This window comes from Flavobacterium sp. UBA7680 (assembly GCF_002482975.1).
Classification (GTDB): domain Bacteria; phylum Bacteroidota; class Bacteroidia; order Flavobacteriales; family Flavobacteriaceae; genus Flavobacterium.
In genome coordinates this window covers 115,343-173,013 of record NZ_DLHA01000054.1, presented here as the reverse complement: position 1 = coordinate 173,013, position 57,671 = coordinate 115,343, and the positions used below count along the sequence as shown (strand labels likewise).

Annotated in this window: 49 protein-coding genes and 1 pseudogene (2 of these 50 running past the window's edge); 39 read left to right on the top strand and 11 right to left on the bottom strand. The window is 30.8% G+C overall.

The features are described 5' to 3' along the window. The 7 genes from B3C18_RS22685 to B3C18_RS22655 form a co-directional block, all read left to right on the top strand. On the top strand, nt 1-1,590 hold the 3' portion of the coding sequence (locus tag B3C18_RS22685) for a hypothetical protein (protein WP_291152244.1). It extends 762 nt beyond the left edge of the window; only the last 1,590 of its 2,352 coding nucleotides appear in the window; the start codon falls outside the window, past its left edge; its stop codon occupies nt 1,588-1,590. Nucleotides 1,591-2,080: 490 nt separating this feature from the next. Further along, nucleotides 2,081-2,275, top strand: a complete 195-nt coding sequence (locus B3C18_RS22680; protein ID WP_291152242.1) for a hypothetical protein — start codon at nt 2,081-2,083, stop codon at nt 2,273-2,275. Between the two features lie 55 nt (nt 2,276-2,330). Then, entirely contained in the window at nt 2,331-2,801 is a 471-nt protein-coding gene (locus B3C18_RS22675) for a hypothetical protein (protein ID WP_291152239.1), read from the top strand. A gap of 14 nt (nt 2,802-2,815) precedes the next feature. Next, the gene (locus B3C18_RS22670) at nt 2,816-3,373 is read left to right on the top strand and encodes a DUF6046 domain-containing protein (protein ID WP_291152236.1); all 558 of its coding nucleotides are present in this window, start codon (nt 2,816-2,818) and stop codon (nt 3,371-3,373) included. Continuing rightward, nucleotides 3,366-4,664, top strand: a complete 1,299-nt coding sequence (locus tag B3C18_RS22665) for a hypothetical protein (RefSeq protein ID WP_291152233.1) — start codon at nt 3,366-3,368, stop codon at nt 4,662-4,664. Before B3C18_RS22670 ends, B3C18_RS22665 begins: the two co-directional genes overlap by 8 nt. A 12-nt stretch (nt 4,665-4,676) precedes the next feature. Beyond that, nucleotides 4,677-5,534: a hypothetical protein gene (locus B3C18_RS22660; protein ID WP_291152230.1), complete on the top strand. Its 858-nt coding sequence runs from the start codon at nt 4,677-4,679 to the stop codon at nt 5,532-5,534. A gap of 7 nt (nt 5,535-5,541) precedes the next feature. Beyond that, entirely contained in the window at nt 5,542-5,757 is a 216-nt protein-coding gene (locus B3C18_RS22655) for a hypothetical protein (protein ID WP_291152228.1), read from the top strand. A gap of 102 nt (nt 5,758-5,859) precedes the next feature. On the opposite strand, the gene B3C18_RS22650 is transcribed toward B3C18_RS22655, so the two are convergent. Then, complete coding sequence (locus tag B3C18_RS22650; RefSeq protein ID WP_291152226.1) at nt 5,860-6,654, bottom strand: S24 family peptidase; 795 nt, start codon at nt 6,652-6,654, stop codon at nt 5,860-5,862. 279 nt (nt 6,655-6,933) lie between these two features. On the opposite strand from B3C18_RS22650, the gene B3C18_RS22645 reads away from it, so the two are divergent. The 22 genes from B3C18_RS22645 (at nt 6,934) to B3C18_RS22540 (ending at nt 33,639) form a co-directional block, all read left to right on the top strand. Continuing rightward, nucleotides 6,934-7,506: a hypothetical protein gene (locus tag B3C18_RS22645; protein WP_291152224.1), complete on the top strand. Its 573-nt coding sequence runs from the start codon at nt 6,934-6,936 to the stop codon at nt 7,504-7,506. 54 nt (nt 7,507-7,560) lie between these two features. Next, nucleotides 7,561-7,740, top strand: a complete 180-nt coding sequence (locus tag B3C18_RS22640; protein ID WP_291152222.1) for a hypothetical protein — start codon at nt 7,561-7,563, stop codon at nt 7,738-7,740. 304 nt (nt 7,741-8,044) lie between these two features. After that, complete coding sequence (locus tag B3C18_RS22635) at nt 8,045-9,205, top strand: DUF2586 domain-containing protein (protein WP_291152220.1); 1,161 nt, start codon at nt 8,045-8,047, stop codon at nt 9,203-9,205. 127 nt (nt 9,206-9,332) lie between these two features. Next, a complete protein-coding gene (locus B3C18_RS22630; protein WP_291152218.1) occupies nt 9,333-9,758 on the top strand; it encodes a hypothetical protein in 426 nt (141 codons plus the stop codon). A gap of 249 nt (nt 9,759-10,007) precedes the next feature. Beyond that, nucleotides 10,008-10,352: a hypothetical protein gene (locus tag B3C18_RS22625; RefSeq protein ID WP_291152216.1), complete on the top strand. Its 345-nt coding sequence runs from the start codon at nt 10,008-10,010 to the stop codon at nt 10,350-10,352. Between the two features lie 39 nt (nt 10,353-10,391). Further along, nucleotides 10,392-12,695, top strand: coding sequence for a hypothetical protein (locus tag B3C18_RS22620; protein WP_291152214.1), 2,304 nt, complete (start codon nt 10,392-10,394; stop codon nt 12,693-12,695). 6 nt (nt 12,696-12,701) lie between these two features. Then, nucleotides 12,702-13,316 (top strand): hypothetical protein, encoded by a 615-nt coding sequence (locus B3C18_RS22615; RefSeq protein ID WP_291152212.1) that lies wholly within the window; start codon nt 12,702-12,704, stop codon nt 13,314-13,316. A 206-nt stretch (nt 13,317-13,522) separates the two neighbouring features. Continuing rightward, nucleotides 13,523-13,972 carry a hypothetical protein gene (locus tag B3C18_RS22610; RefSeq protein ID WP_291152210.1) on the top strand — a complete coding sequence of 150 codons (450 nt, stop codon included), beginning with the start codon at nt 13,523-13,525 and terminating at the stop codon, nt 13,970-13,972. Nucleotides 13,973-14,363: 391 nt separating this feature from the next. Continuing rightward, entirely contained in the window at nt 14,364-14,846 is a 483-nt protein-coding gene (locus B3C18_RS22605) for a M15 family metallopeptidase (RefSeq protein ID WP_291152208.1), read from the top strand. An 88-nt stretch (nt 14,847-14,934) separates the two neighbouring features. Continuing rightward, complete coding sequence (locus B3C18_RS22600) at nt 14,935-15,321, top strand: hypothetical protein (protein ID WP_291152205.1); 387 nt, start codon at nt 14,935-14,937, stop codon at nt 15,319-15,321. Between the two features lie 4 nt (nt 15,322-15,325). After that, entirely contained in the window at nt 15,326-15,658 is a 333-nt protein-coding gene (locus tag B3C18_RS22595) for a hypothetical protein (RefSeq protein WP_291152203.1), read from the top strand. 189 nt (nt 15,659-15,847) lie between these two features. Continuing rightward, nucleotides 15,848-16,159 (top strand): hypothetical protein, encoded by a 312-nt coding sequence (locus tag B3C18_RS22590; RefSeq protein WP_291152201.1) that lies wholly within the window; start codon nt 15,848-15,850, stop codon nt 16,157-16,159. Further along, nucleotides 16,146-16,448 (top strand): hypothetical protein, encoded by a 303-nt coding sequence (locus B3C18_RS22585; RefSeq protein ID WP_291152198.1) that lies wholly within the window; start codon nt 16,146-16,148, stop codon nt 16,446-16,448. Before B3C18_RS22590 ends, B3C18_RS22585 begins: the two co-directional genes overlap by 14 nt. Before the next feature lie 144 nt (nt 16,449-16,592). Then, complete coding sequence (locus B3C18_RS22580) at nt 16,593-17,648, top strand: hypothetical protein (RefSeq protein WP_291152195.1); 1,056 nt, start codon at nt 16,593-16,595, stop codon at nt 17,646-17,648. Between the two features lie 14 nt (nt 17,649-17,662). Next, complete coding sequence (locus B3C18_RS22575; protein WP_291152193.1) at nt 17,663-18,283, top strand: hypothetical protein; 621 nt, start codon at nt 17,663-17,665, stop codon at nt 18,281-18,283. Between the two features lie 55 nt (nt 18,284-18,338). Then, entirely contained in the window at nt 18,339-19,901 is a 1,563-nt protein-coding gene (locus tag B3C18_RS22570; RefSeq protein WP_291152191.1) for a hypothetical protein, read from the top strand. Between the two features lie 94 nt (nt 19,902-19,995). Next, nucleotides 19,996-20,463 carry a phage holin family protein gene (locus tag B3C18_RS22565; protein WP_291152189.1) on the top strand — a complete coding sequence of 156 codons (468 nt, stop codon included), beginning with the start codon at nt 19,996-19,998 and terminating at the stop codon, nt 20,461-20,463. A gap of 115 nt (nt 20,464-20,578) precedes the next feature. Continuing rightward, on the top strand, nt 20,579-22,882 hold the full coding sequence (locus tag B3C18_RS22560) for a mechanosensitive ion channel family protein (RefSeq protein ID WP_291152187.1): 2,304 nt from the start codon (nt 20,579-20,581) through the stop codon (nt 22,880-22,882). Between the two features lie 333 nt (nt 22,883-23,215). Then, entirely contained in the window at nt 23,216-23,749 is a 534-nt protein-coding gene (locus B3C18_RS22555) for an OmpH family outer membrane protein (RefSeq protein WP_291152185.1), read from the top strand. Further along, nucleotides 23,736-24,335 (top strand): hypothetical protein, encoded by a 600-nt coding sequence (locus B3C18_RS22550; RefSeq protein ID WP_291152183.1) that lies wholly within the window; start codon nt 23,736-23,738, stop codon nt 24,333-24,335. Before B3C18_RS22555 ends, B3C18_RS22550 begins: the two co-directional genes overlap by 14 nt. 10 nt (nt 24,336-24,345) lie before the next feature. After that, nucleotides 24,346-29,253: a hypothetical protein gene (locus tag B3C18_RS22545; protein ID WP_291152180.1), complete on the top strand. Its 4,908-nt coding sequence runs from the start codon at nt 24,346-24,348 to the stop codon at nt 29,251-29,253. Nucleotides 29,254-29,259: 6 nt separating this feature from the next. Continuing rightward, entirely contained in the window at nt 29,260-33,639 is a 4,380-nt protein-coding gene (locus B3C18_RS22540) for an RHS repeat domain-containing protein (protein ID WP_291152177.1), read from the top strand. A gap of 608 nt (nt 33,640-34,247) precedes the next feature. On the opposite strand, the pseudogene B3C18_RS22535 reads toward B3C18_RS22540, so the two are convergent. Then, nucleotides 34,248-34,672: pseudogene (locus tag B3C18_RS22535) on the bottom strand (helix-turn-helix domain-containing protein). Between the two features lie 245 nt (nt 34,673-34,917). Between B3C18_RS22535 and B3C18_RS22530 the strand changes: the two are divergent. Beyond that, nucleotides 34,918-35,259 (top strand): hypothetical protein, encoded by a 342-nt coding sequence (locus B3C18_RS22530; RefSeq protein WP_291152174.1) that lies wholly within the window; start codon nt 34,918-34,920, stop codon nt 35,257-35,259. A gap of 49 nt (nt 35,260-35,308) precedes the next feature. Here B3C18_RS22530 and B3C18_RS22525 read toward each other — a convergent pair whose 3' ends face one another. From B3C18_RS22525 to B3C18_RS22490, 8 genes are all read right to left on the bottom strand, one after another. Beyond that, the gene (locus B3C18_RS22525) at nt 35,309-36,139 is read right to left on the bottom strand and encodes a tail fiber protein (protein WP_291152172.1); all 831 of its coding nucleotides are present in this window, start codon (nt 36,137-36,139) and stop codon (nt 35,309-35,311) included. Between the two features lie 14 nt (nt 36,140-36,153). Next, nucleotides 36,154-37,248, bottom strand: a complete 1,095-nt coding sequence (locus tag B3C18_RS22520) for a hypothetical protein (protein ID WP_291152170.1) — start codon at nt 37,246-37,248, stop codon at nt 36,154-36,156. Nucleotides 37,249-37,405: 157 nt separating this feature from the next. Beyond that, a complete protein-coding gene (locus tag B3C18_RS22515) occupies nt 37,406-37,927 on the bottom strand; it encodes a general secretion pathway protein (RefSeq protein WP_291152167.1) in 522 nt (173 codons plus the stop codon). Nucleotide 37,928: 1 nt separating this feature from the next. Next, a complete protein-coding gene (locus tag B3C18_RS22510; protein ID WP_291152164.1) occupies nt 37,929-39,122 on the bottom strand; it encodes a general secretion pathway protein in 1,194 nt (397 codons plus the stop codon). Continuing rightward, nucleotides 39,122-41,308, bottom strand: a complete 2,187-nt coding sequence (locus tag B3C18_RS22505) for a type II secretion system protein GspD (protein WP_291152161.1) — start codon at nt 41,306-41,308, stop codon at nt 39,122-39,124. Before B3C18_RS22505 ends, B3C18_RS22510 begins: the two co-directional genes overlap by 1 nt. Before the next feature lie 38 nt (nt 41,309-41,346). After that, nucleotides 41,347-42,747: a GspE/PulE family protein gene (locus B3C18_RS22500; protein WP_291152158.1), complete on the bottom strand. Its 1,401-nt coding sequence runs from the start codon at nt 42,745-42,747 to the stop codon at nt 41,347-41,349. Beyond that, complete coding sequence (locus tag B3C18_RS22495; RefSeq protein ID WP_291152155.1) at nt 42,748-43,224, bottom strand: general secretion pathway protein; 477 nt, start codon at nt 43,222-43,224, stop codon at nt 42,748-42,750. Further along, nucleotides 43,224-43,634: a type IV pilin protein gene (locus B3C18_RS22490; protein WP_291152152.1), complete on the bottom strand. Its 411-nt coding sequence runs from the start codon at nt 43,632-43,634 to the stop codon at nt 43,224-43,226. Before B3C18_RS22490 ends, B3C18_RS22495 begins: the two co-directional genes overlap by 1 nt. Before the next feature lie 186 nt (nt 43,635-43,820). On the opposite strand from B3C18_RS22490, the gene B3C18_RS22485 reads away from it, so the two are divergent. The 3 genes from B3C18_RS22485 to B3C18_RS22475 are packed head-to-tail and all read left to right on the top strand — an operon-like array spanning nt 43,821 to nt 51,248. Beyond that, nucleotides 43,821-46,838, top strand: coding sequence for a hypothetical protein (locus B3C18_RS22485; RefSeq protein ID WP_291152150.1), 3,018 nt, complete (start codon nt 43,821-43,823; stop codon nt 46,836-46,838). Nucleotides 46,839-46,845: 7 nt separating this feature from the next. Beyond that, on the top strand, nt 46,846-50,880 hold the full coding sequence (locus tag B3C18_RS22480) for a DUF6443 domain-containing protein (RefSeq protein WP_291152147.1): 4,035 nt from the start codon (nt 46,846-46,848) through the stop codon (nt 50,878-50,880). Nucleotides 50,881-50,882: 2 nt separating this feature from the next. After that, nucleotides 50,883-51,248: a hypothetical protein gene (locus B3C18_RS22475; protein WP_291152142.1), complete on the top strand. Its 366-nt coding sequence runs from the start codon at nt 50,883-50,885 to the stop codon at nt 51,246-51,248. A 339-nt stretch (nt 51,249-51,587) separates the two neighbouring features. On the opposite strand, the gene B3C18_RS22470 is transcribed toward B3C18_RS22475, so the two are convergent. Next, nucleotides 51,588-52,565 carry a hypothetical protein gene (locus B3C18_RS22470; RefSeq protein WP_291152139.1) on the bottom strand — a complete coding sequence of 326 codons (978 nt, stop codon included), beginning with the start codon at nt 52,563-52,565 and terminating at the stop codon, nt 51,588-51,590. 293 nt (nt 52,566-52,858) lie between these two features. Between B3C18_RS22470 and B3C18_RS22465 the strand changes: the two genes are divergently transcribed. From B3C18_RS22465 to B3C18_RS22440, 6 genes are all read left to right on the top strand, one after another. Next, a complete protein-coding gene (locus B3C18_RS22465; protein ID WP_291152137.1) occupies nt 52,859-53,587 on the top strand; it encodes a hypothetical protein in 729 nt (242 codons plus the stop codon). Between the two features lie 48 nt (nt 53,588-53,635). Next, entirely contained in the window at nt 53,636-54,568 is a 933-nt protein-coding gene (locus B3C18_RS22460) for a hypothetical protein (RefSeq protein WP_291152135.1), read from the top strand. A gap of 117 nt (nt 54,569-54,685) precedes the next feature. Continuing rightward, complete coding sequence (locus B3C18_RS22455; protein WP_291152132.1) at nt 54,686-55,633, top strand: tail fiber protein; 948 nt, start codon at nt 54,686-54,688, stop codon at nt 55,631-55,633. After that, a complete protein-coding gene (locus B3C18_RS22450) occupies nt 55,620-56,576 on the top strand; it encodes a hypothetical protein (RefSeq protein ID WP_291152129.1) in 957 nt (318 codons plus the stop codon). The genes B3C18_RS22455 and B3C18_RS22450 overlap by 14 nt, the downstream gene beginning before the upstream one ends. Nucleotides 56,577-56,628: 52 nt before the next feature. Next, the gene (locus B3C18_RS22445; RefSeq protein ID WP_291152126.1) at nt 56,629-57,663 is read left to right on the top strand and encodes a hypothetical protein; all 1,035 of its coding nucleotides are present in this window, start codon (nt 56,629-56,631) and stop codon (nt 57,661-57,663) included. 5 nt (nt 57,664-57,668) lie between these two features. After that, nucleotides 57,669-57,671 carry the 5' end (the start) of a hypothetical protein gene (locus B3C18_RS22440; RefSeq protein WP_291152123.1) on the top strand. It continues 1,206 nt past the right edge of the window, so the window shows 3 of its 1,209 coding nt (coding positions 1-3); the start codon lies at nt 57,669-57,671; its stop codon lies beyond the right edge, outside the window.

Here is a 57,671-nt window from a genome sequence, read left to right as displayed (position 1 = left end):
AAACTCACTCTTTTAGGTTTTGATTTAGAAGCTAATAGTTACTTTTATGATTACGAAACTTATAATTTAATTTATAAATTAAATTCAACAGGTCAAGTATCACATTTTACAACTGTTAATTTTGAAATCCGAACTGGATGTGTTAAACCTGATGGGTCACTATATATAATATCGAATGATTATGATGACAAAAATATTTATTCAATAGATAAATTTGGTACTACAACTTTGTTTACCACATTACCTTACACAGCTTTCTATCCTGTTCTTTTAGAAAACGGCTCTTTATATGTAAACAATAATGATTACTATAATGGTTTGGTTTATAAAATTTCTCCAACAGGAGAGGTGATTCTTTTTGGTACAGCCGGAAGCTCTCCTCGATATATGGCAGTAACTAATTCTGAAATAGTATATGTAAGTAATAGTGCATCATATAATGTTATAAAAATCTCCCCTAATAAAGCTCAAAATTTATTGACTTTAGATGAAGAAGGAAATATTATCTTATATGATAAAGAGATTGCCGCAAAATCTGATTTTAAAACCATTAACGGAGAATCGATTTTAGGGTCTGGTGATATTGAAATATCAAATGGAGATGGAATGCTGGAAATTTCTGTAAATGGATATTTACCTGATTCGGATGGCAATATTACACTACCCTCTGCTTCTGCAACTGTTACAGGATTAGTAAATGACACTTCTCTGCAGGAATTAGGAGGAACAGATAAAATGATCAATGGGATCAGGATTGGAAAAGGAAATGCTAATTATGAGAATAATTTAGTAATAGGAAGAAATGGTTTAGCTTCAATAACAACAGGAAAATATAATGTTGCTATAGGTAATGGTGACGGAGACGTTGAAGGCCCCTTACAATATTTAACAACAGGTAATAATAATACAATGGTTGGCTCTGATGCAGGAGTTAACAATAGTACAGGAGGCAATAATACAGGAATAGGAGCTGCATCATTATTTAGTAATACAACTGGAGTTAATAATACTGCTGTAGGAGCATTCGCTTTAACCAAAAACCAAACATCTCCATATAATGTAGCTATCGGCGATCATTCATTAGCGAAAATGGTCTCTGGCTTAGGTCAATCGACTGCTATTGGGTCATATTGTATGTCTGATGCTACAAGTACAGACAAAAATGCTGCTATTGGTACTTATGCTCTACGTTACAATACATCGGGTTTTTCTAATACCGCTATTGGGCATACCGCTTTAGGTCTAAATACATCTGGTAGTTCAAACACCGCACTTGGTAATTATTCTTTGGGTGCGATCACTACTGGAGCTGGAAATATTGGAGTTGGAAAATCAGCAGGAAGGTATATAACCACAGGAATTAGTAATATCTATATTGGTTCAGAAGGAGTTCCTACTGATGCTGAAGCCAGCGGTATTGTAAATATAGGAAATAGATTTATTGCAAAAGGAACGAAAGTTTCTTTAACTGGGATCCTAAACATAGGAACTACCCCTATTTATGAAAACAATACTACCGCTTTGGCTGGTGGTTTGACAGCCGGTGATGTTTATCGTACATCTACGGGAATACTAATGATTACTTTTTAATTGCCTTTATTATTTTTAAAAAACAATCAAACAGTTCTAATAAACTAAAATTATTTTTTAAAAAGCTATAAATAAAAAGGTTTCTAAAACTTAAACCTTTTATTTTATTTTGTTTTTTAAACTGATACGCCAAAGTCTATTGAAGAATTAAGTACTTCTATAGCTTTGGTGTATTTTATTTCTAAAAAGCTAAAGACCAATTCTCCAAAATTGATTTAAAAGAATTATTAGTCATCAACAAATCGATATTTTCAACAAATACAAAAAGGACTGATTAACAATTACTATCTACTGAAACTATTGAAAACGCGTCGTCAAATTTTCTTCTTTCAGCTTTTTGCATCTTACTTTTACATACTATAATAATCTCTATTAGTTTCCAAAAATATAAGCTCATTATTAAAAACTTACTTTCAGAATATTCCTGGAGGTCAGAACCTCAATTTATCTTCTTCAATACTCATATTAACAATTAAACATTCAACTAATTATGGATTTTACACCAAAAGATTTAGGCGAAACATTTCCTGCAGCAGACATAGGTAATTTAAAAAATCCGTGGAACCAGCAAAAAGACGCAAGTATTATTATAGGAAATTTTAATATCACTCCTCTAAACGTATCTCAAAATAATGAAAACCTAACCGAAGCCATCAAAAAAGAAAGTCAAGATAGTTGTATTTGATTTCTAAACACAAAGTCCTTTTTCTACATCACAAAAAATCTTTAAAAAAATTAAAATGTTAGACAAATCAGCAATCGAAAAATTAAAAGAAAAATATAATACAATACTAAAACTTACTTCTGATGACCAGTTAACCATTACTTACTGCAAGAAACCATCATTTTCAACATTCTTAAATTATCAAAAATTATATAAAGACAATCCACATGAAGCAATCCTTTATTTATTTGAAGAATGTGTGCTCGAAAAAAGGGACTTTGATGATGAATTTATGCTTTCTTCAGGAAACTCTATAATCGCAATGGTTAAAAAAGATAGTGAATTCTCTATAGATTCAACACCTCAAAAAGATGAATTTAAAAAATCGGCAGCTATTATCAGACATGCTTTTCAGGTTGACCCATATCAATTATCAATGGATGAGTTTTATAAATTACTGGAAGAAGCACTTTGGTTGCAAAAACATACCGAGACAAGACTGGAAAACACATTAGTAACAGCTTTTACCAAAACATTCTCAAACTAAAAATATAATAATTTATGAAATTCAATTTTAATGTAAACGAAATTTTAGATGCCAAAGACATTGAGTATAGCGGTATTAATTATAACGAATCCGAATCGAAAGATTTTATTATAGACAAAACTGGAGGTGAATTTAATTTAAGGGTCTTTGCTCCTTTAGTTTTTGAACCACTTGTAAAGAATGACCTCAACCTTGCCAGTTTACGAATAGATGCCGTAACGGTCAATCTTAATCGGTCAAAAATTATAAAAAAAGAAGGAATTGAAGGGAGAGATTCTACCATCAAAGAACACATTACAAATGGTGATTTTAATATTTCTATCGAAGGATTAATCGCTAATGAACAAGGAGACGAATATCCAAAAGAAAAACTTTTTCTCTTAAAACAATTTTTAAATGCGCCATATGCCTTAAGAGTAACACATGCCATTTTAAATCGATTTGGTATTTACGAAATTGTAATAGACTCCTACTCTATTCCATCAATTTCGGGAACAAAAAATATTCAAAAATTTACTGCAAATGCAACATCAGATGAAACTGTAGAACTAATAATTAGAGACAATGCTTAAACTCAATGCCAAAATTAAAGTTTACGAAACAGTAAAACTTATCCCCACTCCTAAGTTTTATGAATTCAATTACGTGAAAAATGTAGATATAAGCTGTTCCTATAAATCTCTTACAGATACAGCTACTATTGTAATGCCGCAAAAAGTCTATACCGATACGAAAGGATTTGATATGAACCTTTTTGCAAACGCAAATGGTAAAGAAAAAACAATTCATGATTTTTTTAAACTTGAAAATTATATCGAAATCTTTTTGGGTTACGATGGTGATTATAAACCCGCATTTAGAGGTTATATAACAGGAGTACAAACAGATGTTAATGCTACAATATCCTGCCAGGATATTATGTATGCTTTTAAAAAAGTAAAAGCTGTAAAAGATGATAATGTCCAAAAACCAAATGATACTTTTAATATTGTAGCAATAAATCCAACAACAAATGTTGACATTTTTAACCCTAAAACATTCTTTGAAAAAAGAATCAAGGAACTAAAATTACCTATTAAAGTTGATGCTCTTGATGAAGAATTAGGAAATGTACTAATTAACCGAAGTCATAGCTTGGCACAGGTTTTTGAGATGTTAAAAGATAAAGGAATTTATACTTATTTTAAAATCGAAAAAACAGCTCCAGTTCTTACCATTACCAATAATCCGCAACAACATACCGCCAGTGAATTAGGTAGTTTTATAGATCGTAATTTTATTAAAAGTCCTTTAGCCGGAACACTTGTAAAAAAATTAATAAATCAGGGACTTAGTCTATTGAGTTCTCAGTTAAATAAAGTTGCTGAATCAGTTTCAGGAGGGTTTTTAGGAAAAGCGCGTTTTAAATTTCGCTACAACATCATAGAAGATAAATTAATAGTTATTAATGAGTCTACTAAAAACACTCGAATTCGAGTTGAAAAATATTTTAAAAACTCAAACACTCCCATTTTTATTGAACTCGGTGATCCAAATGGACAGTTAATAAAAACACATAAACTGCACAGTGACACTGATGAACTGCCTAAAGATCCAGAAGCGTTTGAAAATGAAGCTACAAAAGTGGCTTCAAAATTATACCAATATGCGGCATTAAGAGCAATGGAATCTAAACCAAGCGGCTTTGAAGGTTACTTCCTCACTTTTGGAGAACCTTTTGTACGACCTACAGACAAAGTTATTCTTGAAAACGCCAAAGACAAAGAAAAAAATGGAACTTTTCAGGTAGAAAAAGTAGAACGCAGTTATGGTGAAAACGGCTACAGGCAAAAAATTTATATAGGACGAAGAGTAGAAGTATAATAAAAAAACAATATGGGAAATATAACCGATTTAATAAAAGATGTCGCCAGTAAAAATCAAATTATTGAAACCTTTGCAGCAAAAGTCATTGAGATAAACAAAGAAATAGAATCATTCCACAATACAGAAGATGCTTATACTGTAAACATTATGCGTGCTGACGGTGCTATACTTAAAAATGTACGCTTAAAAGCCTCTATCTTAGATTTAGAACAAGGGATTATCACAATCCCAAAAAAAGACAGCTGGGTTTTGGCTTCAATAATTGATGGAGTTGAGACTAGGGCGTTTATTTCACAGTTTTCAGAGGTCGAACGTAATTTTATTCGTTTTAAAAATGACCAAAACCATTATCTAGAAATAAATACTGATGCAGACAAACTTAAAATTCTTTTTAAAAAACAAGAAAACATCGATAATTTGAATTCGGCACCAGCATATAAAAACATCGCTCAAATAGAATTTAACAGTGATGAGATAAATTCAAACATCAACACAGCATTCTATGATGAAAACGGAAAAGAAATTTCAAAAAACAGTTTCAGCATCCAAGAGCAAAATATCAGCATTAATGAAGGTAAAACAATTTTTAGTTTAAAGGATAGAGAAGCCAAAATAATCATTAGAGATGGTTTTGAAGCTTTAATTTCAGATGTCAAAACTTCATTTGTAAAAGGCAATTTAACTTTTGAAATGGATGACAAATTTAAAATTAATGCCGGAGGAAAAAGTTTAAAATCAAAGTTAGAAGAATTGATCGATGAAATTGGCAAAATTACTGTTACTACACCCGTTGGTCCTTCCGGGCCGCCAATCAACTTAAATAAACTTATTACAATAAAAGCAAATTTAGCAGAACTCTTAAAATAACAAAATTATGGCCTTAAACACGTCCGGCTTAAAAATAGCCATCAAATCTCTTTTAAGTGAGGAAAAAGAAAAGACGGAGAATGCTTCATCTATTGATAATATTGCAGCACAATTAGCCGCAGCTATTGAAGTATTTGTAAAATCAGGAACGGTAACTACTACTGTAACTACAACTGGTAGTGCAACAACGCAAAGTGGAACAGGAACAGGAAGCATTTCTTAAAAAAATCAATTTTTAATCAAATATTAAATACCACTTAATTATTAAATAATTAAGTGGTATTTTTTATAAAATCTCTTATCAATATTCCTTGACAAGTTAATTCTACTTCTTTTTAAAAGCCTCTTCCAGCTCATAATATTTACTTTCAAGAGCATGAAGTTTTTCATAGATATTAATAGGATCCGGCATTTGTCTGGAGGCATACATACTCGCATACCAAACCTCTAGAATATCCTCGGCATAAATTGAATACATTGGGTAATTCCCATCTCTATTGTCAGATTTTAATATCAGTTTACCACTTTCTCTTATTCTGTTTAAGACTCTTTTTACAACAACGCCATCATTTTTACTAACAATAACATAGATTCTACCATCTAAAATATCATCAAAATTATCTACGTATTTTCCAAAAAGATAATCGCCATCGTGTATTGTTGTTGACATCGAATTCCCTTTTATCTCAAAACATCTATAAGTTCCATTTTTTAACATTGGCATACTAAATGAAGGAAGGGTTTCCATATATTCCGGATCAGCATAACCGTCTAAATAACCAGCACGTGCCTTTACCCCAACAAAGTTAATGTTTTCATCTCCATCATCATTAACCGTTATAATTTTTGGTACATTTAAATTCGCTATATTATTTGCTCTATCAACAAAAATATTTTCACTGTTTCCAAAAAAATATTCCGGATTTACATTACAATGCATAATAATACTTTGAAGTAAATCAAAACCAGGCTTTGTTCTTTTTCGTTCTCCGTCAGATTGTAATCTCCCAATCGTAATACTATCTATAGTAGTACTGGTTACTCCTATTAACTTAGCAAATGAGTTATTATTTAATTTCAATTCGTCTATAATACGTTTTATTTTATTATGTATTTCCATATTGAACTACGTTTATTATTATGTAATATGTTTTACTTAAAGAAAAACTTCAAGTATATGTTGCAAAGCTACATAATGTATGACAAATATCATAATTTTTTAATTTTATTTTCAAAATAACTCATTTTCAAGATGTATTATTTTTAATACTTATTAATAAACCTACTTATTCACCATCAAACAATTAAATCATATTACTGAAACTATTGCGTTTTTATATGTAATATGTTTGTAAAATACAAACATATGTTTTAAATTTGCTTAAAAATAACCCAACATATGATTTTAAAAGAATTTTATAACGAGAAAAAAAATGCAATTGAAACTGAGTTTAATTCTACTGCATTAACTGTTCGACTTTTTAGTGATGCAGTTTTTAAAACTTCTATAGAAACTCCTATAGTAATGTTTAAATATGATACTATTTCTTGGGAAACATCCTCTGAAAAAAACTATAAAGCAGATGTGAATTTTTGTACTTATATAGTGCTTCCAATTGGTGTTTCTTCAACAAGTTATGAAGAGGTATTTGAAATTGCATATCATATAGACAAAGCCGTCTTGTCTAACAATAATAACAATTCTCTTATTGATACAAATTCAACATTTAAGATAAGAGAAAAGCAATATAACAATGATAATGTTTATTGGAATAAAAACGATTACTTCATTTGGGAAATCGCCTATAAAACCACATTAGTTGAAAACATTTTAAAAAAGAAATATATTCTTTTTAATAATGGACTAAGTAACCAAGAATTAGAAAAACTGGGATACAATTTAACTTCTGACATAATAGAAATAAATCCAAATCAAGTTGAAGGAAATATAGATCTAAGCACCAATATTTAAGTTGCAAAGCATATAAGCCAATACAAAACACAAACCTATTATTTAAAACTTATTATGAGAAGAAACAGGACACTTTTAGAAAAAAGAAGAGATTATGTAATTAATTATCTAAACCAAAATCAAGCGAAACAAATGAAGGTTGTAGTTGCTGAACTTTCTGATACTTTATTCTTAACAGAACGAACTATTTATACAATCATAAACGAAGGTCTTGCAACGCAAGCTAAGGCATAAAGCACTGAAATTACTGACTTTGCAAATCTTAAATTTTGAAAAAATCAAACCTGAGCCTTAAATTTGTTACTCGCAAAACAACGTAAATTTTTCTCGGTTCGTTAAGCTAAAATTTAATAGAAAACACTTCTTTTTTAAAGAAAGTCTAAAAAAACAAATTCACCTTTTTTGAATTTATAATTACAACTCTTTTCAAGCATTAAATATTTAATCTAACAAGTTTAACAACCTGTTACAGTCACCCTTTTGTCTTTTTTTAATCGTAGACAAAGTAAAATTATAAACAATTAAAAACAATTATATTATGAACACATTAAACAATGTAGTAATTAACAAACTTTCAGGTGGATTAGGTAGAAGAAACCCTGAACAGGATATGACTTCAGGATTACTTTTTGATGGAATCTCAACCGAGAAACTAGAAACAAACAAAGTAGAACGTTTATCTTCATTAGAAGATGCTGAAGCTTTTGGTATTACAGAAGAAAATGATAATGCACAGGTATCTGTTTACTATCAAATTCAGCAATTTTTCAGAATGAATCCTTCTGGTGACTTGTACATCATGAAAACAGAAGGTCCTGCTTATGGAGAAATTGTCCGTAAAGCATTAACTATGCAAGAAAAAGCCAATGGAGATATTCGTCAAATGGCTATTATTTATTCTAGCCAATCATCTTTTGAAGAAACATTAGAAGCAGTTGCAAAAGCACAAACCCAAGCCGATCTTGCTTATCAAAACTTTATGCCTTTTGAAATTATTCTGGAAGGAAAAGGTTTTAATCCTGCGACAGCTTCTTCTTTAGATGGACTTAATGCTGCAAACGTATCTGTTGTAGTTGCTATGGATGCTAAACAAGCTGTTAAATATCCAAATTCTGCTGCTGTTGGATTAGTTTTAGGGGCTTTATCTAAAGCAAAAGTTTCTGAAAACATTGCATGGATCGAAAAATTTAACCTTACTGGCGAAGGTTTTTCTAAACCAGCATTTATTGGTGGAAAAAAGATCGAAACTCTTGGAGATCTAGCTACTTTAAACGATAAAAGATACATTTTCACACAAACGCACACAGGTTTAGCCGGGGTTTATTTTAATGACAGTCACACTTGCACAACAGGAACGTCAGACTTTGCGTATGTTGAAAACAATCGTACTATTAATAAAGCGACTCGTTTATTACGTACTGCTTTACTTCCAAAATTAGCTTCTCCGGTTTTGGTAGATATTGATGGTAAATTACCTCAGTCTGTTTCAAAAAGCTTTGAAGGTCTATGCAGAAGTGCTTTAGAAGGAATGGTTGCTAACCAAGAAGTATCTTCTTTTGATGTTTATGTAGATCCTAAACAGAACATTTTGGCAACTTCAGAATTAAAAGTGAAAGCAGAAATTACTCCAATTGGAACTGCTCGCAAAATTATGGTTGATTTAGGATTCAAAAACCCATTTGGAATCGATAAAGCATAATTTATCAAATTTTCATTTTCAATTAAAAATTCACAAAATCATATCACCAAATTTTATTGCTAAAACATAAGTAACAAAGTGATAGTTCTTGAACGTTATCAAGATATAAAAACAAACAAAACTATATATGAATAAATTACCCTTAATTAACGGACAACAACACAGCTGGTCATCAATTGAAGTAAGTATTGCTGGCAATATTGTTAGCGGTATTACCGCTGTAAATTATAGTGACTCTGTATCTAAAGAAAATCACTACGGTGCCGGAGACATGCCGGTGCATAGAGGAAGAGGAAAATATGAGGCAAAGGCTTCGCTTACTTTATATAACTACGAAGTAGAAGCAATTTTGGCTACGCTACCAAAAGGTCAAAGATTACAGGATATTAATCCTTTCAGCATCATCGTTAGTTATTTAGACGACAGCAACGAAATGATTACGCATACTGTAAGAAACTGCGAGTTCAACTCAAACAGCAGAGGAATTAGTCAGGGAGATACCAAAATTGCGGTTTCTTTTGATTTGATCTGTTCTCATATTGAATGGAATTAATCTTAAAAATACATTCTTAAACTAATACCTGTCTAAAACCGACACAAAAGAGAAAACCAATATTCAAAGCGTTACACAAAAATGGAGTTCATTGAAACATGATTTTTGTATGCAGATATATCTATTAAAGCTCTTAGTTAGTCCGTTTTAGCAGGTTATCTACTTCAGGAGGCTGGCTGTGTATTTTCGGTCTGAAAAAACTCAGTCAGTCTCTATTCCTTTAAGTCCAATCACATAATCACATTCAAAATGGAAATTACAAAATCAAATACTAAAGATGTTCTTGATGGTAATATTACTCAAGCACAGCTAAATCAATGGAAACACAAACATAAAAAAGTAATCAAACTCACGATTGCCGATGATGATGAAACTCCCCTATTTGCCTACTTCAAAGTTCCAGACATTAATATTCGTTCAGCAGTATTACAAGCGTCTAAAATGGATGAATTCAAAGCTCTCGAAGTACTTTTCAAAAATTGTTACCTAGGAGGTGACGGTAAAATCGAACAGGAAGACGATTTACGTCTCAATATTACCACTGCATTCTCAGATCATATACAGCCTAAACCTGTAAAAGTTGAAATTTTGTAATAAAAACATCTTTTCTGTCCTCCAATAAATACTATTATAATGATTGTTAAAAACCACAATATAGAACTTAAAGATACCAGTGCTTCAGAAATGGCTCGCTTCAGGCAGATTATGATTGGCGTTTGGCGTCAACAGATTGAAGATGATAGAAATCATGATGAGATATTTAAAGTACTTAAAGAACAACATGAAGCTGCCAAATCACTTGATGCAAAATATGCTAACAATCCTCATAAACCTGAAGAAATCACACTAAAAGGTAATCGATATATTCTAAACAATAACAATCATTATCAATATACAAATGCGAGTCCTTTAAATGAAGTAGTTGTAACTGCATCAACATCACCTTTAACTTCTATTTTAAATTGGATAAGAAAAAACATAGGTAATAAAACACAAGCATTAAAATTAAATTCCTTACCAGAAAACACTCAATTAAAATTTCTTTCAGGGTCAAAAAAAGGGCATATAATAGACTGTAATCGTTATCAATTTGAAACCATTGCTGATTTAAAAAATATTGAGTTTGCGGTATATTTTAAACCTTTACATACCTATTTTTTAATGGGAATTTTTGATCCTCAAAAAAATCTGGTTTTTAGATTTGAAACCGGCAGCTATGAAGGACTTAAATATTTAGCAGAATTTATAGGTTATAATTCTGAAAATTTTAAAGCCACAATAACTCAGCATTACAAAACAGCCATTGCAGTCGCAGGATCCGATAAAGACAAATTAGATATTATTTATGAGATTATACCAGATTTCATTCTCGCAGCGATTAAAACAAAAGAGCAACTCTTTAAGGATATAGATATTCTTCTAAATCAAAATATTTTTGATCTGGGAGGACGAGATGAAGATCAGGGAATTTTAAATATCTTAAAAGCTTTACACAAACAAGATGGAAAAAAACTATATGAATGGTTAGAACAAAGACCTAAAAAAGTTTTACAAATATATGATTCGGGCAAAAGTATTAGAAAGGAGTTTTTAAAATTAGTTCATCAACTGGCAACCACTTACGGGAAACAAAGTAATACTGAAGTCAATAAAGCATATGTAAGTTCTAAAGATTCTTTTATTTTTAAAGATATCTTTTTAAACACAACAAGATTAGACACCGGTCTAATAAAAGTTTCATCTGTTGAAGGCCTCAACTGGGATAAATTTTGGAAAGATTTCAAAGCAGAGCATAATATATTTGATCCAAAAATAGGCTCAGATCCTATTAAACTGCTAACAATGCCAATTCAATACGGCAACCCAATGCATTTGGCTTCATTAACGACTGCTAGTCAAAAACCAGGAGAATTAATTGAAAAAACAGAAACTATTTTAATGATTCTGCATCTCTCAGAACAAGAAAAAAACAAACAGTTTTGGGAATTAGTAAGTCTTACAACATCAATTATTGGAACAGCATCTGCTTTACGAGTAATTGCTCTTGGAGGAAGTAAATTAGCTGTATCACTGGCTTATTTAGAAGTCACAAAAGAAGCAGTAGAAATGGCAATGCTTAGTGACAAAGTGAAACAAATATTAATTAAAAATGATTTAAAATGGTTAGTAGACAATTGGACTAAAATAAGTATTGCTATAGACATTACCACTTTCGGATTAGAAGGCTTAGTGAATTTGGTTAAAAAAGGTAGAAAAGGAATTAAAGTATTAAAAAACTCAGGTTGTACTACAGAAGCTACTAATCTAGAAAAGAAAGTAAATGAAGGACAAAAAATACTGCATGAATTAAAAGATTCTTTTATTAAACTTGAAACTAAAGTGGCAAAAAATCTTGGGAAAGAATATGATACTTTTGGAAATTTTGAGCAAGTAAAAGCTACTGAAGATGTTATTAGAACTCAAACAAAAGAATTTGGAAGGTTTTTTGATCATGAAGGAGAAGCTTTAAACGAAGTTTTTACTAATAGAGGTGATGGGATTATAAGAATAGATGAAGAATTAATAAAAGCAAAAAAAGCTATTAGAGAAAATGGTGGTAAATTTACTGATTTAGTATTTACACACAATCATTATGGCAATTCTGCGTTAAGTCCTTCAGACATACTTGTGGCAATTAATAATAACTTTCGTGAGGTACGTGCTGTGGGAAGTTCTGGTGTAGATTATAGTTTAAGAAGAATTAAACCTTACCCAGATAAAAGTAAAATCCTTAAAATTCTTGCTAAAGTCGATAATAAAATGAAATTAAAATATCCAGAATTACATTTCACAAAATATATCGATGGAGGCAATAGTGTCGAACGAGCACAGTTTTATGCAGAAACTTTATTAGAGGAGTTTAAAGATTACATAGAATATACTAAATTCATTAAATAAAAAATCATGAAGAATTTACCGAAACTTGACTTTTTATATTTTAATCTGGAACTTACAGAGGAAAACTATTTAAATAGAAGAGAACTTTATTATAACAAAGTAGATTGGGACGAAAGACATTTTGAAAATTATGTGGAAACTTGTTCTTTTGAAGAACTTATTTTTATTATGATACATATATATAGAGATAAATATCCAAGAGAAAAATTTGACTCTTCAATTTCAGTTGACTGGGAAGATCAAAATCTAAAATCCTACACAAACAAGAAAGGAAGAATAATAACTGAAAATAAATTTATTTTTAACGACTTCATTAGAAAAGATGTTATTAATATGAGCTCACAGTTTCATAGCGAAGAATATACCGATGATGAATCTATCGAAAAATATTGGCGAAATGAAAGTTATATGCAAAATCTCTTTCTAGAATTCAATAAAGAAATTCCCCTAGAAATTATTGAAAAAGCCCTCGAAGGAAAAGATTATACAAAAACTAAAAAAGATAGTATACTAATTTATGAAGTACAGAATAGTCCTATTGCTTCGTTAGAAGTTACTAAAAATAGTATAAAATTAAACATCAATGAAGACAAGGTAATTTTATATGTCTCGATTTGGTAAAACATTCTTAATTTACAAAACTTAATTTGAATAAAGAATAATCATGACTGATTTACCTAAACTAGATTTTTTTATATTTTAATCTGGAACGTACAGAACAAAATGATCTAAAAAGTAGACAACTATATTATGACAAATTCGATTGGGATGAAAATAATTTTGATAATTATGTAAGGGAATGTTCTTTTGAAGAATTGGTTTATTTAATGATTTATATTTATAAAGATAAGTATTCAAGAAACATATTTCATTTTGCCATTTCATTAGATGCTAAAGAACAAAACTTACTTTCTTATATTGATAAAAATAGAAGAACAATAAGAGAAAATGAGTATTTTTATGACAATTTCTTAAGAAAAGATGTAATATCTATGAAGACTCAGCATCATGAGGAAGAATATTCAGACGAAGAGGCTATCGAAAAATATTGGAGAGGAGAATCTTATATGCAAAATCTATTCTTAGAATTCAATAGAGAAATTTCACTTCATGTAATAAGTAATGCCTTGGAAGGAAAAGATTTCATTAAAACAGAAAAAGACCATATACTAATCTATGAAGTAAAGAATAGCCCTATATCTTCACTAGAAGTTACTCAAACTAATATAAAACTTAATATTAATCAAGATAAGGTAATATCATATATTCCTATTTGATAATCAAATTAAAAATTAACCTGTTTAATTTAATATTTATAAACCCGTTTTTCCAAACTAGAAAAAACGGGTATTTTTTTGCATTTTTTTTCAATCTCAAATGAATAAAAAAAAATAAAAAAAGATTACTTCACTTACTGAAACTACTGATTTACAAAGTTATAAAATTTTAAAAACAGTGCATTTAGGCATATTTTTACAGTGTAAATAAAATCATCTTTCAATCTCAAAACGAGTTCCTAAAAAGATTTTTTTTAGACCTTATTCCACAAGTTTTTTAATTGTAAAACTCAAAAACACACAAATAATTTTATTGTTCTACAAATACTGTGATTGCTTTTCATACAATCGAGAAAGGCTTTTTATTCTTAAATCATTAATAAACACAAATATGGATCAAACAACAAAAAAACACATTGATTTGCTTCATCCTTCCGTCAGGGAAGAAGTAACTAAAATCATCGAAGAATGCGATCTGGCATTAACCGGAAGAGCAAAAGTTCGTATTACACAAGGTCTCAGAACTTTTCAGGAACAGGAAGATCTTTATGCTTTTGGCAGAACCAAACCAGGAAAAAAAGTAACTAATGCCAAGGGTGGACAATCTATTCACAATTATGGTTTTGCGGTAGACATCTGTTTAATTATCGATGGTAAAACTGCTTCATGGGACACAACAAAAGATTGGGACGACGATAAGATTTCGGATTGGCAGGAATGCGTTGACATTTTCAAAAAACATGGTTGGAACTGGGGCGGAGACTGGAAAACTTTTAAAGATCTTCCTCACTTTGACAAAAAAGGATATGACGACTGGAAACTTCTTAGCCGACTTAAACGCGACAAAAAAAATTATGTAATCTTATACAAATAACAAATGAAGCATTTCAAATTAAAACATTTCGCATTTTTAATTGTTCTTTTTTTTCGCACTTTCATCGTGCAACTCTACCAGAACTGCCTTGTTTGATCAATATTCTTATGAAAAAACAATAGAGCTAAAAGTAGAAACGATTAATTTAATGAATAAGTCCACTACTTCTTATTCTGAAAACAAACAAGAGATTGATAAACTGTTTCTTGATATTGAAAAACTTGTAGAATACGAAAAAAACAAACCTGATAACGAGATCACTTTTCAACTGTGGAAAACACTTAATGATAAAGAAAAAAATCTTGTTGCAGGCTTTTTTAAACACTGGGAAACAAAAGGAATTATATCCAAATCATTTTTAGAAGAATCTAAGATCCAAATTCGAGAAGCCTTTGATTTACTTATTCAATATGAAATTAAAAAAGACAAACAATCAAAAGATGAACTTATTGATCTAATAAACCTTAACTCATAAACCTATGGAAAAACACAAGCTGATAGAAAACTTAAAAAAAGAATTAAAAACGATTATAACAAGTAGTTATAAAGACATTAAGCCTCAATTAGAAAAAGATCTCAACATTTTCTTTGAAATATCCAAAGAAAAACTCGAACGCTGGATTATTCTTTTTTCATCTGGTGATTTAACCGAAGAAGAGTTTGAATGGCTTTTAAAAAGTCAGTTAGATTTAACCGTATTACAAGCGTTACAAACAGCAGGTTTATCAAAAATAAAGCTGAATGCAATTAAAAATAACATCATAAAAATAATCATTCAAATTATTACCAGTTTAATTATTCCTGCTGTTTAAGTTTCTTTTTCAAGCTTAGAGAAGAACATTAAAAACCACTGAAACTACTGATTACTAAGCCATAAAATCTTGATTAACGAGTAAGCAAAGCTTATTTTTACAGTATCAAATAAAAACTATTTCAAAGGTTTCGCGCGCAGATTATGAGATAGTATTTGAGATAATTTAATTTAAAAAACATAACAAAGAATGAAAGATTTTATTATTGATGAAGACTTATTAATCATAAAAGGAGAATATAAAGATGATCCTAAAGGAGATTTCGCCATCAAAGATGCCGATCAGCAAAACATAGAACATTTACTATTAAGCCAAAAAGGAAGTTATAAAGAGTTCCCTATTCTTGGCGTTGGAATTAAAAAATATATAAACAGTCCGGATGCAACATCCAGACTTAGATTAGAAAACGAAATAGACAAACAATTATCGTATGACAACTTTCATGTAAAAACATTAGATGTTAACGATTTACAAAACATTAAAATCGATGGAAACTATTAAACCACAAGAAAATCAAAATATTTTTGACATGTCGCTTCAAGAATATGGAAGCATAGAAAAGGTATTTGACATTTTAGAAGACAATGATCAATTTGATATCACAGATGACATTTCTGTTTATGAAGATTTAAAAGTTGGCAGAGAAGCTTTTAAAAAGGACATTGTTGAATATTACAATTCAAGGAAACTAAATCCTGCAACTTCTATTACTGATGAAGAACAATATTTATTGGATAACTTCTCCGGAATTGACTACATGATTATTGAAGATGATTTTATCATTTATTAAATAATTACGCAAAATACAAGACTTCTCCGTTTTAGAAATCTCTAAAACTAAAACTGCTTTCAGCAGCATTCACAAAACATAAAAAACTATCTCTATAAGCATATTACACATGACTTACAGGCTAATCTATATCTAAAAATAAATATGGCACGTACAATTGCTGAAATACAGAAAGAAATTCTGGATGAAAAAGAAAAACAATCCTCTCTAGCTGGATTAACAAATATCTCAAAAACAAGCATTTGGCAACTTTGGGTAAACATTGTAGCAACTGCTATTTGGGTACACGAAAAAATAGTAGAAAAGAATGCCTTAATATCAAGACCTCATACCTTGAACTGGTATCGTGATCAGGCATTAAACTTTCATTACGGAGTACCTTTAACCAGTAATGGAGTTTCGTTGATTTGGAAAGATGGTTCATATCAATTTGACACTACAAAGCTGGATGAAGCACAAATTGAAGATTCTAAAATTATAAAATATTGTGCTGTAAGTGAAATTGATTTAGAAACGGTTCTAGATCCTGAAAAAAAACCAGTAGAAATTTTCTCAGACTATTTTCATAATAAAGTTGGGGTTGTTTTTATAAAAGTAGCTACAATAAAAGGCGATAAAATTTCAAGAATTGATGTGCCAAATGAACTTTTTGCATTTAAAGAATATATTGCTAAAATTAAAGATGCTGGAAATCAAGTATATATTACTTCGGATGATGGAGATGTCTTAAAACTAAAACTAAATGTCTATATCGATCCTTTAACAATTAAGATCAATCCAAACGACGTTGAATATTATCAATTAAAAAGTTTAAACACATTATCTACAGAACAAGCTGCCAAATTAGCAAGCTATGGCGAAGATTATAAAACAGATGAGAAAAACGGATCATTGATATTAAAAGAAGCAGTATTTCCCGTTGTCGATGCTGTAAAAGATCATTTAAAGAATATCGAATTCAACGGTGCTTTCGTCAAAACTTATCTCGTTGACGCTATTCAGAAAGCTCAAGGTATTAAAATTCCAATTTTGACAAAAGTTCAGACTTCTACAGCAAGAAATCTTAATGAAGGAAATTCTGAGCTATTTGATGTAAGCAACATTGAATATTTCATTCCAAGAGCAGGATATTTTGATCTGGACAATATTACCATTGAAGTCAATTACATTCCGTACACATTTTATAGAGATAACCAATAGTCAAAATATATACAATGAATAAATACACAATTTTAAAATGGGAAAAACTTCTGTTGTGGCTTGTCCCTCCTATTCTCCGAAAAAAAACGCATGTTCATTGGCTTAACGTTTTAATTGCACCGCTTCAAAGTCTTTATGAAGACATCTTGTATAAAATGCAGCATACAGGACAGGTAATTTATCTGGAAAAAGTATTAAATGAAGCCTTTAACATAACAAAAAAATATGACCCTAATTTAAGCATTCAGCAGAAACGACTAGAAGGATTAATTTACATAGATGAATCTGTCAAACCTTCATTACAATATGTATATCTCCATAAAGAATATTATGAAGACCCGAATGAAACTTTAAGAATTCCGCAGCTAAAAGTTTTCAAAAATGATGACTACAAAAATAAGGACAACAAACCTGTTTATTTGGCACACCGCAGCGATTACACTCAAGTAAACTATGCCAATTTTAGAGTATTCATGCCAAAATTTTTAATCACAAACAAAACAATAGATATAGAAACTAACGAAAATAGTTTTAAATCTCACTCAGAAGCCATTAAAATAGCTACCAGAGAATATCACGATCTTTTAAATTTCTATAAACTAGCTGGTAAAAGTTACGAAAGTTATTCTTACTGATAAATTAAGAGTTAAACTAAAGGTAAAATTAAAACAGATATTAAAATAAATAAAAATGAAACAAGTAAATTTTAGTCATCCGGGAGGTTTTCCTCTTGAGCAGGAAACTTTAGAAAGACTTCAAACAGCTTATCGAACTGAGTTATACGGCGCTTTTAAAAGTCATTTAGGCCTTAAAACAAATAAAAACTACATTATAGCGCACGCAACTAGTGCAGCAAAAGGATGGGCAGTAATCCATAAGGATGAAAAGAATTTAGCTCTCCCAGGCATTTTATATCCAATTAAAGAAGGATCAAATACGGGATATTTAAAAACGATTCAAACTGGAACAAGCCTTATATATGGAACAGGTGTGTCTCAAACCGCCTATTTTGATTATGAAGCTATATATATTAGTGAATCTCAATATTTAAGTCGTCCAACAAATCCTAACAATACTGATACTTCAACGGTAAATTATTATAATTTAGGAAATGTGGAAGATTTTGAAATTATAAAGGATTACAAAACGATTGAAACTGACATCGATTTAATCAATAAATCTTATCTTCCTCTTGATGGATCAAAAGCCATGCAAGGAGATTTGGATTTAGGATCTCATTTACTAACAAAATTAGATGTAAAAGAGTCGTTTGCCTCATGTGTGCGAGTTGTTGATTTTAGACTGGGGTCAAAAGATAGAAAAGGCATACTAAACCCTACAGAACCTTCAGGAAGAGCATTAACAGATAGTAGTGACCAATATAAGACAAGTCTAAGTTTAAATTATCAGGCTGATTGGGAGAATACTTACATAGGTGGAAAAGTATATTTAAATAATGTAAATACAAGTGTTGAAGATTTTGAGACTTCTGATCATTCTGAAAATTCTTTATTATTAATGGACAATTTAAATCAAGTTATGAAAAGCAATAACTTGCTAAATTCATTACTTCGTAGAATTACTGATTTAGAAAAAAAATCTGGGACACCAATTGGAATGATTGCTATTTGGGGAAAACCAGCACCATTTCCAGAAGGATGGGAAGAGTATGTGCCTTTAAGAGGTAGAATGCCTATTGGGTTAAATATAGCTGATTCCGATTTCACAACTATAGGTGATTTAGGAGGAAGCAAAAGTAAGAAATTAGAAATTTCCGAAATCCCTTCCCACTCTCATAAATTTGTCTCTGACAATTATAATCTAGGAACAGGTTTACGTTTTGGAGGCAATGATGGATTTCAGACCGGCTTGGTCAATCAAGAAACAGAAACAACTGGAGGCGATATACCTTTTTCATTAATGAACCCTTATAGAGTTGTACATTTTATTGAATATACAGGACGTTCTCTTGCCACAACTGCCTTGACAACACCTCCAAATTTAATAGTACAAAAAGTGGGCGCTACATTTGTTGATTTATCTTGGGCACCCATATACAATGATGTAGGTATTGCTAATTATCTGATCTATAAAAACAATATTTTATTTGCAACAGTAAATAATATAGCATTCTTTACTGTTAATGGGTTATCCAGAAGCTCATCTTATGATTTTTGCGTAAAAGCACAAGATGTGGCAGGAAATACATCTGGTGAAAGTAATACTATACGAGTAAAAACTAACTTACTATAAAATATCAATTTATAATTACAATCTTTTGGGGTTTATACCCCAAAAGATTTCTTATCTAAATCCCCCAAATAAATCTCTAAAAACAAAACCGATTATGAACAAAATTTCAGAATACTCAAACGAATTAAAACTACTCGTCTATGCTATTTTTATTTATTTAGAGATGGATACAGGAATTGTTAAAGTGTTATTTTATTTAATGATAATGGATACCTTTTTAGGAGTTATCAAAACAATAGTATTAAACAATCATTTTAGTTTTAAAAAACTGGCTGTTGGATTTGTTTCCAAATTAGCTGTGTTGTTAGTACCAACTGCTTTAGCATTAATGAGTATAGGACTTAACTACAACTTTAAATGGTTTGTAACCGCGGTAATGGATTTACTTATTGTTAGTGATGGTATTTCAATCATTAGTAATATTATTGCTATCAAAACAAAAAAAGAAGTCGAAAATTTTGATGCAATGACACTAATTCTAAAATCAATTCGGAATCGTCTAATACAGCTTTTTAAAAGGATTTTAATTACCATAGATCCTAAATTTCATATAGAAAAATAGATTTCTTTATGAAATAGACCTGTTATTCTACATAAAAAACAATTAAATTTGGAGACCTTAAATCACCAAATTAATTATGAATTCAAAAAGAAATTCTTATTTATCCGCCTTACTAATGATACTTTTTTTCGCATCATTTTCCTATTCACAAACTACAACTTCAAAAACAGAAAACAAATCTAAATTATTTGAAGAAACAGCAACAGACAGTGACTACTTAATGTCTATTGAAAAAGCCGGAGATGTTTTGCAATCGGCTGCAAATGATGCCGAATTCGAAGGAAACACTTTTCATTTGTTTGGAGAAATTAAACGAACCGAAAGTAAACTCGATTTAATATTAGCAAGTTTAAAAGGTGCAAACCCGAACGTTCGAAACCAGCAAATGTATCGTATCGTTTTAAAAGAAATCGAACAGGAATTAAACGATCAAAATAAAGCGATAGATCACCACAATGCAAATCTGGAAAAAATTAAAAGTAAAATTCTTGATCTGCGCAAAGACAAAACTCTTTTTACGCTTATAAAAGATACCATTCGCAGAAAACAATTTAAAACAGAATTAGGTAGTCTTAAAAAACGATATCTAAAAACGGACAGCCTGATGACCAAAAATCAGGAAGTTTTAAATGTCAAAAAAAGACTGACAGTAGAACATAAAATTGCAGTTTCAAATGCCCTAACAACCGTAGAAACAAAACTCGAAAAATCTGGAATCAGTATTCTTAAAAAAGAATATCCATCATTATGGAGTACAGATACTACGACAAAAAAAGTGGTATCGCACAACATTAAAGCAAAAGTTATAATCGAAGAAAATGTTGCTGCTTATTATTTAAGTTACAAAGCCGGCGGATTAATTACGTTATGTTTCTTTATGGGACTTTTGGCTTGGTATATTTCACGTAATTTGAAATACTTAAAATCTAACGGTCATGCCGAAAATCTTTCTCTTTTTAACTTTAAATATTTAAACAGAGGCGTTATTCTGCCTGTAATCGTTATAGGCTTAAACATTGCTATAGTCACAAATTTATATGCTCCTGCCCTATTTTTAGAACTGCTTCAATTAGGTTCATTAGGTGTGCTTACAATTTTATTTAAGAATGATTGGTCTGGAAAATCAATGCGCAACTGGCTATTGCTTTTCGGATTATTTTTTGCCCTTTGTTTTCTGGATCTTTTCATTGAAGTTGGCTTGTTTCAACGCTGTTCTTTTATTATTATAAATATTCTGGGAATTCGATATGGCTTAGTCCAAATTAAGAGCTTAAAAGATCAATTGTATATTAAAGGATTCTTTAAATGGGCCAGCATTATTTTTATTGGATTAAATGGATTATCAATTCTTTATAATATTTTCGGAAGAGTTTCGCTTTCAAATATGTTGAGTTTAACTGCATTTATTTCGCTAACACAGATTGTTGCTTTAAGTGTTCTCTTGAAAATAATTCTGGAAATAATCCTTTTACAGATTTACACCACAAGAATAAAACGTGGAATCGAAAAAATATTTGATTACGAGAATGTTTCTGATACACTAAAAAAACCATTTATAATTATAATCAGTTATATGTGGCTAATTGTAATTGCTTCCAATTTAAACATTTGGGAGTCATTACGTTCTTCTCTTGGTACTTTACTAAGTCGTCCAAATACCATTGGAAGCATCACTTTCACTTTAGGGAATATTGTTCTATTTTTCATTATTGTCTGGGCCGCGCATTTACTACAGAATTATGTGGCGTACTTTTTTGGAGAAATTGAAGACGAAAACGAAGAAAACATCAACAAAAGACAGCATTCTAAATTACTCATTACAAGACTTATTGTTTTAATTGTAGGTTATCTTTTAGCCGTTGCCGCTTCTGGAATGCCTTTAGACAAACTGAGTATTCTTTTAGGAGCTTTAGGAGTCGGTGTGGGACTTGGACTTCAAAATGTCGTAAACAATTTTGTTTCGGGTATTATTTTAATTTTTGATAAACCAATTCAAATTGGTGACGTTATTGATATTAGTTCTGAATCCGGACGTGTAAAGTCGATGGGATTGCGAACAACCAAAATCAATGCTCCAAATGGTGCCGAAATCATTATCCCGAATGGTAATTTATTATCTCAAAATATTACCAACTGGACTTATACGGATAATTTTAAACTGGTAGATATTTCTATTGAAATTAGCGGCGATGCAACTCCCAAAGATATAAATGCAACTATTTTAAATTCTCTTGAAAGTCTTCCTTTAGTAAATAATACCAAACCATCTCAAGTTTATTACAATTCTATTTCTGATGGAAAATTTAAAATACAGATTAAATTTTGGTGTAGTATTTATCGTACTGAAGAGACTATAAGTACAGCTAAACAAGTTTTGTTTAGCAATTTTAAAGCTAAGGGGTTGACTTTTTCGACTTAGAAATTAGCAGTTTAACTAAATTCTGAAAAGAGCGGAACCTTAAGGTTTTGATCTTTTTTAATTTTAAAAAATCGTATTCAAATTATATTATTCCGATTAAAAAAAATTGTGATAATGTGGTTTTCCGTAAAAAAAATTAAATATAAAAATTCATATTTGTATGATTTTTAGACACGTTTTAAATAGTTTTTATTTAAAATATTTTATTACTCAATCAACAAAGCATATAATTATCTAAAAATCAATTAGTTATAATTGTTAGAAAAATAATACATATCTGATTAAATTAACAATTAATTCATTAATATTGTTAAAATTATCCTAATAAACAAAATGAAAAAAATTCCTTTGTATGCTGCTTGTCTGGCAGTTATTTTAAGTATTGTCGCAATCTATTTTGCAAAATCAAGTTCAGAGTTAGTATATGTTGATGTTAACAAATTAATTACTGGGTATAGTAAAACAAAAATTGCAAAAGCTGAGTTTGACAAAAAAGCTTCTTTAATGAAGGCTAATGTTGATTCTTTAATAAGTAACTGGCAAAATGAACTAAAAAACTACGAAAAAGAAAGAACCTCTTTATCTCCTAAAGAATTAAAATTAAAACAAGAGCTGTTATCTAACAAACAGCAGCAAATTAATGGCTACCAGGAAGCTATTCAGAAAAAAATCCAGGAAGAGGATAAAAAAGTAACACAAACCGTAATTAATGATATAAACGATTATATCAAAGAATATGGAAAAGATCATAATTACAAAATCATATTTGGCGCCAGCGGCGGAGGAAACATTATGTATGCTGATGAATCTACCGACTTAACTGAAGAAATTTTAAAAGGCCTTAATGCTGAATATGACAAAAAATAAACTTTTAGTACTTCTTTTAATAATATTCATTTCCTCTTGTAACAAAACTTTTGATACACCAGAGGAAATGAATGATTTTATACAGAATGAAGATAACGGTTACCATTACAAAAAAAACGTTGCCGATGTAGATTATGTTTTACAATACAGACCAACTGATTTATTAGTAAAACAAGAATTATCAGATAATAATAATTCTCAAATAGACAAATTAAGAAAGCAATACAGTAAATACATGTATTTCAATCTTTCTATGTCAAAAAACAATCAAGAATTATTAAATGGTGTTGCGCAGGATAAAGCTAAATTTGGACAAATGGTCAATGAACTGGCTTTTGGAATGGAAGAAAAACTGCATGTTTATACTCCCACAAAAGACACTCTCGCCCTAGCCGACTTTATTTATCCACGAATGTACGGTATGAGCAATTCTACTTCTATTATGATTGTATATCCGCGCGATGAAAAATACCTGAAACAAGACTACCTAAATTTTGTAATCGAAGATTTAGGTCTTGAAACCGGAGACGTTAAATTCAAATTAAATACCAAAGCCTTAATAAACGAACCACAATTAGCCTTTTAAAACCAAAACCATGACCAAATACCACAAGCACCATCGCATAATTGCTGTTTTTTTCTTGTTGATATTTTTCCCAACATTATTGCCTAATAATTTGTTTGCTTCTAATAATGGACCAAAATCGCCTGAAGCGGCAGGTTTTGAACCGGTTGATGCTACAGATATGGTGAATTTAATTACCGGTCAATATAGTTACGTTTTACCTCTTTTGAATGTTCCTAGCCCTGAAGGAGGATATCCAATTGCAATGGCCTATCATGCCGGTATAGGAATGGAACAAGAATCATCATGGACAGGATTAGGCTGGAATGTAAATCCAGGCGCTATTGATCGAAATATCAATGGATATCCAGATGATTATAATTCTTCACATCTTAACGAATATTTCTATGATCAAGGAGGGCAGCAATATGCTTCATTTGTTTCTGTAGGTTATAGTGTTGGGGTTGCATCTGTAAGTGTTGGTCTTAACTGGGGCAGCAATCAAGCACTAGGAGGTTATGTAGGTGTTGGTGTGGGGTATGATGCAGGAAGTGTTAATGTTGGTATTAATGCCAGGGTTGGTACTTCAGGTGCATCAATAGGTGTTGGTTTAGAATTTGAAGGCGGACTAACTGTAGGCATAAACGCTAGTACGAATGGCAGCGTAGGTGTAACAGCTGGTTATGCTAATACAAATGGAGATGGGTTTAATGTAGGTTATAATACCTCCGGTTCATATTCACTGGGCTTTGCTGCTGGAACAGGAAACAATAATGCCGCATCACTTGATATTAGCTTCTCATCAAATGGAGTGGGTATTAGTGGGGACGTTAAAAATAAAAACTCCGCAGGTAAAGTAGTTGGCGGAGGGGGTATTGGGTACAGTATGCAGTTTAACAATACTGTAAAAATGGGAGATTACAATAGTAATAAAAATAGTTGGATGGTTCCTTTAGTAGTTCCTACTCCATATGGAATTTTTAGCTTATCATTTGGAAAACAATCTTTTAAATATTGGCTAGGAAAAAACAAAGAAAATTATATTACTGGTCCCCTTTATTTTCAAAAGGGTGTTAATAATGTACTTAGACAAGAATGGGCACCTGAACAGTATGATGAAAATGGAAGAATAATTAGTGAGGGATATTGGTATGATGTTTTTGTTGGCGAAGCATTTATGGATATTAATGAAATACCCCTTGAATCAAATTCGTTTGCTACTTCAACTGATCTAAAAATCAACAATGCTACTTTTCCAAGTTATGATAGTTATAATATTCAAGCGCAGGGTTTATCCGGTTCAATGTCATCACCTTTATATGAAAATGGTGCATTATATGGCTTGAATGGAAAGGAAAATGAGAGTCTTTTTGATGTGTGGTATAATGTAAATGGTAGTTCTCAGGCGCCTGATTTTGCCAAATTCGATGGCAAACCAGTATTTTATTTGGAGAATGAAATTAGTAGTTATATTAACGTTCAAGCTGCATCTTATAATAGTACATTAACTAATACAGACATACTAAATTCTTACAATAGTGGCAGCACAGAATTAACAGCAAAATCAAGACGTAAAACCTCTACTTTTATTGAATATTATACTAATGAAGAGATAACAAACCCAACTACAAATCTTACTTTAAAACAAAATGGCTACTTACAACCCAATGCTAGCGGTCTTGATAGAGTCAATTTGCCCAAAGAAGGTATTGGCGCATATAAAATCACCGCAAGCGATGGAAGAACATATCATTATTCTCTGCCTGTTTATAATCACGAAGTTATAACAAGAACATTTGGCGCAGTTTTGAAAAATACGGAAGAATATCAATCTTACTATGAGAAAAGACAATTAGAACCATATGCAACACACTGGTTACTTACTGCTGTTACTGGACCTGACTATGTTGATAATGGTGATGGAGTTGCAGGAGAGGGAGACTTAGGATATTGGACCAGTTTTGAATATGGAAAATGGACTGATGCATTTGTTTGGAAATCTCCGTATAAGAAAGAATACATAGTTGATGAAAAAAACTCTAATATAAAAACTTGGATTAGAGGGAGAAAACAGTTGTATTATTTAGATAAGATAAAAACAAGAACACATACTGCTCTTTTTATTAAAAGTGAACGAAATGATGCACCATCAGAAGCATGGAATTATTCATCTGTAAGTCATATCAACTCAAACCCGGGCTCATACTCACCAAGATTCAGTATTCCTTCACAGAATCAACTAAGACTTGACAAAATCATTTTATTAAAAAACAACGACGATGTTTCTAATAAAAGTTACGGAACAGATTTAAATCAAAATGTTAACATTTCTTATCCGAATTCTGAAAAAACACTTGTAAATGCTAAATACAACATGAAAGACAATGTACTGGATACAGGTGATAATTGGTCTTTATGTGTTTCTAAAGCAATTAAAGTTATTGATTTTACTTATGATACAAGTTTGGTGCCTGGAGATAATCGCTTAACATTAAGAAATGTCAATTTTAAAGGAAAGGCAGGATCGAATGTTTTGCCTCCTTATAAATTCGATTATATTAATGATACAAATACATTTAACATAGAGAATGTAGATGGCTGGGGTTATTTATTAAATAAGCCTTCAACATTTTCATTAAATAAGATTACAACTCCTCAAGGAGCAACTATAAATATCTCTTATGAGGAAAATAAATTTATAAGTAGTGTATCACAAACATTAAATTTTTCAAGTGTAAACAGCACCTACTTTAAGGCTGATGCAAATATTAATGAAACTGTCACTCCATTATCAGCAATAATTACAGTTGGAAGCAATAATAACTACCCTATAAACGTAGGAAAAGTAGTAGAGGTTGGTTATAGTAATTTTTTCTATAACGGTAGTGGTGTTTTATTACGAAATTATAAAGGACCAGGTCATGTTGCTGCTATTATTGAACCTGGAAAATATCAAATAGTGTTTGATGGATCAATTACAGAAACTTATACTCCAAATTGTGTTGGTTGTTCAAGTGGTGGTGGAGGTATTAGATCTAAAACGTTAGGCGTTAACATTCTTTTAGAAAATATACCAAACACTGGTGGAGGTATCCGTGTTTCAAGTTTAAAAACATCTGATGGAATAAATAGTTTTGTTACAGATTATAAATATGGGCAAAATAACGATGGAATAGGATATGTTAGTTATGTACCATATTCTCAAAATTTAGCAAAAGAAATTCCTTATAGTTCTGAGTTACCAGCTCCGAGAGTTATGTACGAATATGTAACGATGAATACTCACAAGGAAGGTATGCCTTATGAAAGTGAGATTAGATACAAGTTTAATGTTATGAAAAGTAAAGATCCTAATAAAGTAAAGTATGGTGATTTTTATGAAATTATAGAAACAAAAACTCCAACTGTAACTAACAACCAAAATAAAGAAATTAATATAAGTTCTTTTACCGTTAAAGACAATCTGGCCGCTATAGGTCAATTACTTGAAGTTTCAACTTTTAACAATAAAGGACAACAACTAAATAAAATTATTAATTCATATTATGGCACATCAGACAACACAGCCAATATTGGAATTAATCAAGAATCTTATCAAACTTATAAAACTGTAGATTATAAATCAAATTCAGCGACTACATTAGACAAGTGGATGATCAACTCTTCAACAAGAATCAAGTATCCTAACATAATGAAGTCATCAACAGAACAAAGTAAAGGATATACATATACAACAGAATTTTTAGATTATGATCTTATTTCTGGTGTATCTAAAGAAACGAAATCATTCTCAAGCGATGGACAGTCTTTAAAAACCAGGATTATTCCTGCGTATCTAAAATACTCTGACATGGGTTCTAAAGTTGATAAAATTGATAACAAAAATATGTTGTCTCAAACAGCTGCAAATTATACATATATTTGGTCTAAAGGCGATAATGCATGGAAAGAAACAGGAGTAGGAATAACTACATGGAGTAATATCTGGACATACAAAGATATTGCCGGAACTTCTGTATCTGTTCCAGATACAGCACCAGCTAATCAAAAAATCTGGAGAAAACATAAATCTTATGTTTGGAATGGTGTCAAAGATGCAAATGGTATTTTTACTAATTATAATTCAACCACGGGAAGTAAAGACGATGATTTTAACTGGACAATTGGGGTTGGATCACAGCCATCACAATGGAAACAGATTTCTGAAGTAACCCTTTATGATCATTTTTCTTCTGCCTTAGAAATGAAAGATATAAACAACAATTATACTGCTTCTAAAATGGGAGATAAGGATTCTAAAATTACCGCTGCCGGGAATGCTCGATATGGTGAAATCTTTTATTCGGGTGCTGAAACTAATGATGGAATTTGGATAGATCCTGAAATTTCTATCACCAGTACTTCTATGCTAAATGGTTCCATTTTTCATACAGGAAAACGATCAATTGAAACAACATCAACATCAAAAATGACAGTTTCAATGAAAAATAATGAACATGGAGCCGGGAGATATAAAGTATCTGTTTGGGTTGAAAAGAGCAATGCTGCAAAAGCAGCCATAAAATTGAACAACACAATTGTTCCTCTAGTGAGCGACAATATTACAGCCGGAAACTGGCAGCTTAAAACAGCTTATATACAACTTCCTTTAACAGCTTCTGTAATTGATTTTTGCTCATTAGACACTTCAAAAGTATATTTTGACGACTTAATGATTCGTCCAGTTTCATCTTCTATTAGTGGATATGTATATAATGAATGGGACGAACTTACATACATTATTGGAAATAATGGACTGGCTACAAAATTTGAATATGATAATGCAGGCAGATTAATTAAAACATCTGCTGAAGTGATAGACGATCCTGCTAATGGTATTACAACAGGCGGCTTTAAAGTTGTGAAAACAAACATGTATAACAATAGATATTTAAATTAATCAGTTATGAAAAAATGCTTTTACTTAGTACTGTACATAATAGGATTTTTTAATTATTCTATTATCTATTCTCAAGAAACAAAAAGTAAATCTGCTACTGCAAGAATTATTGATCCAGAAGATCCAGGAAATTGTGAGGAATATCAAAAGTATGCATGGTTTTATGATTATGATGGCGATGGATTCGGAAATCCCAATAATTCTCAAATGGCTTGTACAAGACCATCTGAAAAGTGGGTAAGCGACAACAATGATTGCAATGATAATAATCCAGCTATAACCTATTCTGTATGGTATTACGATTATGATCATGATGGTTTTGGAACAAGTAATACAATATCAACAAGTTGTACACAACCTCTAGACTATGTCAATAATAATCTGGACTGTAACGATAATAATAGAGATATTAACCCTAACACGAAATGGTATTTAGACAATAACGGAGATGGAATTGGATCTGATTTAGACGGCTCACCAATTATTAGCTGTACCAAACCTGCTGGAAATTATTTAAATCAAGTGAATGATAACACTGCTCACTGGATTCATCAAATTTCTTATGATGTAAAAGGAAACGTAAACGGGGCTTCAAGATCTTACTTTGATGATTTAGGAAAATCTGATGTTAGTTTATCAAAAGATTTTGTTACTAATAAAATATGGGGATCAGAAACAATTTACAATGATTTTGGAAGGCCAGATAAAATATCTTTTATAGCTCCATCTCCTTTAACTACTTTTGGTAAAACAAATTTTTTTAAAACTCAATCAGAAATAAACGCAAGTGGTTTACCGAAGACTCAAACAATAACAAACCCTATTACATCCAGCACAACAATAAATACAATTGATGAAATTAATGCATCATCTGCAATAAGTACCGGATTAACTGTAAACTTTAATTCTAATACAATCATTTTAAAACCTGGTTTTATTGCTCCAGCTAGCTCTGGAAGTAGTTTCAAAGCATCTATAGTAGTGTTTTCAGATAACAGCCCTGGTACAAGTCTGGCAAATTATTACAGCGATAGCAATACTGATGAACCGTATCAGGCTACCGCTACTCATCCATTTGCTCAAACAAATTATGATTCATTAAATCCAGGCAATACTATTAATGTAATAGGCGGGAATAGAATAAATGGAGAATGGAAAACAGGATATTCTTATACTGTTCCAGCTGCTCAGGAAATGTACTACGTATATGGTTCTGATTATTATGATGGAACAATTTCTGCTGGAAAAGAAGAGGTAATTACTAAGTTCTATAAGTCTGTAGGTGTTGATGCAAACGGTAATGAAAATGTTTCTTTTACTGATGGAGAAGGTAAATTATTAGCTTCTGCGCGTTCAGGAGGAACTGCCTCCTACCCTGTTGTATCACTTATTGGTACACAAGGTTTTGTAGATGTACATATACCTACTGGTATTTCGAGTGGTCAAATAGCTTTAATAGGATCATCATCTTTATATAAAATTTACGATCTAAAAACTGGAGCACTAACAACAACTTTAACAGGTGGAAATGCTTATAGGATACAGGCTGTAACTACTCCAACATCCGATCCAAAAACTTATATTGCTTCTGGAGCACCAACATACGATGCTGGTTCGCTAGGTATTACTTATAGGGTAAATTACTACGATTATGCCGTAAATATATACAACAAAGCTGGTCAGTTAATAAAAACTATACAGCCAAATGGCTATGTAAGTAATACGACAGTAGTAGCAAGTCCGTCTCATATGACTTCTACAAGCTTTGTATCAACTTATAAGTATAATTCCTTAGGACAAATAATTGAATCATCTAGTCAAGATGAAGGCATTAGCAAATTTGCTTATAGAAATGATGGTCAAATACGCTATTCACAAAGTGCACTTCAAAGAGATGCTAAAGTTTCCTATACTGATTATGATGACTTAGGAAGACCAAGAGAAAGCGGGGTAATAACTGGCAGTAGTGGAATATGGGCAACTGCTGTTGCAAATTCTAATAACAGTTCCTTAATAACCGGAACACGTACTGAACAAACTTTTATAGTATACGACTTTCCAGAAAATAATACTACATCTGTAGTGTTACCAACAACACCAACTAACTTAACTTTGACCGGTGTATTAGCAACTGCAGGAATAAGCAGTACAAATTATACACAAAACAATTTATCAGGAAATGTTGCTATTACTTATACAAAGCCTGGGTCAACAATTTCGGCTATTACCTGGTATAGTTACGATTTATATGGAAGAATGGAATGGATTGTACAATACAATGAAGGTATTGGCGCTAAAACTATTGATTATGAATATGATTATAAAAGCAATATAAAAAAGGTTTTATTCCAAAAATACAAAACCGCAGAGCAATTTGTACATCAATATACTTACAATGCAAATAATGTACTAACAAAAGTAGAAACGTCAACAAATAATTCAACTTTTACAACACATGCAGATTATAGTTATTATAAAACAGGTGAATTAAAAAGAATTAACATTGCTCAAGGAACACAAGGGATAGATTATGTATATACTCTTGGCGGACAGCTTAAAAGTATCAATCATCCAAGTTTAGAGGCCTCTAAAGACCCGGGAGGAGATACAAATGATGTATTTGGACTAACTCTTGACTATTACAATGGTGATTATTTGCGTACTGGTCGAAATATTACTTCTTCTCCTACTGCCGGAGCAGATTATAACGGTAATATAAAAGCGGTACGCTGGGCTAATAAAGGAATAGCCGGAGATTATTCTGGAAGCACGGCCAATCAAAAAGGGTATGTATACAATTATAATCGTAACAACTGGTTAACAGGAGCTGCATTTGGTAATACAAATTCAAGTACAGCAGTCATTAGCCCTATCACTGGTTTAGCAGAAGGGGGATTAACCTATGATGCAAATGGAAACATTCAAACTTTACAAAGAACAAATGATACGGGTACTATTGTAGATAAACTTACCTATAATTATACCAATGCGGGAACCAATCAATTAAACAGCATTACTGAAGGTGCAGCAGCGACAACTGACCCAAGTGATATTGAAAATCAAACAGCAGGAAATTATACCTATGATGCTATTGGTCAATTAATTTTAAACGCACAAGACCAAGTATACTATAGATACAACACAACAGGATTGGTACAAGAATATGGTAAATTTACAGGTCAAAATTTTATCCCACTGGCAAAATTCTTTTATAATGAAAGAGGACAGCGTATCAAAAAAGAAAGTTATAATACAACAACTTTTGCTTTACAAACCACTACTTTTTATCAATTAGATTTATCCGGAAATACAATAGCTGTTTATAGTTTACCAAGCGGGGGAAGTATTACACAATTAGAATTACCAATCTATGGTTTAAATCGTTTAGGAATTTATAAAAAAGCAAGTGGAATTTTCAGCTATGAAATCAAGGATCATCTAGGAAATATTAGGGCAGTTATAGAAAAAGAAAGTGGTCTTCCAGCCATTAAATCATTTGCTGATTATTATCCTTTTGGAGAGTTGCTGCCTTCGCGTAACTCGTTGAATTATCGTTATGCTTTTCAAAGGCAAGAGCTTGATACTGAAACCGGAATGGAAGCATTTCAACTACGCCTTTGGGATGGAAGAATTGGTAGATGGCTATCTCCAGACCCTAAAGGAATGGATCATTCACCATACATTGGTATGGTAAACAATCCTACTAATACAATTGACCCTGATGGAGGCTGCCCTTGTAGTCAATGCCCTGAAAATTGCCAAGGAACAGGTCCAAATCCATTTACTGATGCAGATAATATGTATCCTTTTACTAGTGGAGTACAACAGCTAAATGAAGTAGTAGTACCAGTTAGTGCCAAAATAAATATAGGTGGTGATTTTGCAAATAATTTTAGTATGTATGGCGGCGCTACTTTTGATGCATCTAAAGAATTTATAACTAATAAAAGTTATCTAGGTTCATTTGATATTGCCGATGGGGCCATGAAAGTAAACGTTTACGATACTAGTTTAAGAAATCTAAGTAAACATTTAGATGTTTTAGGTAAAGTAGGTGATGCTGCTGGATACGTTCAAGCAGGCGAATTAATGCTCAATGGAGAATATGTTGATGGTGGAATTAGTGCAGCTTCAAACACAGTTGGTATGGCCTTAGGGAATTATGCACCAGAACTTGGATTTGGCTGGGATGTAGGATGGTCAATAGGAGAACAACTATCAACCACAAAAGCATATAATACGATGCTGCCAATACATCCGTTAGTAGTTAGACAAAGAGGGATTGAAAACGGTTGGTGGACTGAAACTGATGAAAGAATTTTTCAAATGGGTACCAGAGGACAATATCTATACAGAGAAAACATGTTAAAACAATTTGGTAAATAAAAAAATGAAATCATTAATTAAATTTATTTTCGATTGGATATTTATTACAAATTATCGATTTACAATAAAAAACAAGAATTCAGAATTTAATTCAATTAGCTTTAACTCATTTATATATACAAATTTTATTATTTTAATTATAAATCTTATTTATATATTTTTTGAAATTAAAGCTAGTAAACCATATTGGTTCATTGTGATTCTTGTGATTGTATATCTAATAAATTATGTGTATTATTTTAAGATGGGTAAAAAAAACAAAATTGAGATTCCTCATAAAAACTATGATATTATAATTTTATATCTTATCTTTTTTTTATCCGTTTTTTTAAATTTTTATTCATATTATTATTTAATAGAATATATAAACTAACCCGATCGAATATGTGTCTATAGTACAGAATTCATTCCTTGCCTGCAACAACCAGACACAACAACCAAACAAAAAAGCAACTCATAACTGAGTTGCTTTTTTGTTTTTTGCAAGATTTAAAAATAGGTGCTAGTACCTTGCTTATGATTTCCTTTTAATTATAAACTGAAGCTTTTAGCCTGCTAAAACGAGATCAAAAAAAAGTCTTTTTTATCCAACATCTTTCAAAAAAAAACTATTTCTCCTTCAACAACTTCTCCAAATAAGCAATTTTTTCTTTTTCAGATTCTAACAAACGCTCGTAAAGTTTTCTGTTTTCTTCAAATGCTTCTAACATTTATCAAGTGGATTAAATGAACAATTATTTGCATTTATAGGAACAGCTCCAACACTATTGCTAAAATCATTATCATAAATATTATTAAAATAATTGATAGCCGCTTCGTCCGAAAAATTTTTAATTGCATCCACAGTTACGCCAAGAGCTTTTGCCACTTCTGCAAGTTTATCATCGTCGATAGTTTCACTGTTTTCCATAGCAGAAACTGCTTGTTGATTTGTTCCTAAAGCCTGAGCCAATGCTTCCTGCTTCATATCTCTTAATTCACGAATACGGCTTATTTTTCGCCCTATATGGTTTGGTTTCGTTAATGTGCTCATAATTCAAAGGTAATAATTAGGGATAAAAAATAATACAATCTGTAAAAAACATATTTTTTTGTGTACAATACAGATCGAAATGATTCTATACCGTAAGTAATCTTATTTAATTGCATACATAAAACAAAAATACAATTTTTCGGACAAGTATAAATTAAAAATTCAAGTCCTGTAAAAGACTAAAATCCTTTTAATAAATACCCACCAAAAACAAATCTAAAAAAATTAAAAGCCAGACAAGGATTATGGAAAAAGAAATGAAAAACTTAGAAGATCTTAAAAATTTAACAGCCGGATTTTTAAATACATTAAAGCCCACAAATGATGAAAAAGAAATTTATACTGCCGAAATCAAATTTCTAAATTATTACGAACTAGGATGTGTAATTACTAATATACTAAAATTATGTATCTTGGCAATTGATCAGGAGGCACATAAAATTACAGAAACAGATAAAAACTCATCAATTAATGTTGGTCTTATTTTAGAGGTTGCACTTCAGCTTTTTCCAAGTGATGAATTTGAACTTTTAACTACTATCAGCCAGAAACTAAATTCTGATTTTAAAGCTATGACAATAGCCTAAACAAAAAAAGCCGCTTTATTACAAAGCGGCTTTTTTATTATCATGTTGATTATTTTGCACTTTCTAAGACTTCTAACCTCTTATTTTGCTCCTCGATAATCTTTATTAACTTTTCGGAGTTTTTTTGCTGTTCGATAGCGTAAAGAGTTAATTCTTCTATCTTTTGTAAAAGTTTAGAATTCATCTCTCCAAGATTAATTCCATCTTTTAAAACTTCTTCCTCGCTTGGGATATTTTCTAAATGTCCTTTTTCAGCAATATGTTTTTCAACTTCTTTAAGCGTTGGTAAATTGTATTCTTTTTTAAATACAAAATCAGACCAGTTATCCATATCCACTTTTACTTCTTGAGAATGAATCGTCCCCTTAACATCCAGTTTATTAGCTGTTGGAACTGTTGTTCCAATACCTACATTTCCGCCATAAAATAAAAAAGTTCCATCTCGCTGCCAATGATATGCAGCACCAAAAATCGAAGGTTGTACATCATCTTCGTTAGAAATTATCTCTTCAATAAATGCAAAAACAGTATATTTACTAGTATGTTTTGTATAAACTTTTACGATGTTATTCTCTACAATAAGTAATGGATGATTTGAAGAATTTCCAGACAAAGTAACTGCTCTAATCTGCCAAGAAGCAGTAGTTACATCATTCCATACTAAATATTCAGCACCTGTTTTAGTTCCCGTACCAGTGACTACTAATTGAACTTTATAAATATTATTTGTATTTAGTGATTGTCCCAAATCATCTGTTAATTCTAACAGAGTTACATTGTTAACATAAAAGCTTTTGTTAAAAAATCTTCTTCCTCCGGTTTGTGAGAAAATATTTTGCGCAATTAGCAATACAATTATAAATAAAAAATTCTTTTTCATCTCTATTGGTTTTATTAATTTTCTAGTTTTTTACTAAGTAAATTTTCGATTTTTTCTAATTTAGCTTTTACAGTATTTAATTCTTTTTGCTGCTCAATGCTGTATAAAGTTAATTCTTCAATTTTTTGCAAAAGTTTCGCATTCATTTCCCCTAAATTAATTCCGTTTTTTAAAACTTCTTCTTCGCTTGGGATATTTTCTAAATGTCCTTTTTCGGCAATATGTTTTTCAACTTGTTCCAGTGTTGGCAAATTATATTCTTTTTTAAATACAAAATCAGACCAGCCAGTTGCCTGAACTTTTATTTCTCTTGCACCAATTGAACCTTCTACAGCCAGCTTATGTGTTCCTGTTGTAAGAGTACCAATTCCTAAGCTGCCGTTAGCCGTTAAAATCATTTTTCTATTAGCATAAGAATCCCACGCGAATAATGGTCTTGTTGTAATAGCAGCTGCACTAGTTCTTGAATCAAACACCATTAACGGGTCGCTGCCACTATCAATATTGGGCTCTGTAGTAGCAGTTAGATAAAGTGCGGCTCTATTATCACTAACTCGATAACCATTTAAAGCAGGTATAAATTGACCATCAGCTAATGTACTATTTGCAATTCTAAAATAATCTTGCGCAGCATCACTCACACTTAATTTTAATAATGTCTCTGCTCCTGTTATAGATGAAGTTTTAGCTTCTAAAGTCGCAGTTGGAGAATTTGTTCCAATTCCAATATTACCAGTTGGAGAAATTCTCATTCTTATTAGTGGTGATGGACTTGTACCATCCCAAGTTAAAAAACTAATCCCTTTATTATAACTACTATTGCCATTATCATGTGAATTCCCCTGAATCATTAATTCACCATAATCATTAAAAGGGAAAGCCCCAGTTCCATTATCAGGAAATCTTCTTGATCTATAAATAAGCGGCGTAGCTCCATAAGCATTTGTTGAAGTCCATGTCATCGCTCCTAATTCTGTTTTAGGAATCACACTTGAAGAAGAAGTAATTGCATTTACACTATTATCTGGAGAAGTAATAATTCCTTGTGCTTTTAGAGAATTAAAATTTAAAATAATTACTATAAATAAGAGCTTACATATTTTTTCCATTTTTTTTATTTTTATATTATTAAATCTTTATTATTGCTTATAATTTTTTTCTAACTAAACTTATTTTACTTTTTGCATATAAGATCAATACCAAATTCAATGCAAATGTTACAAGTGACAATGCAAACCTTTATGGTATATTAAATAAAATTAAGAGTTAAACTCCTTTATTTTTTTGCATTATTACTTCTACAAATAATTGATCTGTATTCGTTTTATAATTTCTCTTTTTAATGAAATTTAAATGTTTAATATTGCCAAGCATAGGATTATTTTCTACCTTATTAAGTACTGCCAGACATCCATTAAATGATCCTTCAAGAGAAAATGCATAGCTAGTTGTGGTAAATCCTTTTTGAGAAATAATATGAGGCTCTTTAAAATCAATAATTTTTAAATGGTAACTATCACTATAAGAAGTCAGTTGTTTCAATAAATCATTCTGGAAAGATTCTGAAATATTTACATCATAATTAGCCAAAATTTGATCCAGCTGTTTTTCTTTTAGAACTAGCTGAGCCACTATTTTTGGCATATCACTATCTTGAGCTATCTCCTGCTCTTTGTTTTTATATTCTGTATAATAATTTATTGTATTAGAAATCGCAAAAGAATAGCAGATATAAAGCACAACAAAAAAACCAATTACCAGTAGCTTATTTTTTCTGTTCAGTTTCATCTTACTTCAGGGTTAGGTTTATAGAAAATGTAGTTTCATTATCTTCATTTTTACCAAAATGCGTAATCAAAACCTTGTCAATATATTGCAGTTTTTCAATATCTTCTACCCATTTAGTAAAAGACTGATTTGCTATTGTAGTTCCCGAAATAGTGATTATTTTATCTTTTGTGAGTATTACTTCGTCTGCTTTAATCTTTTTTTCCAGAGGATTAAAAGTTAATTCCGTCAATAAAATTGATGAAGGCACTTTATTAGCTATTTCATTGATAATTAAAGAACTTCGAGAAGTCATCCTTCCGTCAATATCTTTTACCTTTTCTTCTTTTACTATAATTCTTTGTTTTATTTTACTGACATCTTCAATAGACGATTTATTTACCAGTAAAATTTCAGATGTTTCCTGAGCTAATTTATAATAGTGCGTAAAGAAAATAAAATTGAGTAGTAATATTCCTAATACTATTCCAACCATTATTTTAATTCCTTTATTAAAAAATGTTTTTTGATTGTAGTTATCATACAACTCATCATTATAAGAAATGATTGAACCAGTATTAAGTGTATTATTCAGTATCAATCGTAAAATACCTGAAAAAGCAAGTAATTGTCTATTCTCAATTTGAAGATCATTTATAGTATACGTTACTGCAGATTCTAAGGAACTCGCTGAGATTATCTGAATCTCTTCTTTAGATATATTTTGATGATTGGTATAAAGGTTATTTTCCTCCGTATAAGCTATAATATCAGCTATAGAACATACACCAAGACTGATTCCGGCAATTGTTATTTTTTGATTTTGATAATCTTCCAGTAAAGCGATAACATATGATTTTCTGGCAATAGCAATAACAGATTTTGCTTTTAATCTCCAGATTTCATAATAAAATTCATCCCAATTTGTATTAGGAAAAGATTTATGTAATAGCTTTTCATCTGATGGTTCTATACCTAAAACTTCTTTTTGAATAACCTGATTAGAATTTATAACTACAAAAAATGGTAGTTTTGTATCCCATTTTTCTGCAATTTTTCCATTATAGCTAACCCTGTCTTTTTTACTAATTACCAACCCTTCTTTTTTCTTTTCAACAAGCAATAAGGCGACTTTGTCTTCATTATTTATAGTGAAGTGCTCAACGCCAATGTATTCTTTTCCAAGCAAAAAAGTATGTAAGGAGAATGTGGTCATTAGTAAATAACTGTAGGTTTAATCAATACGCTTAATTTTTTCTTTGAATCTTCTCGTTTTCTCGAACTAAATAACCATTTTAGGATTGGAATTCTCGATAATAAAGGCACTCCTGTTCCTGAATCATTTTTTACAGATTCTTCAAGTCCGCCTAATACTATAATGTCTTGGTCTTTAACTCTAATAATTGAAGTAAACTCTCTGGAATTAATTCCCGGAGGAGCATCTTTATCTACTTTTTGACCATTAAAACTCGATTGAATTACTTTAATATCCATTGTAATCTGTCCATTACCAGAAACCAAAGGCATAATACTTACCGACAATTCAGCATCGATAGGCTGATAGTTTTTAACTTCCGAAGCCTGCGGAATTTGTGAACCATAATAATTCTGGTTGGTAACAACATAATAGGTTGTTTCACCAATAGATAGATAAGCTTTATGACCATTTAAGGTAGATAATCTTGGAGACGAACGTACTTTTAAGTTTCCGTTTGTTTCCATTGCCTTTAAACTTAAATAAAAATTAGGAACTACTTGTCCGATATTTAAAGAACCAAATCCGTTAAAACCATCAATAATTTTATTTATTGTTGAAGCTCCTAAATTAATATCAGCATTTGGAAAAACAGTTCCTTTTGTAGTAACAGGTTTATCTCCAATTCCTGCTTGAATACCTGTCTCTACTGTTGCACTTCTGTTAACTTCTAACAACATTACTTCTATTAAAATTACAGGAACAGCTTTGTCAATATAATTTATAAAAGATTCAAATCGTTCGATGTTTGCCGCAGGTCCATTAACTAAAAAGCTATTCAACTCTTTGTCAATTTTAATATCCAAATCTTTTTTTATTTCATCAGGTATTATAGTCAAAATAGATTCAGAAGGGCCACTGCTGCTGCTTGAAGACGAAGAATTACTGCTGTTATTATAATTACTATTTGGGTTAGAGTAGTTAGAATTAGATGTTGATCTATTGCTATTACTATCATAAGAATTATAATTTGAATAACTGTTCGTGTTATTTAATCTTCCGGCGCTTCGACCTTCTTTTGATGGATCACTTAAAAGTTCAATAGAACGGTGCATTAGCGGAATAGATTTAATATTTCGCACCACTAATTGATCTTTTGTTCCAAAATAATACACAGAGCCACTTCTTTTAAAAGTATAACTGCCTCCGGAAGATGCCATAGACCCAACTGAGTTATTAGTATTAAACTGCTGTGAATTATTATTTTGTGCTGGATAACTATCTGTTTTTACTTCAAACAATTTTGCTAAAAGTTCGTCAAAAGTGATGTTTTTGGCTTTCACTGTTCCGTTACCTGCATTTTCTAAAGGACTTGATATAAACATATCAATATCAAGTTCGTGACCTATATCATACACTATACTTGAAATTGGAGTGTTTTCAAAATCTACGTTTAACAGTTTTTTATCAGGATCAATTACAGTAAAGAAAAAATTAGATTTTCTTGGACGTTGAGGTTTGTTTTGTCTTAGTTCTCCATTTTGATTTCCTGTCCCTTCAACAACAAAATTTCCATCTAATTTATCAAAAATATAAAAGTTGTCTCTTGATTTCGTTACACTTAAATTATTAGCATAAGCCAATTTGTTTAGTGCTGCATCAAAAGGCACACTTTTTATATAAGCAGTTAGAGGTTGATTTTCTAATCCAGGTGCAAAAACCAAATTTTTACCACTTACATCCATTATTTTTCTGAAAACGTCATATAGTTTATCATCTTTCAGATTTAGAGAAAGTAAATTATTTGCATAATCATGGGTAACATCAATCTCTTTTATCTTTTGAATTTCAACTGGTTTTTCATATGATTTTATGGCCAAAATATTTCCAGTAAAATCAATAGTAAGATTATATTCTTTACATAAAAATATAAGTAGATCACCTACTGTAACATCCGAAAAATTATTTACAATATTAATCTGGTTTAGATTTGTTGCTACGCTAAAATTAAGTTTGTGAATTTGAGAAACAGCCAATAAGAAACTTGACAAAGAAGCTTCTTTAATATTTACATTAACTTTTTCATTAAGTCCCGGAGCATCGGCAGAAATGGATTCTATATTATTTTTAAGCTGTAAAATCCGATTATCCTGTGAATATGAAATCTGGAAAAGAATCAGTAAAAATAGAGTAATTATTTTTTTCATGAATTTATGTCAATTGTAGGACTTTTATATATTTTAATTTACAAGAGTAATGAAAAAACTTCATCGACAGAAGTGATTCCCTCTTTTATTAATAACAATGCATTACGCTTTAGTGTAAAAATGTCTTTTTCTTCTAAATAATCATTGATATCCAGTTGGTTGTTTTTAATTAAATTGGATAATTCTGACCCAATTGGCAGAATTTCATAAATCGCTTTCCTTCCTGAATAACCTGTATGATAACAATGCTCACATCCAACAGCAACATGATGTGACTTTAAGTCTTTTGGAACATCAAAACCTGTTGGGAAAATTTCTTCAGTAATTGGCTGTTCCGTTTTACAAGACTTACACAATTTACGTACTAAACGTTGTGCAACACTAATATTAAGTGTACTTGCAATTAGAAATGATGGAACTCCCATATCAATCAATCTCGATACAGTTGCCCATGCCGAATTTGTATGTATAGTTGATAAAACAAGATGCCCTGTTAATGCAGCGCGAATTGCCATATTTGCTGTATTCACATCACGAATCTCCCCCACCATAATAATATCTGGATCCTGTCTTAAAAACGTTCTTAAAGTCGCGGCAAAATCAAGCCCAATATTTTCTTTTAACTGAACTTGGTTAATTCCTTCCAGCGTATATTCTATCGGATCTTCAACCGTTAAAATATTAGTATTCGGGACATTTAATCTTTTTAAGGTAGCATATAAGGTAGTTGTTTTTCCTGAACCTGTTGGCCCCGAAATAAGAACAATACCATTTGGACGTTTTATATTTTCTAAATAAGATGCTAATTCTTTTTCGGTAAAACCCAAAGAATTAATATCAATATGACTGGTGTCTTTACTTAAAATACGAAGTACTACTTTTTCCCCATGCAGCGTTGGTAAAACAGAAACACGAACGTCAAAATCCTGATAATCTGTAACCATTGTTATACGTCCATCTTGTGGTAACCTTTTTTCTGATATATCAAGCTGAGCACGAATCTTTATTTTGTTTACAATAATAGGGTATTCTTCTACTGAAATATGAAATTGTTCTTTTAACTTTCCATCTAAACGAAAACGAACTCTTGCATTTTTTTCATAAGGTTCAAAATGAATATCACTGCTTCCTATTTCTTTAGCATTTAATACAATTTTTTCTAAAAAATCAGAAGTGTAATGAATCTTAGAAACGTTATTAGACGTTTTCCGATAATTGGTACTTAAATAACGGTTTATATTTTCTGTAGAATCTGTTTCTAACTGAACAGGAAAACTAAGGAGAATGCTTAATTCATTCTGTAAGCCTGCTATATCAGAATTATCTGTTTTTAATAATACGACCTGCCCACTTTTTCCGACTGGAACAATTCGGTAATAATAAGCCTGTTCTGCTTTTACAAGTTGCTGGAATTCTATTGAAATATCAAAATTTTCCATTTAATAAGCGTATAAAAATGTATCATTACCAAAAAAAGAAATGGCATAAACAACACCAAAAAAAAGTGACATATAACCCGCTAACGGAACTGTAGACTGCTCTTTTTTGTTACTTAAAACTAAATGCAAAATCAAGGAAAATAAAAGGGAAAAGACAAATAAAACCAAAAAAGAAACGATTGAAAATGTACCTGTTATAAAAAGAAAAAACAGGATATCTCCTATCCCGATTGTATTTTTAAAATCTAACTTTCTAAACCTGACATATATCATACTAACTGCCAAAATCAAAATTACAAATATTAAATTACCTCCCAAATTGGTCAATGCAATTGACAAAGGCAGATTATGTAATTGAATTGCAAAAGCCAGAATCCCAATAATTGGGTATAAAAACCAATAAACTAAACGGCTTTTAAAATCCTGATATAATACGAGAGCAAATACAAGAAGTAAAATTAATTTTAAATACCACATTAATCATTTATGATTTGTTTTGGAACACCATTCTGATCAATTTCCCAAACATTAAAAACCCCATTTCCATTAAAATCAGTAATTGCTGTAGCTTTTACTTTAAACTCATTATTGGTAGATTGTACTATTTCATAAACATAATTAGCACTTCCGCTTTCTTTTGTCGTTTTTGGCGCTTCAAAGTCTATTTCTGTAAAATTAGGGCTGTATTTTGAGTACATAAAGTAGTACTGTTTCTCTGCATTGTATATTGCTTTAAGCTGTACTTGTGCCTCTACACTTTTTGCTTTTGTAATCAAAGGCATCAAGTTAGGTAAAGCGATTAAAAGCAAAATTCCTATGATAGCAAGAACAATCAACATTTCCTGTAGATTGAATGACGGCAGTTTTTTAAGTAGATTTTTCTTCACAACAAAAGTGTAATAAATTTTTACAAATATATCTTTTTTATTGAGAAAACAAGGATGTTGATAATGAGAAATAATTTGTTAATAATTTCACAAAAAGATAAGAAAAATACTTTATTATTGCTCCCGAATTTAGACTAAAATTAAATTCAAACAACAAACGGATAATCAGCAAATTACCAAATTACCATGTCTCTAAAAATTAAAATCTTTTGTGCTTTAGTATTTATTACTACCATAAATATTTCAGCGCAAACTGTAACTGGTGCAGAAATTCAAAAAAAATATATGCCAAATGCACCTTTAACACCTAGTGCGGCATCCTTATTTAAATTTCAGGAAATAGGACTAAATGAATACAATGGATCAGCCAGTATAAGTATTCCATTAGTGCAACTCTCTCAGATACCTCTTAATTTAACTTATACCGCAACGAGTGGAAATAGAGTTAATGACGAACCTGGAATTGTTGGTCTTGGTTGGGATATGAATCTAGGAACAATTGTACAGAGTATTAATGATATTGATGACCTGCAGCCATTTTATTTTCAATACTTTAAACAGAGACCTGATTTTCAAGGATATGTTTACCCTTCAGATTATCCGTATTCATGTTCTTTTAGGTACAATCAATTTCAAGGATGTGATCCTGATGGGACTCCTTATCCTAAGCTTTCAGAGATACCTATCATGATTGGAAATAAGTTAACTTATGAAGGATATACTATTAGTAATGGAATATTTACCCCAACAAATGATGTTATTAAAAATGGAAATTTTGATTCTGAACCTGATGTTTTTACAGCCAATTTTTTAGGCCATTCATTAACATTTATAAATGATTTTTCTACAACTTCTAATGCTTTATCATTTAAAGTTTTAAATAAAGTTGGATACCTAATATCACTTACGTATGTCAGTAAAGATGAAATTAAAATTATTATTACTGCTCCAACAGGAACCATATACGAATTCAATGCGCTAGAAAATATAAAAAATGAAAGCTCAGTTCCTTCCATTGAAAAACCTGTAGATTCAAGATCCTGGAAATTAACTAAAATTATTGAGCCAAATAAAAAGGAAACAGTTATTGATTATATAAATATTGCTAATGTTAGTAATAATCCTTCTTATTCCCAGGAATTTACAAAATCAAAAGTAGATTCAAAAGTACATACTTCCTACCGACCGTTCAATAAAGTCACATTAGATTATTTTGGACAGTCACAAACTTCTTATCCAGATTACGTTTTTATTCCTGCTGAAGGAAGCAATGGGGAATATCTCAAAACATTTTATAATCTCTCAAAACAAAATGTTAAACTAATAAGTTCGATAACATCTAACGAAGGAAAATTAAATTTTTATTATTCCAATAGAACTGATCATCCCATATCTAAAAAATTAGATTCTATAGTATTAAATAATCCGAATAATCGCAAAATCCAAAGTGTCAAATTTGCATATTCTTATTTTAATGCTGTAACATCAACAAATGTTTTTACAGAATATCAGGCCAATGTCAATCCAAATACAAACATTTACAGGCTAAAACTCAATTCAGTTATAATCAATGATCAACAATATGATTTTACATATAACAATCAAAATTTACCACAAAAAAATTCGTTTGCGATAGACTACTGGGGCTACTACAACGGAAGCAGTCAGAATACATCTATTATACCAAATCCAACTCATTTTAAATATTATAGTTTTATAGGAGATAATGGAAATAATTTAAACGCTAATGAGACATTTGCAAAGGCCTCAATATTAGAAAGAATAACATATCCTACCAAAGGCTATACTATTTTTGAGTACGAATTAAATGAGGCTAATAATTTATTTTATTCAATACAAGACGATTCTCAAGTAAAAACAAAAGGAAATGGATTAAGAATAAAAAAAATTACAAATTTTGATTCAAACAACTCTTTTTCTAGTGCAAAAACTTATGAATATTTTGAAGGAAAAACCATGCTCCCTCTTTTGACTGCGAGGACTAATTCTTATGGCAATACAGCAAGTCATCCAAGTTCTACAGGATATTTATATTCTGTTAAAGTAGACCGTTTATCTTCAAATAATTATTTTAATGTATCCCCAAATGGAATATCTAATTATGTTGGTTATGGCACAGTTAAAATAACTGAGTTTAGCAATGTAAATAATGGTTTTATTAAAAAGGCATTTCAAAATAGAGCAGAAAACGTGGTTTATCTTGATAATGTTAAAACGATGAACAATTACAGCTTCAGTAATGATGATATTGACAATGGCAGCGTTTTAAATGAGTCTGTTTTCAACTCACAGAGCACAAAAGTTAAAGAAACAAATTTTGAATATTATAAATTTAGAAGTACAGTTGATTATGGGGCCAAAGTAAGTTATTATGGAACTTTCTTTCAATATATGTCAGATGGAAGCATAACAAGCTTAGATCGTTATCAGGTAAGTTTTTATCCTCTATTTGGTAAACAAACTTTGTTGAAAAAACAAATTGAAAGTAATTATTTCGTAACAGATACTATAAAAACCACTACCGATTATGAGTATAATGCTTATCGTTTAATCTCAAAGACAATAAAATCTAATAAGGCGGGAGAATTTTATAAAGAGCAAAATATTTATGCCACCGATTTTACTAAAAATATTTTTAATCTTCCAGGTTTCACAACTGTTAGTACTAACGGCAAAATTAAAGAAACTGTAAACTATTCATACGCTGAAGTATCAGGTATAACTGTTCCTAAAGAAATAGGCGTCTCTCCTTTTGGAAATTCACTAAATCAAAAATCAGTCTTTTATGATAGCTATGATACAACCGGTAATTTGGTAGAATTTCACTCTAAAAATGCTATTTACACTGTCTTTATCTGGGGATACAATAAAACCGTTCCCATAGCAAAAATAGAAAATGCTACTTATGCTCAGGTAGCCGCTGCATTAGGAATTACTACTATTATATTGAATACTTATAATGAAACTAATTTGACAGCAATAAATAATCTTCGAAATAATGCTTCATTGCCAAACAGCATGATTACAACTTATACGCACATTCCTTTAGTAGGGGTGAGTACTATCACCGACCCAAAAGGCGACAAAATTAATTATAATTATGACAATTTCGGAAAATTAATTTCTATTAAAGATGCTCAAGGCAAATTAATTTCTGAGAATCAATATCACTATAAAAACTAATATTCAAATGAAGAATATAACAAAATACATTCTATTTATATTATTAATAGCATTCCAATGCAATGCTCAAACTCCTATTAGTATTGTAAAAGATAACAATTATACTGTTACCGGCACGGAAACACTCACTGCATCAGAAAGTATAACTTTAAAACCAAATACCTGGATTAAAGCCGGGAGTACTTTTGTTGCCAAAATAGAATCAGATGCTTATCGAAGTATTTCATTAAGTAATGAAAATTATGTTTTTACAAGAGTATTTCAAGCACCAATGAATACTAATGATAGCATTCGCAAAAACAGTGAGGTAATAGAAACCATAACTTATTTTGATGGATTAGGCAGACCTATGCAAAACATTGGTATTAAAGCTTCTCCTTCAATTCAGGATATTATAACATCAATATCCTATGATTCTATAGGAAGACAAAAAAAAGAATTTCTTCCGTATATGGATACTTCTGTTAATTTGGCATCCTATCGAAATACTGCAATCGCAAATACAAATAGTTACTATATAGCAAATTATACTGCGGACATCAATAGTACCAAACCAAATCCTTTCTCAGAAAAAGAATTTGAAAAATCTCCACTAAATCGAATATTAAAACAAGGAGCACCAGGTATTGATTGGGCTTTAGGGAATGGGCATGAAATAAAACTGGAATATCAAACTAATCAGGAAAATGAAGTAAAACAATACCTTGTTAATTCTCAAACTGGCACATCAATTATTGACTCTAAATTTTATGCTTCACCTTATTATGCAAGTGGTTTATTAAATAAAAAAATAATTAAAGATGAAAACTGGGTTCCTGCTGATGGAAACAACAAAACAACGCATGAATTCACTGATAAAGAAGGGCATGTAGTGTTAAAAAGAACTTTTGGTACCTCAAAAGTAAATGGAATTTTAACAAACATCAATCATGATACTTATTATGCATATGACGAATATGGGAATTTAATAGCGGTCATTCCTCCTTTGGTCGATACAGACACATTAATTACATCAAATCAACCTACCTTTGGTTTTGATGATTTTAGTAAGACCTTTAATCAATCTGTTTTTTCAGGAACTACAAGCGGCGCAGGTTCAGTCTATGTAACTATTGTAAATAATGTATTAAAGGTTGTTTTTAGCGGCGGTTACAATACTTCGTTTTTAAGTAATACTCCACAAGATCTGCCAACTACTCCGTGCACCCTCCCAGATATGAATTTGGGGCTAATATCAAATGGAGATTATAACGCCAGTATTGTAAATGGAAAATTAAAACTAACTAGTGTTACAGGAGCTCCATCAATAAGTTTTTCTTCGACATTTACTGTTAATCTTCCTACCAATTGTATAGGTAATAGAATCGTAGCAGATGTCACAATTCTAAATAATTTATGCTACCAATATAAATACGATATAAAGAACAGACTTGTTGAGAAAAAACTACCTGGTAAAGATTGGGAATATATAGTATATGACAAATTAGACAGACCTGTACTAACACAAGATGCAAATTTAAGAGCTGATAAAAAATGGCTTTTTACAAAGTATGATGCATTTAGCAGACCTGCTTATACTGGAGAATATGTTAATGCTACAGATGTTACCAGAATATCTGTGCAGACATTGGCAGACAATAGTTCTTCAACATTTGAGAATAAACAAGCTTCTGTTTTAAACATTCTTGGAACAAGTTTAAACTATTCAAATACTGCTTTCCCTAATTCAGGTATAGATTTATTTACCATAAATTATTATGACGATTATAGTAGTATTGATTTAGATGGTGGTACATCAGTTTCAGCCTATGGAATTACTCCTATTTCTAATGCCAAAGGATTGTCTACTTGCTCTAAAGTACGAGTTTTAGGAACCAGTAACTGGATAACAACTGTAAATTATTATGACAATAAGGGCAGGACTGTATACAATTATAATAAAAATAACTTTTTAAATAGTATAGCTGCAGTAAAAACGCAGTTTGATTTTGGAGGCAAGGTTTTAGAAACAACCAGCACCCATAAAAAAGGTATTGATGCTTTAATTACTATTGTAGATTCCTATTCATACGATCACGTTGGCCGCATACTAACACAGAGCCAGTCTATAAACAATCAAACAAAAGAAATAATTGCAAGTAATACCTATGATAAATTAGGACAATTAATTTCTAAAGGCGTTGGAGGAAAAATAAATCAGTCTCGTTTACAAAACGTCACCTACAATTATAATATTAGAGGATGGCTAAAAGGTATTAATAATATAAATACAATTGGCGCTAATTTGTTTGCCTTTCAAATCAATTACAATGATATTACTGATCCTTTGAAGAAATTGTACAATGGCAACATAAGCCAGACTTCTTGGAAAACAGCTAATACAGATAGCAGCTTAAAAAATTACACATACACCTACGATGCACTAAACAGATTAACACAGGCTACAGACAATTCAACTTTAAATTCCGGAAGGTATAACGAAGGTTTAAGCTACGACAAGAATGGTAATATTATGAGCATTCTAAGACTCGGACATATTAATCCAACTGCAACAACATTTGGAACTATGGACAATCTTGCTTATACTTATACAGGAAACAGACTTGACAAAGTTGAAGACAGTTCTGGAAGCACAGAAGGTTTTAGTAATGGAGCAAATATTCCAATCGAATATACTTATGACAATAATGGCAACATGAAAACTGACGCCAACAAAGGTATTACAGCTATAAGTTACAATCATTTAAACCTACCTACATCTGTAAGTATAAACGGAGGCACCATAAGTTATTTTTACGATGCAACAGGTATAAAACAACGTAAAACGATTAGCACAGGCGGAAGCACCGATTATGCCGGAAGTTTTGTTTATGAAAATAATAGCCTTAAACAATTTTCTCACCCTGAAGGATACATTACTTATAATGCAGGAATTTATAATTATATTTACCAATATAAAGACCACTTAGGTAATATCCGTTTAAGTTATCAGGATAAAGACAATAATGGAGTAGTTAACACCAGTGAAATTGTACAGGAGAATAATTATTATGCTTTTGGCTTAATGCAAAAAGGCTACAATTCTGCTATTAATGGTGTAGATAATAAGTATAAGTACAATGGAAAAGAATTGCAGGATAATAACATCAATGGAAAACAATTAGATTTTTATGATTATGGAGCACGTAATTATGACCCTGCACTTTGTCGTTGGATGAATATTGATCCTCTTTCAGAAATATCCAGACGATTTTCTCCATATAATTATGCATTAAACAATCCTGTTTTCTTCATTGATCCTGATGGAATGGCAGTAGAAGACTTCGAAGGAGGAACAAAATACACTGGAGTAGATGCTCAAAACCAATTTAAGAGTTTAATGACAAACATGGGAAGTAAAGATGGTGAATATGAACAGGATAAAGATGGAAATTACAAAAAAACATCAAATGTTGGGGATGATATAGGAGTTGACTTTTACCATTCAAACAAAAAAGATTCTAAAGGAAATCAACTAACATATGCAACCGACAGGCAAGGAAATTGGGCTACAATAAATAACGGAAAGAAAACGTTATCTGGAACAATACGTGGCAATGATGTGGATTGGCAAACTATATATGATGAATGGAAAAATGATTTAGGTCCGGTTAGAAGTATATTTGAAGGCACGCATCCTGCAAATATAGCTATACATGATAATTATTTATATGGAGGTCTATATAATAAATTTATAAAATCGGGGAGCCTTAAAAAAGGTTACGAAGCTAATTTTTATTATATTTGGGATAATTATTGGACGTTTAATAATATGCAGGTACAAATGATGGGAACTTATAATGTAAGTTTTTATAAGCTTGGGGACAATGTTTTGAATATAGTGCAAGATTCTAAATCCAGAAGTTCGTTCTATTATCACTTGCCCGTCCACAATTATGAAAGAGGAAAAGGATATATTGGTGATAATGGTATGTGGTATCCGCCAATTAAAGGAGAAAATAATACATATCAAACATATATATTTATGACCACTAATAGATAATAATGAAAAAAGCTTTAATAATTTTGACTATCTCCTTAGTTTCCATTTATTTTTATAAATATTTCATTACTGAAGATATGATAGCAGGTACATATGTTAATCGCAATTATGAGAATGATTTTATAGGGGAAAATCCTCATGTTGCAGATACTTTAATTATTCTGAAAAAAAACAACTTTGTTAGTTCGTATTTTGGAAACGGTACATATGAATTAAACCACACTATATTTAGTACTAATATTTCACTGAATTATGACAATGGCCATGAGCAAGGAAGTCTTGAGACATCAATCGAAAGAATATTTTTCGGAAATCTAAAAATAAATCTTAACCAAGATTTAGATCAGTATTATGAAAAAATAAAATAAATATAATTTCATTTCTCTTTTGATTGACCGATTACCCTTCTCGCTTGTAAATATATGAAAGGGTGTAAAAACAAATAATAAACTTTTATAAAAAATGCACGACGTTAAGTTAAACATTCGTGCATTTTTTTATTTTAAAATTTCCTTAAAAGTTTAAAATTTTCTCAACAATTATTCCTCACCCTTGCTGGCGCAGCGTCTTGCTAGTGAATACGCGAAAGCTATAAAAATAAAAAAGAATCATTAATAAACTTTTATAAAAAATGCACGAAGTCAAGGAAACATTCGTTCATTTTTTTAACTATCAAAATCTTGAAAATTTTAAAACTATTCTAACAGCTATTTCTTTTCTAAGTCTTCAATCTTTTTAACAAACATCTTATTCTCCTCAATAAGCCTATCATTATTAACCTGAAGCATATTTACTTTCTTATTTACATCAATCATATAAAGAGTTAGCTCTTCAATTTTTTGAAGTAGTTTAGCATTCATCTCTCCTAAAGATATTCCATTTTTTATAACTTCATCTTCACTTGGAATATTTTCTAAATGGCCTTTTTCAGTGATATGTTTTTCTACTTCTTCAAGAGTTGGCAAATTATAATTGTTTTTAAAAACATAATCTGGCCATCCTGTAACATCTACTTTTACTTCTTTTGCATGAACTGTTCCATTTACGTCAAGTTTATTTTGAGGAGCATTTATGCCAATACCAACATTTCCTAAATTATAGAATAAATTTGTACCATAATTCTGCCAATTAGTAGCCGATTGCGTCAATAATCCCGAATATGGACTTGTAGCTTCCGGATGAATAAAAAACAGCTCCGACAGACCAACATTTCCTCCCTGTCCGTTATAAAATGTAAATTTTAATTTGCTGTAAACACCACCAACTGGAATCTTCACTGAAAAATTATAATTCCCATAATCAACATCTGAATAATCAGCTATTACCCTCCATACATTTACTCCATTATACGTATCGTAGCCTTCAATCTTAAATCTACTTGCTGGTAAATAGCGCGTGGTCCATCCAACCCATGCTCCTGCTTGGGTATGATACCCTGATAAACCTTCAATAAGAATAACTTTTGGAGTTGACGGTGTAACTCCTGCCATATAATAAGGATTCATACTTCCATCAAACAATCCTGGTAAATTAATTGCTGGCCCTTCTTGAGTTACTGTATAACGAGTTACAGAATTAAATAAAATGTTATGCTCCCAACCAACAGGTGTTAAATTTGTTGAGAATGTTTGACTATTAATAATTTGACATAGTAAAAAAGCCAAAAGACTTAAAGTTTTTTTCATAATTATATTTTAAATTAGAAATCAAATATAAGATATTACCTCATAATTTGAATCAAAAATTTAACAATATATAATAACTTTAATTGATGGTACTGGAAAATTAAAAGGCACAAAATCAAAGTGAAAAATGAGAGAAAAACCAACAATTTAGGTTAAAAATAAAAGATTAAATTTTAACAATCTATTACATCAATTTTACTAGATTTGTTAAAAAAATTACAGCTAAAAATAATATATAAAATATTATATTTTAATAAAAATATTATATTTTCTCATTCATAAAAAAGAATCTTATGTTAAAAAAAATTGTTGTCTTGATAATCATAATTTGCAGTGCCTGCCAGACAACTAAAATTAAAAATGACAACTATAAATTTTCTTCTTCTGTTGTCGAATTAGGGAGCATTGGTACATCAAAATTATCATACAATGAAAATGTATTTGAGCCAAAAGGTTTATCAAAACTGGAAAATAATATTCGAATAGAAATTGGAGTCGTTCCCTACAATCGAAAATTAAATAAAATCTATAAATCGAAAGCCAAATACAACCAGAATCAAACAAAAGTTGCTTTTATAGATAGTTTGCCTGTCAAACCTGAATTGATAACTATTAAAATTTTAGATATTGCTGGTTTAGTTCAGGAAATCAATGCTGATTATAATGCTTCTATTTTAAAACTATTAACTGATACTCAAAACTTAAAGATTATTTCAAGTCTTGCAGTAAGCCTTCCGGTTGAAGAAATTGCCAAAATCAGACAATCAGACGCTTTTTATTTAACAAATAATCAGTACAAAAAATACACAATTTCTTTATTCAAAGGCGGAAAAAAAACAGATACCATAGACATCAATCCAGAAACAATTGTTGCATATCAGGTAAGTTCTTTCTGCTGGGTTAAATCAATTAAAGGAACATGGAATGTCGCTGATATTGTAAACGAAAACAACAGCTGTTCTGGAATCACAAAACGCAAAATAAGTGAAAAGAAAAACAACAAAGATTTGTTTGATATGTAGCTTCTTCTCAGCGTTTACTAATTATATTAATGTCTATTCCTAAATATCATGCCTAAAATTTTATTTAAATATTTTCTACTTCTAGTTCTTCTAACTTTTATTTCTTGTGAAGAAATATTAATGGTTGATGATATCTCTAAAAAAGAAGTATCATTAACCGCTCCGGCAAACAATGCAGCTTTATCTTCAACAGGTATTACATTCTCATGGGAGACTGTTGAAGGTGCTGATAAATATCAATTACAAATTGCGTCTCCAAGTTTTGATGCCCCACAACAAATAATACTGGATACTTTAGTTGCAAAAAACTCTTATACACAGCAATTAAACATTGGAAAATATGAATGGCGAATAAGAGCGGTTAACAGCGCATACGAAACTGTATACTTCAAAAGAAGCTTTGAAATATTAAATAATGACGATTTTCAAAATAATACTGTTGTGTTATTAACACCAAGCAACAATTTGACTACAAAAACTGCTTTACAAAAATTATCATGGGATGCTATTATTGGTGCAACAAACTATCAGCTTCAAGTTCTGGATGAAAACAATACTTTGGTAAAAGAACAAAATTCAGCAGCTACATTTTTTAATTTTACATTTGATGAGGGTAAATATACTTGGAAAGTAAGAGCCAGTAACGGAACTGCACAAACCCTTTACACTTCAAGATCAATTTTAGTAGACACGAAAGCTCCCAACACCCCAATCTTATCTAGCCCGACAAATGCAAGTACTACAACTAATAAAAGCATAGATTTTCAATGGAACAGAATTCCTGTTTCTGGAAGCGCAGAAAGAGACAGTATTTATGTTTATACTGAAAGCGCATTGACCAATTTAAACTTCAAAGACCGAGGTACCAGTCCATATAATAAAACTATGACTGCTGGAACATATTATTGGTTTGTAAAATCGTTTGATGAAGCCGGAAATCAAAGTGCAAGAAGTACAGTTTTTAATTTTACTATAAATTAGAACACGTCTTAATCACAAAATCTTTCTGTTAGTCTCTAATAAATCTTAAAGATATTACTTAAAAAGATAAAAGAAATGAAAAAGAAATATCAATATTAAAACAATCAAATAAATAACATGAAAAAAATATTAACTGGCGTTATAGTTTTAATCTCTATAATTTCTTACGGGCAGGTTTCTGGTAATTTTGTAGTAAATGGTGATCTCGATAAATTTTATCCTGTAAAATTTATTGATGGTGGATGGGGAAATAATGTTCCAACTAATCTAATTTTAGGCAGAAGCAATGTACACACTAATGCATCATGGAGAGGATCATTAATGGCTACTTTTAATTTTCATACTACTGCTTGGGGAAATGGTTCTCATTTTATTGATGCTGATGTTAAACCTCTTATAATTACCGGTAGTAGTCCATTAATAGCTGGATGGCAAGATATAACAGCAGCATCTGGAAATAAAGAAATTATAATCTGGATTCGAGGTGGTGCAACTACTTATTATTATCAATCTAATTATGCTGTAAACCCTGTTGTGTATGATGAGGTTCAAAATCCACTCCCTTTTAATATAATCAATGGAGGGCAATTAACTTTTAAAACTGCAGTTGATGCTTACGCAACAACAACTGGTACTTATCAAAGTCGAAATGCTTATTTTACCTCAAATGTTGGAATAGGAACTTTAACACCAGATGAAAAACTAACGGTAAAAGGAAAAATTCATACTCAAGAGGTTAAAGTTGATTTATTAGGAGCACTAGTTCCTGATTATGTCTTTGAAAGTGATTATAAACTTAAAACTTTGGAAGAAGTTGAAAATTATATTAAAGAAAATAAACATTTACCTGAAATCTCTTCTGCTCAAGAAATTGAAAAGAACGGTTTAATGCTTGCCGAAATGAACATGGCACTTCTAAAAAAAATAGAAGAAATAACGCTCTACATGATTGAGCAAAATAAAAAAATAAATGAGCTTGAAAGAGAGAACAAAAAGCTTGAAGACTTAGAAAATCGATTAATCAAAATAGAAGCTAATCAAAATAACAAGCATGAAAAACATTAAAAATATATCTGCAATACTCTTTATCTTATTCTCTACAATAATACATTCACAGACTTATTTTCCATTAAGAAACGTTGAAACAAACCTAGAATCTTTTTCTGGAGTAAATGGACAATGGGTTGCAGTTACTCCAACAAATAGTACTCTGGGAGCAAATTACTATCAGGGATTAAATTTTGGTTTTGATGTTAATAATTATGCTAGTTTGGTAAACGGAGTAGGAACAAATGAATTATATTTCGGAAGATGGTCAAGCCAATGGAAAGGATGGAATAAAATTTGGCACTCTGGAAATTTAAATAACTCCAGTACTGATTTCACTGCAAAGACTTTAAACACTGCAAAAATAAATTTAAGCGTACCGGGTAGTTCAGAACAAATTGACGCTTTCACTATTGACGTAACTTCATTTGGAACAGCAGAGAACGCTGCACGAAGCAGTTTCTTTAGAGTTCGGGATATTGGGGCAAGTAATATGATTCCATTTATTATAAAAGGTAATGGAAATGTTGGTATTGGTACAACAAATGCAACTTCAAGATTGACTGTAGCAGGAAATATTACTTCAAGGGAAGTAAAAGTTACCGTCGATGCTGGTGCTGACTTTGTTTTTGAAAACAACTACAAATTACCTTCTCTAGATTCTTTAGACAAATTTATTAAAGAAAATAAGCATCTTCCAGAAATTGCCTCTGCTGAAAAAATGAAGAAAGATGGTATCAATCTTTCTGAAATGAATATTAAGCTTTTACAAAAAGTAGAAGAATTGACACTTTATATGATTGAGCAAGATAAAAAAATTTCATTACAGAAAAAAATAGATGAAGAACAAGTGTGTGAAATAGCAAAGCTACAATACAAAGCAGAAATTCTTCAAAAACAAAATGAAAAACTACTAGAAATTGAAAAAAGATTATCTAAAATAGAATTGAATTCAAAATAATCATATATCATTATTATTGTTATCAAATTAAAATATAAAACTAACTAAAAAAATGAAACAGAATTTTTTACTCTTTGTTACACTTGCGTTTATCTCGCTCCCTATCATTGCGCAAAATACAACTTTCAATAATGTATCAATAGGCACTGATCTTCCTGCGGGCGGTGTTAATATGAAAATGAATTTTCCAGGTTTAACCGGAGCTTGGGCAAGAGCCTTTTATATCTCAAATTCAGATGATACAGAAAAATATATAGGTTTTGGTGCTTACGGAACAGCTACAAATGGTGTTTCTACGCTTACAAATGCATTTATTGGTAAAGATTGGAACACACGTTATATGACATTCTTAGCAAATGGTAACATAGGAATTGGTACTTCTGTACCTTCAGCAACCCTAGAAATTAAAACACCAGCTGTTCCTGGATCAGAAACATTACTAAAATTGAGTGTTCTTGATGCTCCTCAAGATTATATACGAATTGCAAATGGCACAAATGCCGATAATCAATTTATTCCCAGCCTACAAGGATATCGCATTAGTGATAACAGAGCATCACTTTATTTGACAGCTGTTACTGAACCTAATATTGACAGTGGTACAGATCCTCTTATGACATTTGATTCACGAACGAGTGCCGCAGCTGTAGTGACAAGACCGTTATTTGCATGGGACTCTTATGGTAATAGAAAAATGATCTTAACTGCTAATGGCAGTTTAGGAATTGGTACTTTAACAACAGGAATACATAAACTGGCGGTAGAAGGATCTATTGGAGCAAGAGAAATAAAAGTTCAGGCAACAGGCTGGTCTGATTTTGTTTTCAAAAAAGAATACAATCTTCCAACACTTAAAGAAGTAGAAAAGCACATTAGTGAAAAAGGACACTTAAAAGATATCCCAAGTGAAGAAGAAGTTTTAAAAAATGGAATTAATCTAGGAGAAATGAATTCTAAATTGCTTCAAAAAATTGAAGAATTGACACTTTATATGATTGAAATAAAAAAAGAGAATGAAAATATGAAGAAAGAAAATAAAGAAATGAAAAATGACATTCTAATCCTAAAATCTAAACAAAACAAATAATAAAAATG

Coding starts and splice junctions, on each gene's coding strand:
- B3C18_RS22680 (WP_291152242.1), top strand. CDS start 2,081: ATGGATTTTACACCAAAAGATTTAGGCGAAACATTTCCTGCAGCAGAC.
- B3C18_RS22675 (WP_291152239.1), top strand. CDS start 2,331: ATGTTAGACAAATCAGCAATCGAAAAATTAAAAGAAAAATATAATACA.
- B3C18_RS22670 (WP_291152236.1), top strand. CDS start 2,816: ATGAAATTCAATTTTAATGTAAACGAAATTTTAGATGCCAAAGACATT.
- B3C18_RS22665 (WP_291152233.1), top strand. CDS start 3,366: ATGCTTAAACTCAATGCCAAAATTAAAGTTTACGAAACAGTAAAACTT.
- B3C18_RS22660 (WP_291152230.1), top strand. CDS start 4,677: ATGGGAAATATAACCGATTTAATAAAAGATGTCGCCAGTAAAAATCAA.
- B3C18_RS22655 (WP_291152228.1), top strand. CDS start 5,542: ATGGCCTTAAACACGTCCGGCTTAAAAATAGCCATCAAATCTCTTTTA.
- B3C18_RS22650 (WP_291152226.1), bottom strand. CDS start 6,654: ATGGAAATACATAATAAAATAAAACGTATTATAGACGAATTGAAATTA.
- B3C18_RS22645 (WP_291152224.1), top strand. CDS start 6,934: ATGATTTTAAAAGAATTTTATAACGAGAAAAAAAATGCAATTGAAACT.
- B3C18_RS22640 (WP_291152222.1), top strand. CDS start 7,561: ATGAGAAGAAACAGGACACTTTTAGAAAAAAGAAGAGATTATGTAATT.
- B3C18_RS22635 (WP_291152220.1), top strand. CDS start 8,045: ATGAACACATTAAACAATGTAGTAATTAACAAACTTTCAGGTGGATTA.
- B3C18_RS22630 (WP_291152218.1), top strand. CDS start 9,333: ATGAATAAATTACCCTTAATTAACGGACAACAACACAGCTGGTCATCA.
- B3C18_RS22625 (WP_291152216.1), top strand. CDS start 10,008: ATGGAAATTACAAAATCAAATACTAAAGATGTTCTTGATGGTAATATT.
- B3C18_RS22620 (WP_291152214.1), top strand. CDS start 10,392: ATGATTGTTAAAAACCACAATATAGAACTTAAAGATACCAGTGCTTCA.
- B3C18_RS22615 (WP_291152212.1), top strand. CDS start 12,702: ATGAAGAATTTACCGAAACTTGACTTTTTATATTTTAATCTGGAACTT.
- B3C18_RS22610 (WP_291152210.1), top strand. CDS start 13,523: ATGATTTATATTTATAAAGATAAGTATTCAAGAAACATATTTCATTTT.
- B3C18_RS22605 (WP_291152208.1), top strand. CDS start 14,364: ATGGATCAAACAACAAAAAAACACATTGATTTGCTTCATCCTTCCGTC.
- B3C18_RS22595 (WP_291152203.1), top strand. CDS start 15,326: ATGGAAAAACACAAGCTGATAGAAAACTTAAAAAAAGAATTAAAAACG.
- B3C18_RS22590 (WP_291152201.1), top strand. CDS start 15,848: ATGAAAGATTTTATTATTGATGAAGACTTATTAATCATAAAAGGAGAA.
- B3C18_RS22585 (WP_291152198.1), top strand. CDS start 16,146: ATGGAAACTATTAAACCACAAGAAAATCAAAATATTTTTGACATGTCG.
- B3C18_RS22580 (WP_291152195.1), top strand. CDS start 16,593: ATGGCACGTACAATTGCTGAAATACAGAAAGAAATTCTGGATGAAAAA.
- B3C18_RS22575 (WP_291152193.1), top strand. CDS start 17,663: ATGAATAAATACACAATTTTAAAATGGGAAAAACTTCTGTTGTGGCTT.
- B3C18_RS22570 (WP_291152191.1), top strand. CDS start 18,339: ATGAAACAAGTAAATTTTAGTCATCCGGGAGGTTTTCCTCTTGAGCAG.
- B3C18_RS22565 (WP_291152189.1), top strand. CDS start 19,996: ATGAACAAAATTTCAGAATACTCAAACGAATTAAAACTACTCGTCTAT.
- B3C18_RS22560 (WP_291152187.1), top strand. CDS start 20,579: ATGATACTTTTTTTCGCATCATTTTCCTATTCACAAACTACAACTTCA.
- B3C18_RS22555 (WP_291152185.1), top strand. CDS start 23,216: ATGAAAAAAATTCCTTTGTATGCTGCTTGTCTGGCAGTTATTTTAAGT.
- B3C18_RS22550 (WP_291152183.1), top strand. CDS start 23,736: ATGACAAAAAATAAACTTTTAGTACTTCTTTTAATAATATTCATTTCC.
- B3C18_RS22545 (WP_291152180.1), top strand. CDS start 24,346: ATGACCAAATACCACAAGCACCATCGCATAATTGCTGTTTTTTTCTTG.
- B3C18_RS22540 (WP_291152177.1), top strand. CDS start 29,260: ATGAAAAAATGCTTTTACTTAGTACTGTACATAATAGGATTTTTTAAT.
- B3C18_RS22530 (WP_291152174.1), top strand. CDS start 34,918: ATGGAAAAAGAAATGAAAAACTTAGAAGATCTTAAAAATTTAACAGCC.
- B3C18_RS22525 (WP_291152172.1), bottom strand. CDS start 36,139: ATGAAAAAGAATTTTTTATTTATAATTGTATTGCTAATTGCGCAAAAT.
- B3C18_RS22520 (WP_291152170.1), bottom strand. CDS start 37,248: ATGGAAAAAATATGTAAGCTCTTATTTATAGTAATTATTTTAAATTTT.
- B3C18_RS22515 (WP_291152167.1), bottom strand. CDS start 37,927: ATGAAACTGAACAGAAAAAATAAGCTACTGGTAATTGGTTTTTTTGTT.
- B3C18_RS22510 (WP_291152164.1), bottom strand. CDS start 39,122: ATGACCACATTCTCCTTACATACTTTTTTGCTTGGAAAAGAATACATT.
- B3C18_RS22505 (WP_291152161.1), bottom strand. CDS start 41,308: ATGAAAAAAATAATTACTCTATTTTTACTGATTCTTTTCCAGATTTCA.
- B3C18_RS22500 (WP_291152158.1), bottom strand. CDS start 42,747: ATGGAAAATTTTGATATTTCAATAGAATTCCAGCAACTTGTAAAAGCA.
- B3C18_RS22495 (WP_291152155.1), bottom strand. CDS start 43,224: ATGTGGTATTTAAAATTAATTTTACTTCTTGTATTTGCTCTCGTATTA.
- B3C18_RS22485 (WP_291152150.1), top strand. CDS start 43,821: ATGTCTCTAAAAATTAAAATCTTTTGTGCTTTAGTATTTATTACTACC.
- B3C18_RS22480 (WP_291152147.1), top strand. CDS start 46,846: ATGAAGAATATAACAAAATACATTCTATTTATATTATTAATAGCATTC.
- B3C18_RS22475 (WP_291152142.1), top strand. CDS start 50,883: ATGAAAAAAGCTTTAATAATTTTGACTATCTCCTTAGTTTCCATTTAT.
- B3C18_RS22470 (WP_291152139.1), bottom strand. CDS start 52,565: ATGAAAAAAACTTTAAGTCTTTTGGCTTTTTTACTATGTCAAATTATT.
- B3C18_RS22465 (WP_291152137.1), top strand. CDS start 52,859: ATGTTAAAAAAAATTGTTGTCTTGATAATCATAATTTGCAGTGCCTGC.
- B3C18_RS22460 (WP_291152135.1), top strand. CDS start 53,636: ATGCCTAAAATTTTATTTAAATATTTTCTACTTCTAGTTCTTCTAACT.
- B3C18_RS22455 (WP_291152132.1), top strand. CDS start 54,686: ATGAAAAAAATATTAACTGGCGTTATAGTTTTAATCTCTATAATTTCT.
- B3C18_RS22450 (WP_291152129.1), top strand. CDS start 55,620: ATGAAAAACATTAAAAATATATCTGCAATACTCTTTATCTTATTCTCT.
- B3C18_RS22445 (WP_291152126.1), top strand. CDS start 56,629: ATGAAACAGAATTTTTTACTCTTTGTTACACTTGCGTTTATCTCGCTC.